Here is a 57,671-nt window from a genome sequence, read left to right on the forward strand (position 1 = left end):
ATCTGGTGCAAATCGAAAACAGACTAGGCGTATTTATCTCAGCGCGCGGTGATACTCTGCATTTGGAGGGGCCAGAAGATAGCGTCGCACGGGCGCGCGAAGTGTTGCAGTCCCTGTATGACCGGCTTGCAGAGGGTCAAGATTTGGATAGCGGCGCGATTGAATCGGTGATTGCAATGTCCAACGAACCTGTTCTTGAAGGGATCGTAAACGCGGATAAGAACGGACCGCCGATCATGATCCGCACTCGCCGCAAAACAATCGTTCCCCGATCCAAGATGCAAGCAACCTATATGCGGCAATTGGCACGGGAAGACGTTATCTTTGCGCTGGGTCCAGCCGGTACCGGCAAGACCTATGTCGCGGTGGCGCAAGCCGTCAGCCAGCTCATTACAGGCAGCGTGCAGCGACTGATCCTGTCGCGGCCAGCGGTGGAAGCTGGTGAAAAACTGGGCTTTCTACCCGGCGATATGAAGGACAAAGTCGATCCGTATCTGCGCCCGCTCTATGATGCTTTGTTTGACTGTATGCCGCCCGAACAGGTCGAACGCAGGATCGCTAGCGGCGAGATTGAGATAGCCCCGATTGCATTCATGCGCGGCCGCACCTTGGCAGATGCTTTTGTGATTTTGGACGAGGCGCAAAACACCACGAAGGAACAGATGAAAATGTTCCTCACGCGCTTCGGCCAGAACAGCCGCATGGTCGTGTGCGGCGATCCAAAGCAGGTCGATATTCCCGGCGGTGACCGAATGAGCGGCCTTGCCGATGCGGTTGGCCGTTTGGAAGGGGTTGAAGGTATTGGCACCACCCGTTTCAGCGTTGCTGATGTTGTCCGGCACCCGATTGTCGGGAGAATCGTCGAAGCGTATGAGGGGCCGAATGCATAACGGCCAACGGACATCCTGATGGATATCGAGATTGATGTTGAACATTGGCCAGAACAAGATTGGGGTGATTTGGGGTTAAAAGCCGCAGATGCAGCCGCTTTGGTTGCGCCGGAAATGGCCCTCAGCCGCTTGTCTGTTAGCTTGCTTTTCACCAATGACGCAGAAGTGCACACTCTAAACCGCGAATGGCGCGGCAAAGACAAGCCGACCAACGTCCTGTCTTTCCCCATGTTATCGCGTGAATATCTACTCGGACTCGCCCCGGAAGGCCCACCAGAAATGCTGGGTGACCTAGCGCTGGCTTACGAAACCTGCGCGCGCGAGGCGGAGGAAAAGTCGAGCCCGCTGGAACATCACGCGGCACATTTGATCATCCACGGGCTGCTGCATCTGGCCGGCTACGATCATGAAACATCCCCTAAAGATGCCGATGCAATGGAAGCTTTGGAGATTGCGGCTCTTGCGTCTATGGGGATTGCAGACCCATATGGGGATCGAGATTAACATTCCACGCTTAGGAGTACCCACGAAGGGCCATGCCCGACATCGATAATTCCGCCGGAGAACCGGACAGTAGGGGCGGGCTATGGCCCGCTATAAAGAAGTTTTTCGGCGCGGAAGGCGATCGCTCTCTGCGTGAGCAACTTGAAGACGTGATCGACGAGCATGAGGACGAGAACCCCTCTGACGATGCTCTGGCACCCAACAACGGTGATCTATCGGGCGTTGAGCGGCAAATGCTGCGCAACCTGCTCCATTTCAGCGAGCATGATGCCGATGATGTAGCGATTCCGCGCGGCGAGATTGTCGCTGTTTCTGCGGATGCCACATGGACTGATTTGATCGCCAGCTTCTCCGATAATGGGCATTCGCGGATGCCTGTATACCGCGACCAGCTCGACCATGTGATTGGCATGATCCACATCAAGGATGTGTTCCCTTTCCTCGCCACCAAAGCCAAACCGCCCAAGGATTGGACCACATTGATGCGCCAACCGATCTACGTGCCGCAATCGCGCGGCGCGCTGGACGTATTGGCCGATATGCGCGCGCGGCGGGTTCATCTGGCAATTGTGGTCGACGAGTTTTCCGGCACTGATGGCGTGATCACGATCGAGGATCTGGTCGAAGAAATCGTCGGCGAAATCGAGGATGAGCATGACGACGTTCCCGAAGAGCTGATTTCCCCGATTGGCGACGGAATGTGGGATTGCGATGCACGTGCAGAGCTTGAAGATATCGCGGAGACAGTCGATCCACGCCTGGCAGAGGTGGAAGAATCGGTGGATACACTTGGCGGGCTTGCCTTCGTACTGGCTGAACAGGTTCCGCAGGTGGGGGCCATCGTTACCCATCCCAGCGGATGGCAGATAGAAATCACCGCTGCTGATGAAACCCATGTGAAACGGATGCGGCTGCACCCGCCTGTGGAAGTGGAAAACGTAAGCATTCCATAAATCCGAAATAATCGGTTCGATTTTTTGCAACCAATCGCATAATTGCGCGTTGAGAGACGTGAGGAGAGTGTGATGCCTATCAGACGGTTACCGCCGCTACGCGCGTTAGAAGCATTTATGCGCACTGTGCGCCTCGGTTCTGCTCGTGCAGCAGCCGAAGAGCTTGCTCTAAGCCCATCCGCTTTGTCGCGCAGAATTGCCAATTTGGAAGAGTTCACCGGCAAAAAACTGTTCACGCGCGCCAAACAGGCAATGAGCTTAACCGATGAAGGCCAAGCCTTTCACGAAGCCATTGCCCCGCATTTGGATGCGTTGGCAATGGCGATCGAAAACCAGTCTGAAAACCTGTCACTGCTGCGCTTGCGCTTAGGCGTCTTGCCGCTTTTCGGCAGCCAGCGGCTGTTTCCGCATTTGGGTGAACTGCGCAAGCGCCACCCTTTGCTGCATATCGATATTGATACCGGGCCCCATCTGGAAGACCGCGTCGGAGATACTCTGGATGCGGCCATTATCCTGTCCCGCGGCCCGGACACCGCCTTTCATGCGATCCGTCTTGATTATAACCGGGTTCACGCAATTTGTAGCCGCGAGACAGCCAAAGCGCTGGGCAGCGAACCGGATATGGACGCGCTCTCGAAACAGACTTTTCTCATCCATAACGAGCTTCCCGCCAGTTTCGAGGCATGGAAGCAAGCGTTGGGCTTGGAGAAAATGGAGCCCGCAGCTATCGACCATTACGATTCCGGACAATTGATGCTGGAAGCAGCAGCTCAAGGGCTTGGCATCGCGATCATGCACGATGATCACATGCGGCGTGCGGCAGACAGCCGTTTGGCCCATCTGTTCGAGAAAGAGGTTGAAAGCCCGTATAGCTATTGGTTCGTATGCAAGCCGCAGGCACTGGAAAGCCGGCCGGTTCGTTTGTTCCACGATTGGCTGGTTGGCGCGGGTCTGTAAGCGACCAGTTGGCTAGCTATTCGCGACCTACTCTGCCGGGCTATTTGGCGCATGAACACATAGAATCGGTACAGCTACAATACCGGGGTGTTTCTTATCGGCATCACCGCATTCGACTTCCGGTTTTCGGATCGCGTTTGGTTCTATGATCGCTAGAGCTTGCGCATCTCCATAGGCGGCGATCCATGTCAGGCAATCTGCCAGTCGCCGGATGCTATGTTTCTGCCCTGCACTGGCAGAAGGATTGCAATTGATCACCAGCACATCTGCTGCCGGGGGCGCTTTATACCGCCGCAGCACCCGCAAAAACTCACCCCGCTCAGCCACAGACAGCCGATCCATATCGTTGGTCATCGGGTCGCCGCTAAAGAAGGGTGAGGTGTTGAACACGAATGCCTTTACACCCGGATTGTCGATGGAAATTTGTGTGGCGAGCGCACCACCCAGCGAGTGGCCGGTTACTTCGATGGCAACGTGCTGATAGTCTTCAGCATCGAGCCGGGCGCGTTCAGCCGCATAGACCATCCGTGCACCTTCGCGCTGCCCATCCCCTAAAGATCCTGAGAAAATATCACTGGTGGAGCCGAACTCGGTCCCGCGAAATGCGATCACCCGGGCTACCAGATCGCCGCGCTTGCCGTCTTTGACTGTGTGCCGGTCAAAGACCGAATATGCCAGGCCGCTCTCGTCATTATCGGCGATGTCGCGGGGGAAGAATACCAGCGGTAAAGCTGGATAGGTATCATCATCTTGATACGCATTGCTGCTGAGCATGGCATAGCCATAGCTTTGCACAGCCGCATCGCGCACGAAATCACACCACCCGCCGGGTTCCGTCCGGCACGGGCTGCGTGATTGGGTAATATCGGGATAGGGCGTGATACAGCCGCTGAGCATCAAAGCGCCCATCAGCCCCACGAGATGGCGGATCATCACCCTATCCCGATATCAAATTCAGGAAACTGCGGCGCTGACGATTTTGCCTGGTGCTGCTGGTGGTTCGCCCACTGGCAAACCGTCAATCAGCTCCATACCGCTCTCTACCTGGCCCCAAACAGTGTATTGACCGTCAAGGAAATGGGCATCGTCAAAACAGATGAAGAACTGGCTGTTGGCACTGTCTGGAACCTGTGTACGCGCCATTGAGCATGTGCCGCGTGTGTGCGGCTCTGCATTGAATTCTGCTTTCAGATCAGGCTTATCACTACCGCCCATGCCAGTGCCGTTGGGGCAGCCGCCTTGCGCCATGAAACCGGGAATTACGCGGTGGAATACAACACCGTTGTAAAAGCCTTCGCCGACCAGTTCTGTAATCCGGGCAACGTGGCCAGGCGCCAGATCAGGACGCAATTTGATAACAACGTCGCCAGTTTCGAGGGTAAGAGTTAGTTTCTGATCAGCCATTTTCGGGAATCTCCTGTTGATTTGACAATCGATATAGTGGCTCATGCGCCAATGTCACCTGTTGCGGGCGCTTGCAGTCTTGCTTTTCAAGCTCACCCGCTTAGACGATCCCCATGGGCGATAACACGCATCCCGATGATGATCTGATGGTGGCGGAACCGCCCATTGAAGAGAATGTGCGCCCGGACGACCGGATCGATGATGAACGGCTGGATGAAGAAAACACCCTGAAAGCGGATTACGTTCGCAACGTTCGCGGGCTTCTGGATGCCGGTGACAAGGGCGGTGTCTACGATCTGGTGGAGCCACTTCACCCCGCCGATATCGCCGATTTATTCGAACTATGTGATGAGAATGAGCGCCGCGATCTGGCGGTAGCCATCACCGATTTGATGTCCAGCGATGTGATCGCTGAACTCAACGACTATGTCCGCGAAACCATGATGGAGGCCCTGCCCGCAGAAGCGGTGGCGTTGATCGCGGAGCAGCTTGAAAATGACGATGCCGTCCAGCTGATCGAAGATTTGGACGTCGCCGATCAGCAAGCCATTCTGGCGGAACTGGCCGATGAAGACCGGGTCGCGATTGAAAGCGCCCTCGCCTATCCGGAGGAAACCGCTGGCCGGCTGATGAGCCGAGAAGTCGTGGCCGTTCCAGAACATATGACGGTTGGCGGCTTGATCGATTTTCTGCGCGAGAACGTCGATCTGGCGAATGATTTTTACGAGGTGTTTGTGGTGGATCACATTCACCATCCCGTGGGCACGTGTCAGCTCAGCTGGATATTGCGAACCCCGCGTCACATTGCGTTATCGGATGTGATGAAACGCGATCAGACTTTGGTCCCGGTTGGCCTCGATCAGGAAGAAGTCGCGCTGATGTTCCAGAAATACGCGCTGATTTCAGCTGCCGTGGTGGATGAAAGCGGCCGTCTGGTCGGGCAGATGACAGTGGATGATGTGGTCCATATCATATCCGAAGAAGCGAGCGAAGACGCACTGCTGATGTCCGGTGCCGGCGAAGGCGATATTAACGAGCCAATCCGTGAGGCCTATGGCTCACGCGTGCGGTGGCTCATTGCCAATCTTGGTACCGCCTTGATCGGCAGCCTCATTATTGCAGCCTTTGGCGCCGCGATTGAGAAACTGGTTGCGCTGGCCATCCTGATGCCGATTGTCGCCAGTATCGGCGGTAATGCGGGCACTCAAACTATGGCAGTATCTGTTCGCGCGATCGCCATGAACCAACTGACGGAAGCCAATACGCTGCGTATTTTGTGGCGGGAATTTCGCGTCGCAGTCCTCAACGGGGTAACTATTGCCGTGCTCATCGGTGCAGCTACAGCGGCGATTTTCACACCAATGCTGGGCGCCGTTATCGCTGTTGCAATGGTGATTAATATCATCACCGCAGGGCTCGCCGGTGTGTTGGTACCAGTCATATTTGAGCGGTTGAAACAGGACCCTGCGGTCGCAAGTTCTGTGTTTGTAACCATGATCACCGATTCAATGGGCTTCTTTGCCTTCCTTGGCCTCGCGGTAGTCTCAGGGGTTGCAAGCTAATGCCGCTGAACATCACCAAAATCGCCTATCGCAGCGAGAGCATTCATACGCTTAGGGCGTGGCTGGAAAGCCAGCCGCAGGGCGCGTTAATGACCACCCGCTATCTGCCCAAGCGTCATGAAGAAATGAAAGGCGGATCTTTATATTGGATCCACGATCATTCCATCTGCGCCCGCAGTCCGATTATGGAATTTAGGCAGACCCAAGACGGCCGCTGGAATATCATTCTCGAACCGCGCCTGATTTTGGTGGAGGCTCGGTATAAACGGGCCCATCAGGGCTGGCGCTATCTTGAAGAAGACAAAGCGCCCGCCGATTTGGCAGCCGATGCGCAAACCGGCGATGTCTTGCCGGGTAAATTACAGAACAAGCTTAGGAAGCTGGGACTGGTGTAGCGCCCGCCACGCTCGCCGTGCGTGCTACTTCCGCTATCCGCGCAAAAACCAGCTCCGGTTTTTGATACAGCAATAAGTGCCCGGTTTGCGGCACCGCTTCAAAAGAGAAATAGTCATTATCGCGCGCAAAGCCTTCCAACACGCGCGGAGTGTAATGCAGATTGTGCGCGCCGACCAAATTGACCGTTTCCGGACCCGCATTGGCAAACAAATGCCCCCAATCGCTGGCAACTTGCATCAGCTCCCGCGTGAACGGTTCATACCCTTGACGCGTGGTCGTTTTGAAAGCGGCGCGAAAAAGATGTTTCACATCATCACGGTCGGTAAAGCGCAAATCATACTCGTTGCTGTCCAAGAACTTGTGAATATATTCCTGATCATAACCCGTATCGACCTTGGCCAGAGCGCCATGCACCAAATACCTGCCAATTGACGGAAATGCGCGCATCATCTGCATCCGCATCCTTTCGGTCATATCGAGCAACCGCACCTGTCTGCCGGAAATAGTAGGCAGAACCGGATTAAGGTTGACCACCCCGGTGATGCGATCAGGCATTTCTACTTTGCAAGCCAGCGCTATGATAGCCGAGGTAATATGTCCGACCGTGACGCAGCGTTCGATACCAAGATGATCAAGTAACGCCCGTGCATCTGTGCAAGCGGTCTTGATATTATCAACCGGGCTGCCAGGTGCCGCTGTGGTGCTCGCCATTCCTGGCCGCCAGGGCACAATCAGACGCAGATTGTTATCTTCCACCGCATCCCACATTTCATCAATCATCGCGCTGCCACCAAGCAGTGCCGGATGCATCAGGACAGGCAATCCATCCGGATCGCCGATGATGTCATATTCAAGCACTCGATCATCACCAAGCTTGAGTATGTGCGTTTGCTGCCGCGGATCTTCAGCCAATACCGCCGCTTCGGCTTGCGGAATGTTCCGGAAATTGGCGAACCCAGAATATAGACATGCCAGCTCGGTTTGCGACCGGAGGCCAAGCTTCCCCAGCAGCATCTTGGTCTGATGCCGGACTGTTTCAACAGACCGTCCTCGCTGCTTGGCCAGCTCGGTTAGCTTGATACCTGTCACAACTGCTTTTGTGATTTCCAGCTCTACCGGCGTTAATTTGAACAAGGTGCGAAACCGTTCGGCGATTTCGGGAAACCAGCTGATATGGATTGTCGAGACGTGCCCCACCACATCGCCATTGCCGTCATGTACTTTAGTAAGGGCAAGCTTTGCCTGCTCGTCCCCGCCCAGCACATCCATTGCGAAAACCATGGCGACTTCCTGCAATTGGTGAGTTTCCAACCCCTCCAGACGTTCCAGCAAGGCAGACCGATGTCCGGGCTCAAATTGATCCTTATCAGGCCGTTCACCGGGTTTGAGGCCAAGCATAGATTGCGCCATCCGGTTGGCATGGATCACACGGCCATCAACCCCGATCAGGGCTGCGGGACTGCTATCGGCATCGATCATTTTTAGGGAATAGCGCGCCGTATCAGACGGGCGTCCCTGCGATTCGAGCAGAGCCTGGGCATTCTCAAAATGCGGCGCCAAAGAGGCGAAGGCTGTTTCCACTGCCTGCCCGTCGACCACTTCCCCGGTTTCCTCCACAAACTCGGAATAGCGATCCTGCAATGCGCCGAGCATTTCCTCATACCGAAACGGCCCTACAGAAAGGGAATATGCGATCTTGATGATCTCTTCGTCGCTGGTTCCGCGCATTAAACACCCCTATTTTGCAAACTATTTTCGCACCCAATTCGGCACTTATCGCTCGCAGCGATAAAGCTGTAGCGGGTTCGAACCCATACCCCAACTGGGGTATTCGATTAAAAAACACCGCTGACTATTGGGCCTCCAGCACTAACTGGGGAGTACCAAAATGAAATACATTCTACCAATCGCCGCAGGCCTGATGGTCGCCACAACTATGGCTTCCGTTGATGCCAATGCAGGGCCATTCGACAAACTGCGCAAGGCCGCCAAGAAAGTCGAAAAAACCGCAGAAGACGTCAATGACGCTGCCGAAGCGGTTGACGATGTCAGCAAAGGACGGGTGCCCGGGACAAGCCGCAGCAGCCGCAGCGCCTCTCCGCGTACGGCCCGCGCTGAAGGCCATGCCGGCGTCGCTGGTCCAACACCTGCCAAATTCGCATCTGCCACCACCTGCGCCAATATCGGTCTCAGCAATGCCTTTGTTGCACGGGCTGGCGACTATACCTTCAGCCAGGGTATCAGCACTCAAAAACGGACCGGTCTTTTGGACCGCAAAAAAGTAACGCCAAGCGGCTGCACTTTCCCTGCAATGGGCGTGTTTGATGTGCTTTATGTCGAGGTTGATAAGACGGCATACAATCGCGGTCGCTACGCCCTGCAATGCGTTTCCTATGACGGCAGCGAACAGCTCAACAACACGAATGCGCCGCCGGAAAATAACTACAAAGGCAAAGACGTGATGCTGCACACAGGTAATTCCACCGGTTACACGCCGACGGCAACCGGCAGCAATTCCTCCCGCTCCGGCCAATACCAAAAGGTTCTGGCTGCACGCGGAAAGGAAATGGTCACATTCAACATGCCCGGCCTGCACACTGACTCTGGCACAGACTTCTACTGCCAGCACTTTGACAAGAACACCGGCAAGAGCGCGCTGGCCTTCACCTTCCGCCGCGGACCAACCGGCTAAGTACCACAAAGGGCTGGCGGTTACCGGATCAAGGCAGCGGTCAGCCCGCTTTTCCAAACTCTCATTTCTAAAAGGATCACATCATGAAAACTGTAATTTCTGCTCTCGGCGCAATCGCACTGTGTGTTGGTACAGCACCCGTCGCAATGGCTCAGGCCAGCTCTTCAACTGTCAGCAAAGACGGCGCATGCCCCAAAGGCTTCAAAGCATCAGGCAGCACCTGCAAATCAAGCAGCAAAGTTGCCATCGTAAAGCTGGGCTCATGCCCAACCGGCTTTAGCGCATCCGCCAATTACTGCGTTGGCGACAAAGGTGACTATGCTGAAGTCCGCAGCGGATCATGTTCCAGCGGTACCAAAACTTCGGGCAAATATTGCGTGAAAAAATAAGTCTTCCAGCCCTATGAGGCTTCGGGTTTGTGTCGCACCACAAAGGTGGCACTCCCCAACCTGAAGAACCGGGTCGCAGCCGTGAACTGCGACCCGGTTTTTTATGAAAGACTTAGACCGGAAAGCTCAGACGGTGCGGTAGATGGATCAGGCCCGCTTACCCTTGGGCGATGCCATCATGAGGATGTAAGAGCTGATTGTGGCAGGCGTTTTTGGAGCAATCAATTTATCATCGGTGGGCATCTGGACGGCGCTTGAAATTCAAATGCGCCGTTTTGTCATCAATCCGGTCCGGCTCAGACTGTTCAATATTTCGGTCGCATTGCTGCTGCCCGCTCCGCTCTGCCCCGTACTGGCGGATTGAGTTTAAGCCACGCTTGTCGCAATCGTTCAAGACCGCGAGCTAAGACACTGATAGGTGCGGGCAATTGGTTTACGCGGGAGACAGTCGTGGTTTTCAAATACACAATTTTATACGTCGATCAGGTAGTGGACACCATCACCTTCTATGAAACCGCATTCGGGTTCGCGCGCGGGTTTGTGCACGAAGCGGAGGATTATGGTGAGTTAGTAACGGGCGACACGAAGCTCGCCTTTTCGTCCACGAAATTGATGTCCGACCTCGGCAAAAATCCCAGCAGACCTGACCCTGACGCTCCGGCTTTCGAGCTTGCTTTCGAAACCGAAAATGTCGGCAGCGCACTTGAAAAAGCAGTCGCAGCCGGTGCGGTACTGGTACAAGATGCACGGCAGGAACCGTGGGGACAAACGACCGCCTATGTGACCGATCCGAACGGCTATCTGATCGAAATCTGTTCGCCGGTCCAATTGCCCAGCGCAGGCTGACCCAGCGCATCCATAGCATCTTGGTCCTGCCTCAACTGCGCTAGTGCCTTACCAAACCAGCGTTTGAATTCCCGTGTCATATGCGCCTGATCGCTATAGCCGCAATCGGCTGCGATCTGGCTGAGACAGGGCGTCTGCGCCAAGAACTGCGCGGATCTTCTGGCGCGGCCCAGCAACCGCCAATATTCCGGCGCTGGCAGCCCCAGCTTGCGGAACTGCCTTTGTAATGTACGCGCAGAAACACCGCTATTCTTCACCACCGAACAGATGGTTTCAGCAGTGTCTGACAGCGCCGCGATCACGGCATCAATCGAACCGCCATCGCTTTGCTCCACCTCAAGGATCTGAGCCGCGTCAGCGCTACATTCTTTGATCGCACGAAGCGCCGTTTCGGGAACGGTCGTACCGGGACGCAAGCGATACCCCGTCATCGAAACATCGGATCCATGCCAAACCTGGCGGGGCGTAAAGTCCAATTCCGTCAAAATCACCCGGCATTGATCGGGCCCGCCATGAAAGACAATTACATCGCGGCACCCATCAGGCAGAACCAGAGATTGCCCTGCCGATGATCGTTGATGCACCCATGTCTGATATTGTGAAACGCGGGTCACACGGCTTAACCCGATCGCATCTTAGCAATCAGCAGGCGAACGTCGTGCGCCTCATCACCGTCTTGCCGCGGTGCGTTGCGGGCATAGCTATCGGCAATTGCTTGGTCGCGCTGCTCTTTGCGAACCACATTGTAAGGGTGGCTGACGACGAACCGTTCCCTGGCCAGCATCTGTGGTACCACAATGTCAGCGAATTCTGCGGCGGGCATGGCGAGATGGGCCACTTCCTTTGCGCTTAAACCGGATGTGACCCAGCCGGGCATGATTGTACCGACATGGACATGATCAGGCATATCTTCGCGGAAGCTTTCGGTCAGGCCCAGTACCGCATGTTTGGACGCAATATAGGCAGCGGATCGCGGCACCGCGCAAAACAGCGAATTTTCTGAACCGACATTGTAAATCGCGGATGGATGCGATTGATCGGCCATCAAGGGGCCAAAGGCTGCGCAGCCATGCCACACACCCCAAAAATTGACGTCCATAACGCGCTTGGCATCGGCGATATCTGCCTGATGGAGTTTTGCAGATTGCTGGCTGATACCCGCATTATTGATCAGCAGATCAGCCCGGCCTTTCCAATCGAAAGCCCGCTTCGCAAGCCGCTCAACCGATTCTGCAACGGTCACATCACAGGTCACACCAAGGGCTTCTATATTGAGCGCCTGCAAACGCTGTACAGCCTCTTGGACCGCGCTATCTTGCAAATCCGCAGTGACGATAGAAGCACCGCGATTGCCAAGATGCTGCGCCAAGGCCATGCCAATTCCGCCTGCCCCGCCGGTTATTACCACCACTTGACCGACGAGATCGCTCACGCGGCTGGTTGGGCCGGAAACTTGGCCGCCACACGCCGCAGCGCATTGACATACACTTCCGGTGCCTGCGCGCCGGGGATCAACATCTTGCCCTCTACAATCATAGCCGGAACACCGGTGATGTTGAGATCATGGGCCTGTGCCTGTTCCATCCGAACGCGGTTGGCTACCTCAGGATCATCCAACACCGCCTTGGCCCCGGCGCGATCAAAGCCGCACTCCTCTGCGACATCAAGCAGGACATCCCGCTGGCCGATAGTGCGGCGATGGTTGAAATGCGCGGTAAACAAAGCAAGCTTCAGTTCGGTTTGACGCGCGGGTCCGGCACTATCAAGCGCCCAACACAGCACCTTATGGGCATCGAATGTATTCCACATCATCGCCGGCGGGGCATCACCCTGCCCGGTAAACTCCAGCGATACACCGGCATCCTCGGCGACCGATTTCATTTGCCCGCGCACAGCCTGCGTTTGTTCAGCCGTGCGATTATATTTCCGCGCAATATGAGCGGCCTGCTCCTCGCCCTCAATCGGCATATCGGGATTGAGCTCAAACGGACGCCAGCGGATTTCCGCCTCAATTTCTCCGTCCAGCAAGGCCAATCCCTTTTGCAATTGGCCATACCCGATTATGCACCATGGGCACATGACGTCCGAGTAAATATCGATGGTCATCTTGCGCGGCCCAGCGCTTGCCTGAGGATTAGTCATGATGTTTCCCTATTTGCCCTTATCAAGCCACCATTGCAGCAAATGATGGGCAATAGCCTGTTTTGGGGGCGTGTTCATCGGGGCATCCGCATCGCCCGACATGGCCGCTTGTACTTCATCGCGGGTAAACCAGCGGGCATCGGCCAGTTCGGTTTCATCCAGAGTGATCTCTGTATCCTCAGCAATCGCGGTGCAGCCCATCATCAGTTGAGAGGGGAACGGCCACGGCTGGCTCGCAATGTAATGAACCTCGCGCGCGGTGATACCGGATTCCTCCAACACTTCACGCGCAACCGCCTCCTCGATACTTTCGCCCGGTTCAACAAAGCCAGCCAGCGCCGAATATGCTTTCTCGGGCCAGCCCAAACCTCGACCAAGCAGCAACTTGTCATCATGCTCTACCAGCATAATTGTGACCGGATCGGTGCGGGGGAAATGCTGCGCCCCGCAATTTGTGCAGTTCCGCTGCCAACCGCCTTTAGCAAGCTCGGTCGAACCGCCACAAGCTGCGCAGAAGCGGTGCCGTGCATGCCAATCGACTACGCTTCGCGCACCGCCATAAATGGCTAAATCGTCCGGGCTAAGTGTGGCCATAACCGCCCATAGCCGCGGGTTCGCCATCCGGGGGCTGGCATCGCCAACTGCCGGAACCGCGGCAAAGCAGGGTTTGGTTCCGCCGCTTTCATCTGTATCGAGGCCCAGAAAGACCAATTCAGCATCTTCGGCGCAGTCTGCCAGTGTACCCCATTCCAGCGCGTTCGTATCGCTGACATGGGGCATCAAACCATCCAACTTGAGCAGCTTGGCACGCCAATTCATCAATCCTGCAAGCGCATCAGGATCGTTTCGTATATTATCTGCACGGTCCAGCCGAGATCCGGTAAATGCCAACATCATCACACGCTCAACCCAGCAATTTGTTTTTGAGATCGGCCTGAATAGCGGCCAAGAACTCTTTGCGTATCGGATAGGCTTCCGTCGGCATATATTGTGTGAACAAACACACCCGCTTGTTAAGACTGAAATCGACACTGGCCAGCGTTCCTGCTGCCCCGCCCCAGCCGTATTGTTTGCCAACAACGCGGCCACCCGCGCCGTGGCCTTCGCCCGCTATCCAGGTGGTGGATGTATCAACCGCATCGGGTAACAAGTTGGAAGTTCCAACCCGAACGGCGCTCTCACTCATAACCCGTTCGCCATCAAGCAACCCGTAGCCGAGTACCATCCGCAGGAACCGGTCATAATCCTTGGCCGAACTGACCAAGCCGCCGCCGCCCGATGGTACAAACGGAGCGTCAAGGAAGATCGAATTGGCCCCGGTATCGATAGGAAGAGTAAGGCCCCCTGCGATACCGTAATTTGTGGTGAGCCGCCCTGCTTCACTTTTCGGGACGGTGAAATATGTGCTGCTCATGCCGCACGGATCGAACAGGCGGGTCTGCAAGAAGCTTTCGAAACTCTGCCCGGATACCACTTCGATCACTCGGCCAAGCAAGTCGATGCTGGCCGAATATATCCATTCCGTCCCCGGCTGCGCCATCAGTGGCAATGTGGCCAAACGGTCGGCCCATTCCTCCAGATTTGGCGCGGGTGTAACATTTGGTAGGCCTGGAATCGGAAAGCGGCTGACACGCCCGCCAACCAAGCCTTGGTCTACAAATGCCTGACCCAGCGGCCCTTTGCTGGTGATCAGATATCCGATGCCGGCTGTATGGGTCAAGAGATGGCGAATGGTAATTGGCCGATCAGCTGGAACCGTATCTTCCAATGAGCCTTCAGGATCGACGAGCACTTGCATATCGGCGAATGCCGGCAGAATTTCACCCACTGGCTGATCAAGGCCCAGTAAGCCTTCATCGATCAGCATCATAGTCGCCATACCGGTAATCGGCTTAGTCATTGAATAAATGCGGAACAGCGAATCCTCATCAATCGGAGTGCTATCACCCAAGGCCAGCGTGCCGCCGCCGATTGTATGGGCATGATCTTCTTGCCCATCGCCCAGTGTCACCAGCATGCTGGCGACTTTCTTGCTGTCGAGGTAGCTATTCACCATTGTCGAAATGTTCGGCCAGCTTTCGCTGACATCATGGGCAAAAGCCAGACGGCCCATTGGCATGGCCGACATGGCCGCGCCTGCGGTCAGCCATGCCGAGCTGCGCAATAGTGACCGGCGGGAAAATGCAATGTCGCCACCAGCGCGGCCGAAATCACCAAATGCCATTAAGAAATCCTCTTTTGAAACTTTGTTTTACGGCCTTCTGGGCGATCAAAGGTGAACGGTCAATTGCCGGTACTTAGACGGCCTCTAGAGGTCTTGTAATCGGCAGGTGTTGCACCTATATAACACACATGCTCAATATACTCTCATTTCTGACCGGAATTATCTCTCTCATTATCGTCATACCGGCGACAATACCGTTTCTTGGCTGGGCCAATTGGCTTGCCCTTCCCCTGATAGTGATCGGCGTCATCCTCGGTGCCCTTTCATCCAGTGATGGCGGGCGGAATTTCTGCCTGATTGTTGGCCTGATCGCCGTAGTACGGCTGAGCTTGGGCGGCGGGATACTCTAATCCTGCGCCAACACCAGCCGTGCAGCCTTGGCAAATAATGTCGGCAATCCAGCGGATTCGATCTGATCTATCGGCCACCATTCACCGGACCGATTGATCTCGGTAGACTCTGCCAGACCACGCTTAACTGATAACTCCAAAGAGAAATGCGTGAACGTGTGGCGCACCACTCCGGCATCTTGCCATTTTGCGGCGTGCGGCGCTTTCCTGTCCCCATCCCCGCCTGAATGCCAGCCATCATCGGGTAATGACCGCATCCCGCCGAGCATTCCGGTGCCTTCACGCGTTTCCAGCCATACTTTCCCGTCATGCTCGATCCAGAAAGTCGTCCCTTGCCGGACCGGTTTGGCCTTTTTCACTGGCTTGACCGGCAGCCGTGCGGGATCGCCTGTTTTCTGGGCCTTACAGCCTGCTATCAGCGGACATAGCAGGCATTTGGGGTCGCGCGTTGTGCAAATGCCAGATCCCAAATCCATCATCGCTTGGGCAAAATCGCCCGCCCGCTGTTCCGGCGTTATGCTGGCTGCATCAATCCGGATTTGCTTACGTGAACCGGGCAGCGGTTGTTCAATCGCGAATAGACGCGACACCACACGCTCCACATTGGCATCGACCACTACCGCGCGCTGGCCAAATGCAATCGAAGCAATCGCTGCTGCCGTGTAAGCACCCAAACCTGGTAACTTGAGCAACTCTGCTTCGGTTTCCGGAAATGAACCCAATTCCGCAACGGCCCGCGCGCATTTTACCAAATTGCGAGCGCGGGAATAATAACCCAGCCCTGCCCACGCCGCCATAATGTCTTCATCCGGCGCAGCGGCCAATGCAAACACATCGGGCCAACGCTCCGTAAATTTCTCAAAATAGGGCTTCACGGCTGCGACTGTCGTTTGCTGCAACATGACTTCTGACAACCATACGCGGTACGGGTCTGGCAGGGCGGCGCCCGGCTGCGCACGCCACGGCAATTCCCGCGCATGAGCATCATACCAAGCCAGCAACGCAGACGCGGTACCGGACTGTATTGTCATCGCACTATTTTCGGGGGTGGTAGGCACGCAGCAGCTATGCCATGACAATTCGCAAGATGGAACGGGATACGCCAAAACAACCTGCAAAAGGTGCAGCAAAAGGTGGGAAGCCGAAGGTGAGCAACCCTAAAGCCCGACGGCCCAAAGCCGGTCGGCAATGGGAACGCGCGCGCGGCGGTCCGGCGAAGGCAATTTCTGACTTGATGCCGCAAATTGGCCGTACTGCGTTTCGCCGCTTTGGTTTCGTCCAATCAAATGTGGTTACGCGGTGGCCAGAAATTGTCGGCCCAACCCATGCCAAAGTTTGCGCCCCGGAAGCGATCCGTTTTCCTCCGGGTGAGAAAGAAGACGGCATTTTGCAATTGGTGGTACTGCCAGCGCATGCGCCGCTGATCCAGCATGTCATTCCTGAAATTATGGAACGTGTGAACCGCTTCTTCGGCTATCAAGCGGTCGCCCGGGTAAAAATCCGGCAAGGCGAGGTTAAGCCGCCCAGCGATACAGGCCAGCCCAAATCGCCCCCGTCGCTTAAGCCGATACCGATGGAGCTGGGTGAAAGCCTGCGGGATATTGGCGATCCTGAACTGCGCACTGTGCTGGAATCTCTCGCACGCAGCTTGGGCGATGATAGCAACAAAGTGGATTAAGCATCTGATGAAATTGACACCATTCATGAAAACAACCGGAGCCAAAGCAACTGCCTTGGTGATCGCAGTCGTGCTGACAGTTGCGGCCAGTAGCAATTGGAACACCACAATCGTCAAAACCGACCGCGCATATCAGGTCGGCAACGAAGCGGCGGAGGTCACTCTGACCGAATTTGTCAGCTATACCTGCCCGCATTGCGCAACATTCACGAAACAAGGCGAGGCACCCTTGCAGCTCGCCTATATCGGTCCGGGCAAGCTGAAATTGGAAGTCCGTTCCATCATCCGCAACAATGTTGATCTTGCTGCGACTATGCTGGTCCAATGCGGTGATGAATCTAACTTTCTGAAAAACCACACAATGTTTATGGCCCGGCAGGATACTTGGCTCAACATCGCCCGCAACGCAACGCGCGCGCAACAGGATGCCTGGTCAAACAATACCCCGACTGCCCGCCGTAATATTGCCAGCGCACTTGGCTTTTACGAGATGATGGAAACACGGGGCTATGCCCGTACGGATGCCAATAAATGCCTGAACGATCAGGCCAAGGTAGCCACGCTGATTGACAATACCGAAGCCGATTATGCCGAGTTTGGGATTCGAGGCACACCGAGTTTTGCCATTGATGGGGAGACGCTCGACGGCATCCACGGATGGCAGGCCCTCGAACCGGAATTGAACAGCCGCTTCTAAGGGGATAAGTGTTGGGACAAGCTGTGGATAGGCAAACGCCCCGCTTCACGCTTGCCCACCCTTCCTATACCTTTTTCCTATCTGCGAAGGATACATACAGACTATGACGACATTCCGTAAATTCACGCTCGCTGCATTGGCCGCTCCATTGACCCTCGGCTTGGCTGCGTGCGGATCAACTGATGCTGACGGCGAAGGCGCAACATCTGGCGAACCGATTGCACCGATCGCTGCACCAGAAGGTACCAGCTGGACCGATGTTGTCACCGTATCGGAAAGCGATGGATACATCATCGGCAATCCTGACGCGCCGATCAAATTGATGGAATATGCCTCTCTCACCTGCCCGGCTTGCGCAGCTTTTGCTATGTCGGCCGTGCCGGAACTGAAGACAGAATATGTCTCTACCGGCCGCGTCAGCTACGAAATGCGCAACCAGATCCACGGCCCGCATGATTTGGCACTGGCGACATTGGTCCGCTGCGGGACAGATGCCAGCTTCCACCCGCTATCCGATCAAGTCTTTGCCAACCAGCAAGCCGTACTGAACCCGATTTTCCAGAATGCGGAGGCGGTTGAACAATCTTTGACCCTGCCAGAAAACCAACGCCTGATCCGTTTGGCGGAAATCGGCGGCTTCATCGATTTCTTCGCTGCGCGCGGATTGAGCGGTGATCAGGCCCGCACCTGTTTGGCCGATGTTGAGGCTTACAAGACCATCGCCGAAAATTCTAATACCCAATCACAGGAATTGGGAGTGTCCGGCACACCAACATTCTTCATCAATGGGCGTAAGATCGACGGCAATAGCTGGGCTCAGATCGAACCGTTGCTGCAACAAGCTGGCGCCCGCTAAGGGAACCAGCAGCAGGAGGGGAAACAGGTCCGGCGATGCAGATAAAACGGCTCAAACTCAGCGGTTTTAAAAGCTTCGTCGAGCCTGCCGAACTGCGAATTGAGCCGGGCCTGACCGGCGTTGTTGGCCCCAATGGCTGCGGCAAATCCAACCTGCTGGAAGCAATCCGCTGGGTGATGGGCGAAAACTCGCCAAAATCCATGCGGTCGGGCGGGATGGAAGATGTCATATTCGCCGGCACCGAAAGCCGCCCCCCACGTGACTTTGCCGAGGTCATTCTTCATGCGGAGGATGATCACGGCGAAGAGCTGGACGTTACCCGCCGGATAGAGCGCGGCGCTGGCAGCGCATACCGGGTGAATGGCAGCGACGTTCGGGCGAAAGATGTCTCGCTGACATTCGCAGATGCTGCCACCGGGGCGCATAGTCCGGCACTGGTTAGCCAAGGCAAAATCGCCCAAGTTATCGCCGCTAAACCTGCCGAACGCCGTCAAATGCTGGAAGAAGCGGCTGGTATTGCCGGTTTACACGTCCGCCGCCGCGATGCGGAAAGCAAACTTCGCCAAACAGAGACCAACCTCGCCCGGCTCGAAGATTTGATGGCGGGCCTCGATACGCAAATGGCATCGCTGCGCAGGCAGGCGAAGCAAGCCGAGCGCTACACTCTGCTCACCGATCAAATCAATGTGGCAGATGCCCGCGTCTTGTTTGCCCGGTGGCGCGATGCAGCCGCTGCTGCCGAAAAAGCGCGCGGGGAAGCCAAAAATGCAGACGCCAAGGTCGCTGCCGTCCAAACCGCCAGCGATGCCGCACAGGCGGCGCAACATACCGCCGCCGCCGCCTTGGCCGAAGCGAGGGAAGAGCAATCTGACCGCCGCGATGATGCCAGCGCGCATGGCCACCGGATGGCGTCGCTAACCTCTCAGTTGGAAGCGGCAGAGCAGCGGCTGGCCGATCTGGACCGGCAGAAACTGCGACTGGAAGAAGACCGCGGGGAAGCCGACCGGCTGACGAAAGATGCCGCCGAAGCATTGGCGCGGCTTGAGCGGGAACTGGCCGACAATGAGAAAACCTTGGCTGGTGACGAGTTGCGCCGCCCGGTTCTGGCCGCAGAATTGGAAGAAGCGGAACGTGCCGGTCGGGCAGCCGAGCTGGCATTGGCCAAATCCACCGCTGATCATGCAGGCGTTGAAGCGGAATGGCGCGTTGCTGAGGCAGAAATATCGCAATCTCAATCCCGACTCATGCGGTTCGACACCGAAATCCAGCGGCAAAACGCTGCGCGGGCGGCACTGACCGAAGCTGGCGATCCGGCAGAGGCTGTGCAGGCCGCGCAGAGCGCTGTGGCAGCTGCGACTGAAACCCTTAGTCAAAAGCGTGCCGATCTGGAAACCAAGCGTGCCAGCAAACACCAGTTGCAAATTGACCGCGACAATGCCGCCAGCGCGCTTGCCACCGCGAAAGCGGAACTGGCCGGGATAGAGCGCGAATATTCCGCATTGGTTCGCGATCGCGATGCGCGGGAACGCCAGCGGGCACAGCGCAAGGGCTTACCCGCCGCACTGGATGAAGTGCGCGCTGAACCGGGCTATGAACGCGCTTTGGCCGCCGTGCTGGGCCGCGACGCCAAATCACCCTTAGGGCAGCCTGATGGCGATAGAGATGGCCGGTTCTGGACCGGTGGGGCTGCGCCGCAAGCGGTAGAAAACAGCCTTGCAAGCCATGTAACCCAATGCCCAGCGCAATTGGCCGCACGCTTGGCCTTGGTCCATGTGGTCGAACATGACGATAGCCGGGAGCTGAGACCCGGCGAGTGGTTGGTCACGGTGGCGGGGCATTTACGCCGGTGGGACGGTTTCGTCGCGCGCGGGGAAGGCGCTGCTGAGGCCGCAAGACTGGAGGCGGAAAACCGCCTTGCAAAGCTGGAAAGCACCCTTCCCGCGTTACAGTATGCCGCCAGCGAGGCGGAGGGTCTGCAAACCAGCACGCAAACCGCCTTGTCCGGTCTTCAACGTGACTTGGTCGGTGCAGAACGCGGCGTCTCCGAAGCTGCCGAGGAAGAACGCCGCAGCCTGCGGGCGCTGGACCAAGCGGAAGCCGCGCGTGAACGGGTCGCGGCCCGTTTGGAAGAACTCGCCGCAGCGCAAAGCGATCTGGCAGAGCAACGCGCACAGGCTGAGACAGAGCTGGCAGCCGCTGAGCAGCGCCGCACCAACCTGCCCGATCCGGAGACTGGCCGGGCGACGTTGGAGGCGGTTCAGGCGAAACATGATGCCGCACGCGCAACCTTACAGGCGGCGACCGCGTCGCTCGCAGCGCATGATCAGGCTCTCGCCGTTGCGCGCGAACGTACGGCGGCGCAGCGCAGCGATATGGCCAACTGGCAAGCCCGTTCCGGCGAGGCGGCCCGGCGCCTGTCAGACATGGCCCGCCGGTTTGAAGAAATTGCCGAAGAACGCGCCGTATTTGCGGCAAAGCCGGAAGGTCTGCACCGCGAAATTGAACAAGGCGACATCGTCCGCGCCAGACTGACAGAAGAGCTTGCCGCGGCGGAAAAGGCTGTTGCAAGCGCGCAAGAAACAGCGCGTGAGGCTGACACCACATTTGCCGCGACGAATGAGGCCTTGTCCGCTTCACGAGAAGCGCGTGCTGGATTGGCCGCACGGGCTGAGAATGAAGAAGCTCGCCGCGCCGAAATGGCGAGAATTTCTGGTGAACGCTTCCAATGCCCGCCGCCAATGCTGGCTGGCCGATTTGAATTCGACGCAGAAAATGTCAAAAATGCAGGTTTGGAACGCGAAGAGCTAGAGCGCCTTACCGCCAGCCGCGAACGGATCGGGCCGGTCAATTTGGTCGCCACTGAAGAACTCGCCAAGCTAGAGGAAACTGCCGGATCCAGCGCAGAAGAACAGGCCGAACTGACAGAAGCCGTCAACCGTTTGCGTGGCTCTATCGGCAGTTTGAACCGCGAAGGGCGCGAACGATTATCAGCCGCGTTCGAGCAAGTAGATGGCCATTTCCAGCGTCTTTTCACCCGGCTGTTTAATGGCGGCCAAGCGCATCTGGCGTTGATTGACAGTGACGATCCGTTGGAAGCCGGCCTTGAAATCTATGCTCAGCCGCCGGGCAAGCGTTTGCAATCGCTCACCCTGCTATCAGGCGGGGAACAGGCGCTGACCGCCATCGCTCTCATCTTCGCGCTGTTCCTTACCAATCCTGCGCCAATTTGCGTACTCGACGAAGTCGATGCGCCGCTCGATGATGCTAATATTGACCGGTTCTGTGATTTGCTGGAAGCCATGACGAAGGAAACGACAACACGGTATCTGATCGTCACGCATAACGCAGTCACTATGAGCCGGATGCACCGGCTATTCGGCGTCACTATGGTCGAACAGGGTGTGTCCCGTCTGGTCAGTGTAGATTTGGGCGCAGCCGAAGAATTGGTCGCCGCGGAGTAGCCAGTTAAGCAGCCAAAGCGCCTGCCAACCGCCCTCTGATATCTTTCAATCGCGCCAATATCTCGGCCCGTGACATCGCGTCTTCCTGAACTTCGGACAGCTCCAAAACGGGTTCGGATGGTTGGCTGGTTGCCGCTGGAGAGGTACCGAAGAACTCTCCAACGCCGCCACTATCGGCAATCGGCGTGGTCAATTCCAATGGAACCGCTTCAGCCTGCGGATGACGTACATACCCCTGCTCTTCCGATTGTTCATCTGGAACGGCGCCGCCGGCTTTGCCTGACTCAATCGCCTGCTGAGCGCCTTTCAACGTATATCCTTCGCTGTTTACCAACTGGTCAATGGTTTCGATCAACGCGACATCTTCGGGGCGGTAATACCGCCGTCCACCGCTGCGTTTCAGCGGTTCCAGCATGGGAAATTGCTGTTCCCAATACCGTAGAACGTGGGTCTTGATATCCAGCGCCTTGCTGACTTCGCCAATAGTCCGGAGTGCTCCGTCCTCTTTGCCATCGTCAAAATTGGCACTCATATCGGTTTCCTTAATTTAGCTGCCGCGCGCAACGCGCTCCTTCAGTGTTTGGCTCGCCCGGAAAGTCATAACCCGGCGCGGCGTGATGGGTACTTCTACGCCCGTTTTGGGGTTGCGGCCAATCCGTTCTTTCTTGTCACGCAACACGAAGCTGCCAAATCCTGAGATTTTGACATTCTCACCATTGCCCATCGCATCGCACATATGATCGAGAATGGATTCCACCAGGTCGAGCGATTCCGCACGCGAGAATCCCATCTTGCGATTGATAGTCTCTGCCAGATCAGCTCTGGTCAACGTACTCACCGAACGCGACATTCACTATCTCCCAATATCAGCGCGACCCGATTTCTAGAGCTCTGTGAGTTTTGTATCTAAATTCAAGCGATTGGGCAATGTTTGCCAGAAATTAGCTTAAATCCGTCAAATTCGGACAAGCGAAGCGCCCCAGGTGAACCCGCCACCCATCGCTTCAAACATCACCAGATCACCCTTTTTAATCCGCCCGTCGCGTATGCCTGTGTCAAAGGCCAAGGGAACAGACGCTGCCGATGTGTTGGCATGTTGGTCTACTGTGACAATGATTTTGTCCGCCGGTAAACCGAGCTTTCTGGCGGTAGCATCAAGAATCCGGGCATTCGCCTGATGCGGTACGACCCAATCGATATCATCCGGCGCAACGCCCGCCGCTTCCAAGGTCTCTCGCAGCACACCTGCCAAGTTGACCACGGCATGACGGAACACCTCGGGGCCCTTCATCCGCAATTTACCGACGGTTCCCGTGGTTGATGGACCGCCATCGACATAGAGCAACTGATTATGCGCCCCGTCCGCATGAAGTTTGGTGTCGATCACCCCCGCACCATCCTGCGCGACGTCTTGCGCTTCAAGAACGATTGCACCGGCACCGTCACCAAACAGAACACAGGTGGTGCGGTCTTCCCAGTCGAGAATGCGGCTGAATGTTTCAGCGCCGATTACCAGCGCGCGCTTCGCCATTCCGGTGCGAACCATGGAATCGGCTGTCGCGAGGGCGTAAAGGAAACCGGAACAGACCGCCGCAACATCGAAGGCGATGCCCCCATTGCAGCCCAAATTATTCTGCACCACAGTGGCTGTGGCGGGAAATGTTTGATCGGGCGTGGCCGTTGCCAAGACAATAAGATCAATATCCGCGGCATCGACCCCCGCAGCTTCCAAAGCACGCCCGGCAGCCAATGTCGCCAGCGAAGATGTGGTATCGCCATCGCCGGCGATATAGCGTTGCCGGATTCCGGTACGCTCGACAATCCACTCGTCGCTGGTATCAACCCGCTGTGCCAATTCTGCGTTGTTTACGGGAACGCCAGGAAGCGCCGACCCGCTGCCGAGAATGACAGAACGGATCACTCGGTTGGAGCGCCTTGAGCGCGGCTTTGCAACGCGTTCAGATCCGCCGTAATACGGTCTGTCAAATTCGCTTCGAGTAGCTTCGCTGCAACCGTTACGGCATGGGCGACACCGCCGGCTGTGGCACTGCCGTGGCTTTTCACCACCACACCGTTCAAGCCCAAGAAGACCGCGCCGTTGTGGTTATTGGGGTCCAAGTGATGCTTCAGCAATTCCGTAGCAGGGCGGGAAACCAAAAAGCCCACTTTGGACCGGATGGAGCTGGTGAATGCCGCCCGTAACAAATCGGTGACGAACCGCGCCGTGCCTTCAATCGCCTTCAAGGCAATATTGCCGGAGAACCCATCGGTTACAACGACATCGACTTCACCGCGATTGATTTTGTCCGATTCGACGTAGCCGTCAAAATCCATGTCGAGGCCAGTGGCCTCTTGCAGTTCCGCCGCTGCATCGCGCAAGCGGTCGAAACCCTTAATCTCTTCCGTACCGATATTAAGCAGCCGCACGCGCGGCTTACGGCCCAGAATGATCCGGGAATAGGCGGCACCCATAATGGCAAATTGGACCAAATTGCGGGCGTCAGCCTCTGTATTGGCGCCCAGATCAAGCATGATGACATCATCATCTTCGAGTGTGGGCATAACTGCTGCCAGCGCGGGCCGGTCAATTCCCGGCATCGTCCGCAGCGCAAGCTTGCTCATCGCCATAAGTGCGCCGGTATTTCCAGCGCTGACGGCGGCACCGGCATTGCCTTGCTTCACCGCATTGACCGCAAGGCCCATCGACGTTGTCTTGGCACGCCGCAACGCCTGTGTCGGGATTTCATCCCCGCCAACCACATCATCGCAATGCAGAATTTCCGAGGTACCTCTTAAATTGGGGTGCTCGGCCAGGGCGGCTTGGATGCGTGTTTCGTCCCCGACCAGCAGGAACTGGAACTGATCATGACGGCGACGCGCTTCGGCGGCGCCTTCAATCATTACGCGCACGCCTTCATCGCCGCCCATCGCATCAATTGCGATACGCGGTGTGGTCATGAGCGTATTCTCCGGGGGACGGTCTTAAAGACCGACAGCGATGATTTCGCGACCGTTATAGTGACCGCATGCATTACACATGTTGTGCGGGCGCTTCAGTTCACCACAGTTGGAGCATTCGTGGAATGCCTCAGGCTTCAGTGAGTCGTGTGAACGACGGATTCCGCGACGGTGCGGCGATACTTTTCTCTTAGGGACAGCCATAGCGGCACCTGTTCCTTAAATAATACGGTCTGTTGTAATGGTCGCTCTAGGCGAAGGCTTCGAACCGCACAAGAGCGCAGAATCGGGCCTCAACCATCACGGCAAGCCGCGCTACATAACCAAAAATTCGATCGTTGCAAGCTTTGCGATGACAGCTTAGGCGATGCAACGCGACAAAATAGCAACCTTTGGGGGGACAATATGATTTTACCAGTAACACTCTGCACAGCAGCCGCCGCAGCGATCTTGGCAATTTGGCTGATGATCCGGGTCGGTCAGGTGCGTTCTTCAGAAAACGTCAGCGTTGGTGACGGCGGTAATGAAAAAGTCATTCGCCGGATGCGTGCCCATGCCAATTTTGTGGAAACCATGCCCTTTGCGCTGGCGCTCATTGCAGCAATTGAACTGGCCGGGAAAGGCAGCACATGGTTGCCATATGTAGCCGGGCTGTTTGTGCTGGGCCGCATCGCCCATGCTTTCGGGATGGATGATGGCGCCTTTCCTAAGGGGCGCTTGATCGGCACCCTTATTACTATGCTCGTGTTCCTCGGCCTTGCTGTGGTTGCCGTTCTGGCCGCCACTGGCGTTATGTAAGGATGATCAGCTGAGGGCGTAATCGCTGACGAATTGGTTCGTCTTACGCTCCTGGCCAAATGTGCTGGTGGGGCCGTGACCGGGAATAAAGGTCACGTCCCCACCCAATGGCCATAATTTCTGGGTGATAGCGTCGATCAAATCCTGATGGTTACCCATCGGAAAGTCAGTTCGGCCAATCGATCCTTGGAACAATACATCACCCACAATCGCAAACCGGCTGGGTTCATGAAAGAAGATTACATGGCCCGGCGTGTGCCCCGGGCAATGGATAACATCGAGAGTGAGCTCTCCGACCGTAACGGTATCCCCATCATCCAGCCAACGATCCGGCTCGAACACTTCACCACGAATGCCGTATTTTTTGCCGTCTTCGTCTAACCGCGAAATCCAGAACCGGTCACCTTCATGCGGGCCTTCGATCTTTAAGCCCAGTTCTTTGGCTAATATCCCGCTTTCCCCGCAATGGTCGATGTGACCATGCGTGATCAGGATTTTCTCAAGCTCAACACCGGCCTTTTTTACTCCGGCCTTGAGCTTATCCAGATCGCCGCCGGGATCAATCAGCGCGCCCTTCATTGTCTTGGTACACCAGATCAGGCTGCAATTCTGTTGCAGCGGGGTTACCGGCATAATCGCGGCACGCATCGGAGGGCTTTTTGTCGCTTCGGTCATGCCTACCTTTTGGTGCCTAAGCCGGGTGATTGCAACTGCTCACAACCGCCCGCTTTTCCATACAACACGGCCGATGATCTCAACCTCATTCATATCGACGTCGATTGGCGGGTAAGCGAGGTTCTGGCTCAGCAAAGACAAACGCCCCCCACCTTGCGATGCGACGCGTTTGACCAACAAAGTATCCTCAAGCCGAACGACATGGATGCCATCGCGAAATGGCTGGGTGCGCCGATCCACCAGCACTTCATCCCCCGCCCGCAGAAGCGGCTCCATCGAATCGCCTTCGACGGTGATCGCAGAAAGCTCGCCGCCCTCTAAACCCTGTTCGCGCAGCCATCTCTTAGAGAACCGGAAATTATCAAACGGCAGCTCATCACCAATCGCAGACCCCGGGCCTGCAGACGCGCTTACGGGCAAACGCGGCACATCAACCCAACCACCCTCCAAAGGTAAGCGTGACGACGAATTGTAGGATTTTTCCTCTGGTCCGCCCAGTTCCGATTCGGGCACTTGAAAAAAGTCCGCCAGCATTCTGCGATCCCGTTCTTCCAACCTCTTGGGGCTACCCTTACGGATAAACTGCTGCAAATATGTAGTATTTCTCCCAATCATTTCCGATAATCGAGCCAAAGAGCTACCCTTCTGTCGGGTAAGTTCCAGTAAGCGTTCGCGTGCATTCGACATCATTGACCCTCATCATCAACATTTTTCCTATCTACACGATGTATTTTTCCTAGACAAGTAGGATTTCACGCGCGACGACTCGGGATGTCGGGCGAATCAGAGCACCCGGCAGTCGCACTGCCCTTCACATGTAGAGGATCATTATGTTGATACGTTCTATTGAGAAATTTCTCCGTCAAACTGGTATGCCAGCCACCAAATTCGGCCGACTGGCGACACATGATCCGCGCTTCGTTCTCGATTTGCGCAATGGCCGCATCCCCAGACAGGGGACCGAAGAAAAGGTGACAAGTTTCATGCTAGGGTATGAGGGGTCGGCCAATGTCGGCTGACCCCATCACACGCTTTCCGCCAGCCCGCAAAGCCCGCAGGGGTCCTCGCGATCATTTACGCACTGCCTTGCTGGATATGGCAGTGGGACACGGGATAATCACTGATCATAAAGAACAATCCTGGGCCAGCATCACTTTCACCGGGACCCGCCATCACTTGAGCATTGTCTTTGACGGCGCAAACGCTGTGGAAGCAGGCGAAAGCATGGTCGCAGCCTTGCCTGAGCACGAGTTTACGATACCGGGCCAACTAGTGGCAGATGCAACAGTAAGTGCGGCGGAAAGCACCTTGCTGCCCCATCCCAAACTGACGGTTGAATGTGAGCTATTGCTGCTTGTCGACAGCTAGGCGCAGATACGCCTAACCGGCATTTTCCCTGCGGATGATCAGATTGCGGATTTCGGACATGTCCTCCATCGCGAAGCGGATGCCTTCGCGGCCCAATCCAGAATCTTTCACCCCGCCATAGGGCATATTGTCGACCCGGTAAGATGCCACATCATTGACCACCACACCGCCGACATCCAGCGTATCCCATGCATCTAGCACCTTATGGATGTCGCGGGTGAAGATGCCGGCTTGTAAGCCGAATTTGGAATCGTTGACCTGCGCCATCGCCTCTTCAAACGTGCTGAAACGGCTGAGGAGCGCCATCGGTCCGAAGGCCTCTTCACGATTGGCATCGGCTGACGGATCGACATTTTCGAGCAATGTCGCTTGCAGCATATTGCCCTCGCATCCGCCACCGCACAGGAGCGTTGCTCCACCGGCAACCGCATCATCAATCCAACCTTTGAGGCGTGTGGCCTCCCCTGTTGAGATCATGGGGCCGATGAAAGTATTGCGGTCTTTCGGGTCGCCCGACACCAGCGATTTGGTCTTTTCAACCAGCATCGCTTTGAATGTGTCATAAATATCATCGTGAATGATAATGCGCTGCACCCCGATGCAGCTTTGCCCGGATTGATAGAACGCACCGAAGATAATCCGCTCCAACGCGTGATCCAGATCAGCGTCTTTATCGACGACCACAGCCGCATTACCGCCCAGTTCCAGAATAACCGGCTTCTTGCCCGCTTTGGCTTTCAAATCCCAGCCAACGCCGGGTGAGCCGGTAAAACTCAGCAGTTTCAAACGTTCGTCCGTGGTGAACAGATCGGCCCCGTCGCGGCTTGCAGGCAGGATCGAAAACGCGCCTTCGGGTAGATCGGTTTCCGCCAGCACTTCACCCATGATGATCGCGCCAAGCGGTGTCTTGCTGGCAGGCTTCATCACAAATGGGCACCCCATCGCAATTGCCGGTGCGATTTTATGGGCAGCCAGATTCAGTGGGAAGTTGAACGGGCTGATGAAGCTGCATGGGCCGATCGGCACGCGCTTCCACATCCCCATATAACCTTTTGCCCGCGCGGAGATATCAAGCGGCTGAACTTCGCCGTAATTGCGCACAGCCTCTTCCGCAGCGATTTTGAACGTGTCGATCAGGCGGTCAACCTCACCCTCCGCGTCGTTGATTGGCTTGCCCGCCTCGACGCACAGTGAATAGGCCAGCTCGTCATAGCGTTCGCGGAACCGTGTGACGCAGTGCTGAAGCACCGCCTGTCTTTCAAAGCTCGCCATTTTGGCCATCGGTTCAGCCGCACGAACGGCACCGGCAATTGCCTCGTCAATTACATCCGGAGTGGCCAGCGCCGTGCGAAATGCCACTTCGCCCGTAAACTTGTCTGTGACTTCCAAATCAGTGTTTGGCAGTACTGCCTTGTTATTGAGATAGAGCGGGTAAGTATCTTTGAGTTTGACCATCGGGTCCTCCTTAAATGGGCAACCTCACAACTTCGCTGAAAGTTCCTTGATATCGTGGTTTAGGATCTGATCGTTCTCTGTGTAATCCACTGGACAATCGATCAAATGGACCCCTGGCGTATCGCGGCAATGCGTCAGCACTTCTGTCAAATGCGCACTGCTTTCCACGCGGTGCCCTTTGGCGCCATAGCTTTCCGCATATTGAACGAAGTCCGGATTGCCGTAAGTCAGGCCGTAATCTTTAAAGCCCATATTGGCCTGCTTCCACCGGATCATACCGTAAGCATCATCGCGCAGGATCAGCACTGTCAGGTTAAGACCGAGCCGAACGGCGGTTTCCATCTCCTGACTGTTCATCATGAACCCGCCATCGCCGCAAATCGCCATCACTTTACGTTCCGGATAGAGCATCGCGCTCATCATTGCGGATGGCAGCCCAGCCCCCATTGTCGCCAGTGCATTGTCGAGCAGGACGGTATTGGGAAGATAAGCAGTATAATTGCGGGCGAACCAGATCTTATAGACGCCATTATCGAGGCAAATGATGCTGTCTTCCGGCAAAGCATCACGCACTTGCTGGACCAGATGAGGAGGAAAGATCGGGAAGCGTGCATCGGCAGCCAGCGGCGCAGTGTGCGCCAGTTCTGCGGCACGGTATTCCAGCATCTTGCCAAAATCCCACTTGTCCTGCTTGGTAATGCCTTCCTTGATTTGCCAGACAGCATTGGCGATGTCGCCGATGACTTCGATCTGCGGGAAATAGACAGGATCAACTTCTGCGGTTTTGGTCGATAGATGCAGCACCGTGACACCATCATCATGCATGAAGAATGGCGGTTTCTCGATCACATCATGGCCAATATTGACGATGCAATCGGCATCCTCAATCGCACGGTGACAGAAATCGCCTGCCGACAAGGCCGCACAGCCGAGGAACAGCGGATGCCGTTCATCAATCACGCCTTTGCCCATTTGTGTGGTGACAAAGGGAATTCCGGTTTTTTCAACCAGTTCCAGCAGCATCTTGCTGGTCATTTTCCGGTTCGCGCCTGCACCAATAACCAGCACAGGTTTCTCGGCTTTCTCAATCGCATCAATCGCCTGCTTAACCGCTTTGACTTCGGCTGACGGACGGCGCGCGATGGAGGGTTTAATCGGCCGGGAATCGCTCATTTCCTCGGCAATGTCTTCCGGGAATTCGATATGCGTCGCGCCCGGTTTTTCCTCTTCAGCCAAGCGGAAGCATTCGCGCACACGGCTCGGGATATTGTCACCCGCAGCCAATTGCTGCGTGAATTTGGTAATCGGCTCCATCATCGACACCACATCAAGTATCTGGAAGCGGCCCTGTTTTGATTTCTTGATCGGCTTCTGGCCAGTGATCGCCAATGTCGGCATCCCGCCAAGCTGCGAATAGGCAACCGCGGTTACCATATTCGTTGCCCCCGGCCCGAGTGTGGCCAGAAAGACGCCGGTTTTGCCAGTATGCCGGCCATAGGTCGCCGCCATAAAGCCCGCGCCTTGCTCATGCCGCGTCAGAATGAGTTTGATGTTCGAGCCCGATAGCGATTCCAGAAAATCGAGGTTTTCTTCGCCCGGAACACCGAAGATGTACTCGACACCCTCTTCTTCCAGACATTCGATAAACAGATCAGACGCTTTTTGAGTCTTGGTATCAGCCACGCATATTCCCCCTCATGATGCCGATCAGGCATTCTTGAAACCGTTTGCGCGACCTACGTCGAGGCTTCGCGCCTCGTATCAATTATTATCACCTATCAAGCCTTCGCCGGAGAGTCACATAGCGATTGAACAGTCAGGCGGTTGCGTATCAGTATCCGCGCACCGGATCGAACACAGGGTGTAGCGGCTCTCCGGCGACATAAGCTTGGAGATTTTTGACAAAACGTTCCGCCGACCGGCGAAACATGGAGGCTTGCGCGCGGCCCGACAGGTGCATCGTGACATGCGCATTATCGAGGGTCCACAAAGGATTGTCAGCCGGGAGAGGTTCCGGCGTGGTCACATCGAGCAATGCGGAGCCAATAGATTTGGCTTCCAAAGCTGCAATCAAGGCCTCTTGATCCACCACCGTCCCGCGCGCCACATTTACCAATATGGCGCTGTCCTTCATCGCGGCCAATTCATCCGCCCCGATCATACCGTCGGTCTCATCGGTTGCTGGCACTGCCAGGATCACCCAGTCAAATTCGCCCAATTGATCGCGCCACTCATCCGGACCCAAGGCGCCATCCGCTGCGGAACGGCGCACAGGCACCACATCGACACCAAAAGCTTCGAGCCGCGGCTTCACTTGCTGGCCTATCGCACCATAGCCGAGCAAGAGCGCGCGGGTTCCGACAAGTTCCAGCTTGCCCGGCGAATCCATCAGCCACTCATGCTTTTCCTGCGCGCGCACGACAGTGCGGTAATCCTTTGCGATGTTGAGCATGCCCATCACCACATATTCCGCGATGGCAACCGCATTTATACCCGCGCCATTGGTGATCCGCGTGCCGCGCTGGTGCAGCAGATCAAGCGGCAGAAAATCAAGCCCCGCATAGATCGAATTGAACCATTTCATATTCTCTGCGAGCCGAACTGCTTCGGCCATTGGTTCTTTATCGTCGAGATCAAACCAGCCAATCTCCGCCTCTGGAGCAAGCGCATGCAGCTCCTCAACCGAAGTAAAGAAATGCGCATCGATAGAGGGCGGCAAATGCGGTTCCAGCATCGGGCGGATCAGGGCGCTGAGTACAGCTTTGGTCACAGTTTCCACTCCCATCCCAACGGATCACCGTCCATCAGTTCCACGCCCTTGGCAGACAATTCATCGCGGATGGCATCGGACGTTGCGAAATCTTTCTCCACACGTGCCGCTTTGCGGCGGGCGATGGCTTCTTCGATTTCCTCACTGGTAATCTGCGCATCCTTGGGCCGGATACGTAAATCGGTGCGCGCCAGATCAAACAGGTTGAGGCCGAGAACGCTGTCCATCTGTTCGATCACAGCACGTTTGATGCCAGCATCCACTTTCTTAACCGCCAGCGCCTCTTCCAGTGCCGTCAAAGCGATGGCTGTGTTCAAATCGTCCGACATCGCGGCATCGAATTTCTCTAAGGCAGGCACGAATTTTTGATGCGAAGGATCACCCGCCACAGCATCTGCCAAGCGTTCGGCTTGCATCACCATGCGTTTAAGACGCGTCAGCGCCGCACCGAGGCCATCCCAGCTGAATTCCAGCTCGCTCCGATAATGCGCCTGCAAGCACATCATACGGTAGGCGAGCGGGTGGTATCCCTTATCCAGCAGCAATTGCAGCCGCAGAAACTCACCGCTCGACTTGGACATCTTGCCGGAACGTTCGACCAAGAAGTTATTGTGCATCCACATACGCGCGCCGGAATTGGCCGCTTCGGACAAACCGCCGCAACCGCAAAAGGCTTGGTTCTGCGCGATTTCATTCGGGTGATGAATCTCACGGTGATCGATCCCGCCGGTGTGAATATCAAACGGGAAACCGAGCAATTTCTCGCCCATCACCGAGCATTCCAGATGCCAACCAGGAGCGCCCTTGCCCCACGGGCTGTCCCATTCCATCTGCCGCGTTTCGCCAGCCGGTGTCCTGCGCCAAATGGCGAAGTCGGCATTGTTGCGTTTGCCAGCTACGGAATCGATCCGGCTTTCCCCATCTTCGGTCACTGCCCGGGCAAGACGGCCATAATCCTCGACAGTCGTGATATCGAAATAGAGCCCGCTTTCGCATTCATAGCAGTGCTTGTCGGCAACCTTTTTGCCCCAGGCAATCATCTCATCAACATATTCGGTTGCGCGGGGATGCGCCTTGGGTTGGACGTTGAGCCGGGCAAGGTCTTGCTCAAAATCTTCTTGGTAGAATTTCGCAATGTCCCACGCAGATTTCCCCTGACGCGCGGCCATTTTCTCCATTTTGTCCTCCCCCTCATCCGCATCGGACGTGAGGTGGCCAACATCAGTAATGTTGATGACATGGGTGAGTTTCAAACCCTTCCATTGCAGCGTACGCCCCAGCGTATCGGCAAAGACATAGGCGCGCATATTGCCGATATGCTGATAATTATAGACCGTCGGGCCGCAGCTATAGACGCGCGCTTCTCCGGGATGGACCGGGGCAAAAGTTTCAATGCTGCGGGTGAGGCTGTTGAATAGCTGAAGCGGAGTGTTACTCATGCCCGCTGCCATGCACATGCACGTGGCAGCGGGTCAAGAGATCAACTGCTATTCAGCGGGTTCCAATGCCTCTCCGGCAAAGCACGCTTCGTCTCCCGGTGCGCATTCATCCTCACCGATCCACAGATCGTCATTACCGGCACCAGTGACGGGTTCATCAATCAGCAGGTCCCGTTCGCGCTCCGGATTTTGCCGGAATTCAACGACGATCGACGCCAGACTATCGGGCAGCGGTGTCGCTGGATCGATCTGCGTATCAATCAATTCCTGGATCGTTCCATCATCTGGATCGGCAGGAGCATTGGGGTTGGTTGGTGTGGTTGGATTTGTCGGTGTCGTCGGGGTCGGGGCACAGCTCGCTGGATTGGCGATCACGCACCCGTTGATGGTCGACGCTGTATCAAACGAAGATGGAACGCCCGTGACCGCGATAGCGTCAATGCCGGTATTGCCGCCAACCACGCCATTGATCACAATGGCAGCCGCAGGATCCGTCGCACTGATCGACAAATCATTGGCTGTAATTCCGGCTCTATCAGCAAAGTCGGTGCCGGTGCCGCTATTTTGAATAAGCACGCTGCCATCGACATTCAGTGTCACGCTGTCTGCCTGAATAAATCCATCCGGACGGGCATTATCGACTTGCCCCAAACGAATATCGATATCCGCAACACTGCTGCCGGCGATATCCGCTTCCGCGGTGCTGCTGATAGCTGTGATTGTGCTGGCTGTGATACCCAAAGCACCGGCGATATTGCCTGCCGTGTCTTGCAGACGAATATTCCCTGCGTCTGTGCCTATAGCTACGGTATTAGCGGCATCGATCCCGACGAAGTTATCCGGCCCAGCCCCGGTGACGGTCATATTTCCGTTCACAAAAACTGAATCATCCGCTTCCAAGAATAGCCCACCAAAGTTGGCGATGTTTCCATCTGTCGGCGTGCCGGCTCCAGCCGCGACGGCGACGTCCAGAACATCAACAGTGATATTCCCGCCACCATTAGGTCCGGCATTGGCAGAAATTGTCAGATCGCCGCCGCTATGGATGCGGGAGAACTCGTCATTATCCAAAGTGAACCCGATTGACGTGGCCCCGGGCAGTCCGCCCAAGGCGATATCCCCATCGGTACTGATCACGATCTCGTCAGTCGTATCGCTACGCCCAAGCGCGCCTGATGTGGCAATATTCATATCCGCAGAATTGGTCGCAATCGTCCGTCCTGCTGCGGTCGCCTGCAAGTCAATAAGATTACCGGCATCCATAGTAAGATCGCCCGCCGCATTCACATCTGAACTGATAACAATATCGGTTGCGGCAGTGATCGATATGTTTCCGCCATTGGTTGTCGTAATCTGCTGCGTTCCTTGGAACCCAGGCGGCGGCGCAGTGGTAAGCGGGCCAACCGCAGCGTTGACTGCAGTGGACCCACCGCTGACCAGAGTAATATTTCCAGCAGCATTCGCCCCTTGAACATCCAGATTACCGCCAACGGTGATATCGATATCTCCGCCTGTTGCGATGGCTGCGACACTCAAATCATCTGAGGCGTTGAGCAATATTTCCTCAGCCTCCGCTTCAACCAAGCCACTCGCAGATATATTGCCTGCAATGGCGATTGCGCCATCCGCAGCTTCAAGCAGAACAGTGTCCCCGGTCAGAGTGTCAATCGTAACACCGGTAACGCCTTCAATCTCGATCCGCCCTTGTGCCTCCACATCTGTCACCGCAACCATTCCGGTTGTATTCACATCAATGCCGACACCAGCAACGAGGCTTTCTGCGGTAATCGCGCCGCCATTATCGCCCGACAGGACAATGTTTTGTCCGGCATCAATAGAATTGCCTGTAATCGCTCCGGCAGAGACAAATCCGGCATCGCCTGTGACCGTCACATCGCGGTAAACAACATCGCCGCCGCTGCTAATCGAGGCATCGCTGGCGGATATCACATCACGGATCGTGACATCATCGCCCGCATCAATCTGCAATGCACTGGTGCCAGCAGTGACATCATTGAACGTCGCAGTCGTGCCAGCATCGATATTGATGCCCAGCCCGGAAATAAGATCATTGGCAGAAACGCTGCCGTTCTGGCCGCTGATGGCAAGGGTTGTGCCCGCTTGAACATCGCCAGTACCAATAACATTCAGTCCAGCAGATATTGTCGCGGCCTGATCCGCCACGACACTCGTAAATGCAATGCTTCCCCCAGCATCGGCCTCAAAATCGCCGCCTTGCACATCGGCGGTGGTGAAGGTCAGATCGTTGCCTGCATTCATTTGCAAGCTACCGGCAGCCTCAATCGCGCCCGTAACAATATTGCGGAAAGCAGTGACAGAACTTGCCCCCAGCCCGGCTGTCAATGCGCCTCCATTGATATCGCCAAGGCCCGCAAATGGACTGCTGGCAAGTGTCGGATCGGTCGCATTCAGAGTGATCGTTGTGCCCGCAGTCAGCGCGTCAAAGGTGATTTCTGTCGCGGTGACATCGATCAAACCATCCGCTGCTGAGGTACCCAAATTGGCAACCACGGCATCAATCACAATGTCGGTTCCGGCACTGAGGCCAGCATTGCCGACAGTTAAGACACCCGCCGTTGCAATATCAAAGTCAGTACCCGCTGTGGCGCTATCCAGAGTGATCCCATCGTCCCCGCGCAGCCGTACAGATGTGCCCGCGTCAATTACACCGCCGCGCACAGTATTGATTGCATTGAGATCGGCCGCACCGGTTGCCGTGACAGTTCCAAAGGCTATGTCCGCCGCACCGATTGTGACATCGGTCCCGCTGAGCGTAACAACATCAACTGCGCTGGCATCAATATCCAGCGTACCCGTGGCGGTAATAGCAGTTCCGCCAATCGCCCCGCCGGAAGTAAAGTCGATATTACCGCTGGCAGAGGCTCGTCCAAGATTGATTGCACCGCCTGCATTGACTGTGAAATCGCCGCCCTGAGCGTCCAGATCACCGAAACCGACAGAGCCGGCAGCCGTCAAGTCAATGGCACCTGCCACTGTGACCGCGCCATTGCCATCAATGTTGCCGGCTGTCGCTGTCAGCGACAAATCACCGCCAATGGCCCCGTTATTGAAAGTAACCGCCGCGCCAGTGATGCTGGTGTCGCCGCCGCTGATCGCATTGACGAGCGATGGATTGCCACTGGCAGTTATGGTGATGTCGTTCGCCGCATCGACTATGCCGAAGCTGGCATCGCCCGCTGTGGCATTGGCAGAGACTGAACCGTCCGATGTGATATTGCCAACAGCAATCGCTTGCGCTGTCAGCGTGACATCATCATCGCTGTCAATGTCGCCATTGCCATTATTGGCACCGATGGTCCCGTTCAGCGCGCTCAGCGTGATCGCATTGGGTGATGTGATGCTGTCGAACAGGATATTTGCTGCGCTGGTGAAAGCGATATTGGTGCCGCTGGCTTCACCAACGGCGATATCACCGCCATCGAGATCAAGCGTACCGCCTGCATCCAGATCACCGCCATTGATTGCACCATTTGCGTTAAACAGGATGTTTCCGCTGGCAACCGCGCCGGTAAAGTCGATGGCGCCCCCTGCATCAGCGGTAAAGTTGCCATTTTGCGCTTCCAGACTGCCAAAGCCGATATCACCGGAGGCATCCAGATCAATCGCGCCGCCCACAGTGACTGTCCCTGTTCCGGCCAAATCTCCGTCTGTAGCATCCAAGGTCAAATTACCGCCGACATCGCCGCTATCCAACGTCACATTGTCGCCGCGTAGCGTAACGAATGTCCCGCTTGTGGCAGAGCCAACATCGACATCGCCGGTTGCTGTCACTGTCGTTCCGAACAAGGAACCTGTCGCGCCGATCACAGCGTCACCGCCCGTCGCATTCACAATAACCGATTGAGCGGTCGATCCAGCGCCATCAATATCGATGCTGGCCGCGGTCAAACGGTTGAGGCTGGCAGAAGTGAAATCACCCCCGGTCAATGCGCCGTCTATATTTACGGTCAGCAAGCCATTGCTGCTGGCCCCGGCAATATCCGCATCACCGCCAACCGTCACGGTCATACCCGGACTGGTCGCTTGCGCGTCCAGATCACCGGAAGTCAGATTACCATCTACGGTGAAGGTCAAACTACCACTGGAATTGGCATCGCCAACTTGAGCATTTCCGGCGGTGATCAGCGTGATACCGCGCCCTGTTAGAGTATCAACATTGGCATTGGCGGCAGATGTCACATTGACCCCGAACGCGTCTGCGGTGACATTTCCGGCCACCACATCGCCCAGGGTGGATTCAAGCAGTGCAAAGCCCCCTACGGAACGAACATCACCGACATTCAGACTGTCGCCTTCAATATCGACCTGCCCCGCACCTGTAACGTTGCCCCCGCTCACCGCGCCGCCATTAATGGTCACCAAACGGCTGCCATTGATGCTGGTGTAAGCGATATTGCCGCCAGCGATCAGGAACACATCTGCGACGGTGCCGGTGGTGGTGACTGCGCCAGTGACCAGGTCGCCGCCCGCATCAAAACGTGCGCCGAAACCCGTCGCGGTGACATCACCGACAGTTACATCACCGGTTGCGTCAAATGTGGCGACTGCACCTGCTGACACAGTGCCAACCGTCAGATTGCCCGCGGTTGCATCGACATCAAGGCTGCCACCGGCATTGATATCCCCGACACTGATGAAGCTGCCCTGCAAATCCATCAGGCTGGCCGATGTCAGCGTTCCGCCGGTGATCCCGCCTGCTTGTGCATCCAGCCTTAAGAAACGTGCGGCAGTGAGATCGGTAAAGCCGACATTATCACCGACCAGATCAATATCGTTTGCACCACTTGCGGTGCCAAGGAATACATCCCCAGCGGCAGTGTTGCTCGCGATCAATGTTATGCTGCGGGTACCGTTAATGTTGATGGCGCCGAAGCTGTTATCACCGCCAGCGACAATCCGCACATTCAAGTTGCCAAGATCATATTGATCTACATTGATGCTACCGGGTACTGCATATTCAAATTCTGCCGCACCGCCAACACCGGCAACAGTCGTCAATTGACCGTCCGTATCGATCAGAGCCAGATTGATATTCTGCCCCACATCAATGCCGATATCATTGCTGGAAATGAGCGAGCCTGTGCCGAGCAAGCTGCCAGCGGCGTCGATCAAGATTTGGTCACTGGTTACAACCGCATCACGCAGATCGATATCACCTGTCAGGCTGGTGATCAGGAACTGGTTGGTGGCTGCAAGTGCCGTCGGAATTCCGTCCGTGCCCATCACGATATTGTCGCGAATGGTGATCAGAATATCATCAGCGGCCACGCTGGCTTGTTCAACCGTCAGGCTGATCACGTCATTATTGCTGTTCTGCCCAATCGCGATTCTGTTGTCTGACGAAATTGAACCGAGGCATACTGTGCCTTCCAGACAATTCGCGCTGAGCAAACCGGCATCATTGCTTTGGGGATCACCTGCGTTGGGTGCATTGTCGATATCAATCGAAACAGAGCTTGCGTCGATTGATCCACCTAGCCCATCCACCGCATTCGCCGTCATCACAACCGCGAAGTCGTTCGCGATGATATCACCTGCAGCAACGATTGACGCAATCGGTGTCGCGCCATTGCCTAGCAATTGCCCGGTATCAATCAATTCGCCGGCAGCGAGTGTCAGATTATTTCCGCCACCAAACGGATTGGCCGTATTTGCCGGACCAGCTGCATTGGCTCCAGCCTCAATCCGTGCGCCATTTTGGACAATAATATCATCGCCAGTGAAGACAGTAATCCCGTTATCGGAAATAACGTTCGCGCCGTTCACGAATGTGGCATTGCCGCCCGCATTGATATTTACAAAACCGGTTGAGGTGACATCGCCCGTAATACTGGCGCTGAAGCTCGGGTCGAACTCGTCGATACTGCCACCAGTTTGCAAACCCGCCTGAACCGTCAGGCCGCTAAAGACCGTGACCCCCGCACCGCCAACGAAAGCGGTCGGCGCTCCTGAAACAGTCGCGTTGTTGAGAATGACATTCTGTCCGGCATTAATCCGCACATCGCCCACACCGCGTACATCATGCGCTGTGATGTTGCCCAGCACATCTAAAGACAGAGTATTGTCGCTACTGATGATCGCATTATCTGTGGATGTGAAATTGCCGTCTGCTTGCGCGTCAAAGCGGCCCGCACTGTCAATAGACAGCACATTGCCGCCATTGTTGGTATGGGTGATGATGATATTGGCGTCTGTGTCCAGCAACGTTGTACCGCCAACTATCAGTTGGCCGTTACCGTCAAAATTATAAACAATATCGCCCGCAACATTGATCGCAACATTGCCAGTCACCGTGGTCGCGCCGCTGCCGCCATTCATGACAAAACCGCCACCTGCGGCAGCAGCTGAGCCGGACGCATCAACATTCAGCGCCGCAAAACTCATCACGCCCAGCGGATCGGTCGACAGATCATTCATAGTGACCAGTCCGCCGAGATCGCTGCCGGAGACCAAACCACCACCCCCCGCGCCATTGGCGAGCAAGGTAAGAGTGCCAAAATTCATGATCCCGGGACTGCCCTCGAGCACTTCGACCAGCGGACTGCCGCCCACGCCGTCGCCGCCATTTCCGCGTGCGCCAATTACGACTGTGCCGTCATTACCGCCCACGCCGCCATCGCCGCCCGTACCGACTGCAGTCAGAGAGACGTCTGCCCCATTGATTGTTCCGCCAACCGCGCGCAGCGTTGGCGATCCGCCCGTGCCGGTGCCACCGATGCCGCCATTGCCAGCCAATCCGCCAGCAGCCATATCAATGCCGCCACCGGCACCGCCGTCACCGCCAGTACCATTGCTAGCCAACACAAACGGCACAGAGCCGCCCGCGAAATCGATTGTCGAACCGCTATTGGCTTGAGTTGTCAGCGTTCCGCCGGTTGCATCACCACCCGCGCCGCCTACTCCGGCGACACCGCCCGCGAAGTTGCCACCGCCAGCACCGCCGGTCCCGCCAGATGCACTGCTAGTGAGCGATATTATGGTCGGGTCAAAGTCGAATGTTGCGCCTGCACCGGACAGGGTGAACACCCCGGTTCCCGCGATCCCGCTGCCGCCAGTACCGCCGCCGCCAGCAGCTATGAGATCATCCCCTTCGCCGCCGGTACCACCTGTGCCGCCAAAACCGCCAGCATCAATGAACATGCTGGTCAAAGACGACAACACTGCGCCTGTCCCCGTGACATTGACAGTGGCCGTGCCCCCTTGGCCAAGCCCGCCAAGACCGCCTTGCGCAGTGATACCACCTCTGCCGCCAGTCCCGCCATTGGCCGAACTGCTCAGACTGATGCTGACAAGGTTGGAGATAGTACCAGCCAGATCGACCGTAACGTCACCGCCCTGCGCAGAACCGCCAGCTTCACCGGCTTCGCCGTCGGCACCCTGACCACCGCGCCCTGCTGTGCCAAATGTGCCAGCCGTAATACTGCTCACGGCAAAGCTCGAAGTAGCGTCAGAGGTAATAGTCACTGTGCCGCCAGTGGCGTTGCCGCCTACCGCGCCGGGTGATCCAAATGCGGGGTCGCCATTGCCGCCAGTCGCAGATGCTTCTGCCAGTAAGGTACCGAACACACCGTTGGCCCCAGTGAGCGTCAAGGCAACCGTGCCGCCTTGCGCATTACCGGCAGAGGCGGTTCCTGATCCTGCGCTGGCCGATGCATCAAGCCGCGTGAAGCCGGTTACCCCGATCGTTGCATCATTTGTCGCCGTTAGAGTGACGTTGCCCCCGGTGGCATCTCCACCCGTAGAGGCGGTTCGCGCATCTGATGCCGCTTGAGCGCCTGCGGTAACCGTGAGACCCGTTGCCACATTGATGGCCGTGTCGACACTGTCGGCAGAGAACAATACGCTGCCCCCAGTGGCCGAGCCATTGGCGCCAAGCGCGCCCAAATCGCCGAAGGAACTGGTACCACCATTGCCGCCCAGTGCGCCGATGGCGTCTGCGCTGAATTCCGCTTCGGTACTAACCGATGTTACCGTGACAACACCGGCAGTTTGCGCCAGCACTTCGATCCGTCCGCCCGTCGCGGAACCCGCATTTCCCCCATCACCGGTCAAGCCGCCGGAGAAATCGCTGCCGCCGTCGCCGCCGCGACCACCGGTGCCATCTGCGCTAATACCGCCATCAACCAACAGGCCCAGCCCACCGCCATCGCTTGCAATAATCTGGATCAGACCAGCCGTTCCGTCACCGCCGGCACCGCCATCCCCCGGGCCGGTTCCGGCAGAGAATGGTGAATTGCCATCGGCCCCTGCACCGCCCTGACCGTTCGCTCTGATGGTACTGGCAAGTACACTCTGTAATCGCCCATCAACGCCGTTGACATCAAGGATGGAGGAACCACCAGTGGCCACTCCGCCATTGCCGCCACTGCCACCTTCTCCGTCAGAGAAGCCGCCATCGCCGCCAATGCCCGAGGAATCGATCGTAATACTGGTCAGGCTGACATCCACGTCATTGACGTTAAGCCTGCCGGTTCCGCCGGTACCAGCACCGCCATTTCCGCCGTCAAGCCCGGTGCCGCCTTGGCCGCCTTCGCCGGTCGCTTCAATGACATAGGTTGGGTCGGTGGCATCATCTTGATTGAGGTTGATGGTCGCGATCCCGCCAATACCATCTCCACCGACACCCCCATTGGCGGCCGCATCGCCGGTGCTGAAGCCAAAATTATCACCACCATCGCCGCCATCGCCATTGGCCGAAACGGTCAAAGTACCAAACGTGATCGCGCCGCTTCTGCTGTTGAATTCAGCAGATCCAGCCGTCGCAGTACCGCCATCGCCCGCATATTGTCCGGGCGCACTAACAGAACCGAAAGTCGGCCCAGACCCCCCTCCGCTGCCAGCAAATGCGCTTGCATCAACAATAACATTACCCGCCGCAATGGTCGCAGTACCGGTCAGGTTAAATACCGCGCTGCCACCAGTGGCTTGCCCGCCTTGGCCGCCCTCGGTACCTTCACCAAATCCGCCATTTCCGCGACTGAAATCGCCGCCGCCATTGGCAGAAACGGTCAAGTCATTGGTCACGGTTAAAGAGCCGGAAAGCGCATTGAAGGTCGCGCTGCCACCCCTGGCATCGCCGCCATCACCGCCGCGATTATTTGTATCAATGCTGGCCGATCCGCCGACACCAGCGATGCCGTCTGCACTGACATCAAGACTGGTCATTGTTGCGACAGTACCATCAAGATTGAAGACAACTGTACCGCCGGTTCCGTCGCCGCCGCGCCCGGCCTTGGGCAAACCACTGCTGCCGGGGCCATTCATGGCGGCCACATTGCCGGAATTAACCGTAAGCCCGCCGGAAAGCGGTGCTACGGTCAGATTGGTGCTATCTCCGCCGGGTCCGCCTTGTCCCTCGGCGCTAATAGATACTGCGCCAGCAGCGAATGTGCCGCCGGTCAGATCAAAGGTGACAGCGCCTGCAATACCGGTGCCGCCATCTCCATCAAAACCGTTGAATCCGCCGAATCCGCCTTCGCTAAAGGAAAACACAACCCCATCGCTGGTCGCAGACAAACGATCAAAATTCAGAGCGGCCGTGTCCCCTGAAAGAGCGAAACGGACACTGCCGCCCCGGCCAATACCTGGGTTGCCATCTGCGTCGACGCCTGTCCCGCCCAATCCGGTTGAATTGGTGTTGAGCCGGTCCGTGAACGTGATGGTACCATCAGTTGCCTGCAGCAAAATATTGCCGCCCGTACCGTTGCCGCCGTTCAAATCCTGCCCTGTGGAACGCGCGTTCAGATCGCCGCGGCCGCCAGAAATCGTAGCGCCATTTTGCGATGTTAGTGTGATATCGCCAGCAACGAAATCGTTACCGCCCCCGGCACCGAACGATGCCGCACCACTTGGTGATGCAATGGTTTCCAGATTGATACTGCCGAAGGAAATCGATGAATCGTCTGCCAAAATAGAGATCGATCCAGCGTAATTATCAGCTGTTTGAGACCCATCTTGAGCAACCGCTTGAACCCGCAATTCGTTATCTACGGTCAAGCCACCAGCCGCGCCTGTTCCAGTTGCCGTGACATTGACAACCGTGGCCCCGGTATCCGCGACAATTCCCGCGGTTGACGTGATAATAGTCAGATCATCCGTGATCCTGAGGAGTGTGTCAGTGCCACTGACTGCAACATCTACCGTTCCGCGTACAGCATCACCGGCGATGGAGACGCCCACCGCATCAAAACTGCCACCAGAAATCGTCTCTGCATCAACGAATGTCGTACCAAATGTGTGTGTTCCGGCAGTCACATCAATATTTGCAGAACCACCGGTAGCAGTGGTCACTTGAGCAACCGTATTGTCAGTTCCGGACGACCCTTCTGCCCGTACACTCAGGAACAGCGACCCAGCAGTGGCTTGTCCGCCTGCAAGGTCAAGAACAACCGATCCGCCTGTGCTTGTATTGCCAAGCAAACCGGAACCGCCAGCTGTGTCCTTTCCTTCTTGGGCAGAAACCCCGCTGGCATCCAAGGTCAAAGAACCGGTCACATCGAGAGTACCCGACGTGACAGACAGATTGACCTGCCCGCCAGTGGATGATCCGTTTTGGTTTTCGCCTTTGCCGCCTTGCCCTGATGCATCCAGCAGCAGACTGCCGCCAACATTGAGCGCACCGTCATTTTCAACGGTCAGGGTGATTGTACCGCCAGCAGCATCTTCGCCTATGCCTGTGCCGCCATTATTGCGGAAAGTCGCAAAATCATCTCGTCCATTGCCGCTGGCATCAATGATCAAATTGCCACCAATATTGATCTGACCGGCATCGGAAGGGGCCGGAGGTGGAGGCGGACCGCCAGCTGAATTACCCTGTTCATTGCTGGCAGTAACGGTAATCGTTCCGCCGCTGGCACCAGCTGCTTCGGTGCTCAAAACAAGATCACCAGCGATATCGATGGTGCTGTTATCTTGCACCCCGATGACAATCGCGTTGTCTCCGGTGATGCTCAGATCATAATCGCCGCGCGCATCGCCGCCGGCTGTGAGCCTCGAATATTCCTGCGTCTGCGGGTTCAACCCGCGCTGGGTGAGATCGACGGTGTCACTGGCATAGACTTCTACATCCGAGGCGAGTGTCGCATTTTCGATCGCCACGGACGCATTGGCTACTGCGGTATCGCGTTCAATAGTGATACCGGGATTATCCAGCACACCATCCGTGGTGACATCGGCACCGGCACTCAGAATAATGGTGCCATTATCGGTCCGCGATGCCATCGTGGCAGCGTCGAAACCAACCGACCCGCCAACCAGCATGGTCATGGCTTGGTTCTTGGGAACAGCAACCATGTAAATCGCGTGCCGATCGGCATTGACGATGCTGCCGTTGCCATTGACCGAAGCCTGACTGGCCGCTCCGCCAGTGGTTCCAGTGTGTACTATTCCGTTAGCGTCTTCACTGCCCAACCCGACGGCGATGTCGAACAAACCGTTGTTAATAGTCAATTGCGCTTGTTCGGCTGCTACATAAGCAGCGGCGCCATTTACCCGAACCGTACCGCCCTGTTCAATCCGCGGCGCGACCACAGCGACATAGCTGTTTGTATTGTTGGCATTAATGCTGGCACCATTTTCGATAACCACCGCGCTATCAGCGCTGCTGGCGCCCAAAAAGTTCATTTGGAAGCCGCCGCTATCGATGCTGTCCAACTGGCTGGTCGAAAGGACCAAACTGCCAACATCAATGCTGGCGCCAGGGCCAAGGATTATCCCGCCAGCAGAATAGAACCAGACATTGCCGCCTGTAATGCCGCCGCTCAGAATAGTGCTGGTGATATCCCCGTCGATACGGATCGCACTATCAAACCCCGGAGTGAAAACCCGGTTTAGGACGGTAAAATCGCCCTGCGCACTGGTAAATTCGAGATTGCCTCCAGCACCCAGGAAGGTGACATCCGTACCGGCTGTGCCAGCCGTAAAAGTTGTCCAATTGATGATCGCTTCGTTCGCGAACAGCTCGACAACGTCAGCGGCGATACCCGGCCGAAAATCCACCTCAGCGCCATCATAGGCAGCCTGCGCGAGCACATTGATGCCATTGGTGGTTGTGTTAAAATCAGTCGTCGCGACCGAGTTAAACGGGGTGTTCTGGACCGAGTGCAAGCTCAGCCCATTGGGCTGCGTCGTGGCCGCTTTGGTCGATACAACCACCGGTTTTGGCAACGACTTTGGGGGTGGTCCACTATCCGCTGGCATTGACACGCGCGCTGGCGGAACATTTTCCGGGCTACCGCGCCCAGAAATACGCACTGGGGCAATTGTATCCAACGTCACTGAACCAGAAATCCTCACCGGTGCGGTTCGTTGCAGACGCGGAGGAACAGTTGGCGCATCCAGAGTGACACCGCGCTGCGTAGTGTAATACTCCGACGCAATCGGCATTGGCGCTGATCGCACGGGTGCGGCGCTGGGAGGAGGTACAACCGGACGCTCAACAGGCAGCGTGACTTGCGCAGCACCCGGACCGGATAAAGCAGGCGCCATTTGCGCCGACACCGGGACGGCCGCGCCAAAAGTACCCATACCAGCCAGCACGATTGCCGCAGCTATAGCGGAACCTGTGCCAAGCAAACCTCTTCGCCGGACTCGGCCAGATAGAAGCTTTTTCGCTTTGCTTTGCTGGTTCACACTCATCGTCTTTTTCCTTTGGCGCCCAGATTGGCGCATTCAGTCACCATCAGTTACTTTCAGCAGGCTTTGCCTACTGTTCTCCTCACCGTCCCCAAGGGGCCAGTTGCACTGTCAAAGTCATGAGGATCCGCGCGTCACCGCGCCCCGTTTGCAAGGGTGCCCGCTCCAACGGAACTGCCCCGTAAATATCGAGATATCCGTACCGGCCCAGCGTGGCCCGCACTCCGCCACCGGCAGAGGTAATGGTTTGCGGATCACCCGGAACATTCTTGTTGCTGACCGCCATTACGTCAAAAAAGCCGTAGGGCTGGACCGCATAACCACCGGGTGTTTCAGGGACCAATGAGCCGTAGGCGATTTCCAACTGACCGCCATACCCGCTATCCCCGATCACTGCACCGGGATCAAACCCGCGTCCGGAGGTATAGTTACCGCCGGAAATCTGCTCGAAACTCAACAAGGCATCGGGCGAATATTGGAACCGCGGCTTGAGAGAAAAAGCCAGTAACGGCGTGGGCCTGTAATCCAATTGCGCCTGTCCGCGCACGACAAAGGCGGTTGGGTCACCGTCCAATCGGGACAGCGGGATGGCCCCCACCGCAGTGCAATTCACAAACCCCGCGCCGCAGGATTCGCTGGCGCCCAACAGATCAAAGCCTTGGCGAACTTCTGCCGAACCGGCGATTGCCCAGCGCGGCTCAAACCCGGAATACCCGGCTACACCCCGCAAACTCGGTTCGTCGACCATATTGAAGTCCAGCCGCCCATATGCGACCCGCAAACGGTCCTGGCTCAGTGGTAATCCAGAAAATTCGACATCTTGATTGACGAAATCAGCCCCGAATGTGCCGATAAGGTTGCTCGTTTGACCCCGGTTGAAAGGGTATGAAGCATATAATGAACCGATCAGCGTTTCGGATTCAAACAGATCCGGCCCGGCAATGCCGGGGTTTGACCAGGCGAAGGTAAAATCACCGCCCAGCGTGAGGCCCTCGCTTCCGACACGAAACTCGTGGCCAGCCTGCACAACGCGTTGTTCTTCAAAATCAGAGGTTGTATAAAAGCTCAGCGTGGTCTGATCGCCCAATCCCGTCAGGCCGTTAAATTGTGCGCGGAGCAAACCCCCAAATCGGCCGACCGAACGCGATCCCAAATTCTGGATATTGGCATCCGCTGTAAACGGCGTGTTGGTAACATTGAAAATCCCCACCACTTCACCCGGCTGGCGCTGCACGCTGCCGTCACCGCCGGTTGCGGGTTGCAATACCAAACGCACATCAAGCCCGGGAATATCCCGCGCGAGCAGCAAGTACCGCTCCGCTTCGTGGACATTAAACACCGGCTGATCCACCAGCCGGTCAATATACTTTTGCACTTGCTGGCCAGACTTCCCGGCATCGCCGCGTACCTGCACCGCAGTCATGCGCGCCAGTACAACGTCAAATCGAACTGCGCCGCCTTCAATTTCTTGCGCGGGAACCTGGACAGCGGCGAGATACCCCGCTCCGCGCAATATGGTCGCGGCCCTGTCACGAATATCGCAGATCGCTGAAACGGGCAGTTCTTGGCCAATCAAGCCGCTATAGGATGGCGCCACAACAGTCCCATCAATCGCTTCAAGACCCGTGAATTGCGCGGCGGACAAGGTGAATGTCAGATCAGCAAATTGCGGAGCAGCAAGCGGACAAGGGGCCCGTTCAATATCGCCTTCGACGGCGACCGATTGCCCTTCGGTGCGCAACTGCGTTTCCAACCGGTCCCGCTGGATTTCCTCGCGCGTGGTCGGGGTCACTGCCTGCGCGAAGGCCGGTAGTGACCAGCCTAACAGAGCCAACGCCGACATCCCGGAAAAGGCAATTTGCTTTGCGGTCTGCCGACCCGAACGCATCATCATTTGTTGAATGTCTTTCTGCACAATCATTGACCCACGACTGTTTCTGGAGAGGCACCATCACCGGCTGATACACCGCTTTCATGTGCCAAGGTGTTCCCTGACAACAGCGCGCGCTTGGCATCGCCAATCAAAGAGAATCCGGCCCAATAATACGGGTGGGATGTTTCAGGATCATCCATCAGTTTCTGCTGCGATCCCCGCAAAGCATCACCGATGGTTGCGGTCGCCCCCAGCCGGAACATTTCACTCATCAACCGTTCGGTCGCATCAAAATCGTCAGGCGCTGGCCAGTGACTTGCCAATACAGACCTGCCGCCAGCACCGATAAAGGATCGAACCAGCCCATCCAGCGCGGTGCCGCCGCCAGTAGACACACCCGCCGCGCGGGTTGCTTCAATACTGGCTTCACCGGCGGTATCGCAGGCAGACAGGATGATGATGTCGGCGTCTAAATTCAGCTCAAAAATCTCTTCAAACGACAAAAGCCCATCTGAAGTCCCACCGCCGAAGGATGTAACCAGCGCGGGATTCGCTGCACAGGACGGATTGGGCGGAGTAACCAGACCATGCGTTGCGAAATGGACGATCCGGTACTCATCCAGGTCGGCCTTGCCCTTCACCGCCGCGTCGCTGAACGCTTCGCCCACGATCAAGTCGGAGCGGCTTTCACCAATCAATCCTTGTGCGGTAAATAGCTCTGCATCATCAATCGGACGATTCCACAATCCCGCATTCCAACCGCATTCATTACTGCCGCTTGCCAGTACAGCCTGAACGGTTGGGGGCGGACTATCGCCGATTGGCTTGTTGCGGCCCATTCCAAGATATTGTTTCGCCCCGTTGGACGGATCAACCTTACGCGCATCAACGAATGCCTGCGCCGATACTGCCGTGCTGATTTTGCGGCCTTTTCCGAACCAATTGACGCCAGTGAAATCAAAAGCATCAGCGGCGGGATTATTCATCCGCGCCTGATACCTATCCACGGACGTTTGATCGGAAACCAGCACTTCCAGCGGCAGACGCAGCAAAGCCCCGTCTGGTTCGAATATTAGATGGTCAACATCCGCCAACCTGCCTGCAATAGGCGCGAATAAGTCCTGATAAAGCTTGTGCGCCTCACCCACTTCAAATGGGTACGTCACATATTGGCCCGCTTCCAAAAGCGAGATGGAGGCGCGGATAATGTCGACCTGAAAATCAAGATCTTCTTTTGAAATATCCAACGGATAGGCCTGCGATCCGGCACCGTCTGTGTAGAACATGAACAGATCGTCACCCACGACCAATATACGCGCATAGGCCTCGCCAGCGTCCAAGGATTGTCTGAAGTCGGACAGCTCCAACGACCGCGCGGCGACGGCACGGTATTGGGGGTATTCACTCAGCTGCGCCTGTGTTTGCAATTGCGACTGCTGAAGCTGATCGATCTGTGCCGACAATTCTGCACGCTGCGCTTGCACCTGCTCCGTCTGGCGAACCTTGGCCAGTGCCTCAAACCGAATGCGGAGCCGTTCAATGTCGCGGCCCAAATCAATCGATTGCCGGAACAAGCGCGCTGCATCATCAGAATTGGCGCTAAGCTCGCGGGCCAAAGTGGCCTGTGTTTCCGCAACACCCGGGCGGATCAAAACCTGCGCTGCTTTGAAGAAGTCAGCAGCCGCCGACGCGTCGGTACCGACTTGCGGTGCCAATACCCGGTAATAGGGGTTCAATTGGTTCGCAAAGCCGGAAATTGCATCGCGTTTGCCCACTGCATTGTCGATCACGCCCCGGTACAGGGCCATCGCTTCGTCATCGCGCTCCCTCCGCAGCAGAAACGCTGCGAGGCGGGCTTGCAAACCGCTTACCGCGCGGCGATCCGGCAGTTGCTCCTCCAAAATCGACAACCCGTTGCGCAGATATGCCTCTGCGTCAGCCTGTTTGCCGCGCCGCTCAGCGATAATTGCAAGCTCTGTAAGCGTTTGCGCGCGCAACCGGGCAATAGATGTGACCCGGCCATCGCGAACCGCAATCGCTCGGCTGTAAGATGTGATGAGGTCATTGCGTGCTGCATCCAGCTGGCCATCAATTCGCCGCGCGGTGCCGCGCAATTGCAGCGCCTGGGCATCAATAATCTTAGCCCGTTCCTGCGGAGTAAGCTTCATCTCATCAACAAAGCCCAACAGGCTGGTGCCTTGCCCGGCCTGATTAATCCGCTCCGCCATGGGTAATGTGATAGCAAGTCCGCCGGGCTGGTCAGAAACCCCCAGAGTGTCATTCTCCAAAGGGCGCGACAGCCGTTCGATCGCCTCAGGATAGAACCCTTGATTGAGCAAATGAACGGCTTCAAAATTGCGCTGCAGACGGCCCGCAATCGGATCACCAACTGTCAAAGGCTCAGCCTCTGCAAACAACCTATTGGCCGATCCAAACTCGCCCAAATTGCTCTTCTGCAAGGCCCGGTTGATGATAAATTCTCCGGGATTAATCCCGGTATCAGGATCACTTTCAAGCCGTCTTTGCAGCGTCTCAAAATAGGCAGCAGCCTCTGCATATTCACCGCCAAGATTGCGGCGATACCCTTCCGCCAATGCCTGTTCTGGCTTCAATGTTTCAGCCTGAACGCGGGCGAATGACACCGGGTCCGCCACCGATGTGGACGCTGCATCAATACTGCCGCGCGCAATGGCGTTATTTACGACAGACTTCAGCGCCAATAAGGTCGCATCGTCATAGGCGGTAAACCCGTCCGCCAAGAACGTCATATCACCGCGCTCTACGCTGAAGATCGACCACCCCAATTCAGTGCCATCGATAGAACATTCGCGAATTGTCAAACCATCCAGTGCGCTGCTGCGTTTAACATTCGCAGTGCAATTGATGAGCGATCTGCGCTGCCGTGCAATCACCTCGTAGGGATCATCGGCAATCGGCCTCTTAAACGCAAAGACTTCGCTAACAGGCTGCGCACTGTCGCGGCATACCACCGCCCAAGCCCGATCAAACATCGATTGTTTCGCCGGGCTTTCGACGCTGCGATCCTGAACTTGACAGAGAATGCCATTGCCGTCCCCGATCGGGAAACTATCGCGCAGCAGCACCGGCGCAGATTGCGCAGCAGCCGGTACACTAACCCCACACATGGCGGCAGCAAGCACGCTACCAGCAAGTTTCGCGCGAACGAATGTCGATGTCTGTCGAACCAATATAAGCTCCATCCCCAAGGAACTATGCCGGTGGCAGAATCACCACGGGCAGAGGCGAGCCCTCACCCGCCATATTGTCTATGCCTACGCCGTGGTTCGAAAAGGACGTAGGACGTATCGGACAAAATCAGTTGATTTTTTAGATGTCGCAACCTGACACAGCTGGAACTGTAAAATGCGTCACGACAGCGACCTAAGATTATTCAAAACCATGCCAGCTAACTGCCTCGTCCAGCTTCGCGCGGGCAACATCAAACTGGTTTACCGGCGCATCAGGATCGCGATATCCGATAGCCATTGCGCAGAAAACGATATGATCGTCTGGAATGGGCATCGCATCGCGAATTTGCTTGGAATACATCGCCCACGCCTCTTGCGCGCAGCTATCCAGCCCTTCCTCGCGCAGCAGCAACATAATGGTTTGTAGCCACATACCAATATCGGACCATTGCGGCGGCCCCATATATTTGGGCGTGTGGATCACCATCATCACCGGCGCACCAAAACAACGGAAATTATTGGCGAACCACATCAAGCGGCCCATCTTGTCATCGCGCGCAATATCCAGCGCAGCGTACATATCTTCGCCCACCCCGCGGCGGCGCTGTTCATAGGCACCGTCCAAATCTTTGGGATAAATGTCATATTCGGGCGACCAGCTGTCTTTGCCCTTCGGCAGTTCCTCAGCCACAGCATCGAGCAGCCCCTGCATTGGCGCACCTGTCAGGACCTCCGCATTCCACGGCTGGGTGTTACCGCCCGATGGAGAGCGCTGGGCCTTTTGGAGAACCCGCTCCAGGATTTCGCGATCAACCGGAGTGTCGAGAAACGCTCGCACGGAACGACGGGATTGGACGGCTTCGGTTGTGTTCATTGGGCCCTCTGTCTTTCGATAGCTACTGGCACACAAGCTTACGCCATCACTTCTTCGCTTCAAACAGTCCGGCAAGCTGCTCGATAATTGTGCCACCGAGCTGTTCAACATCCATGATCGTCACTGCGCGGTCGTAATAGCGGGTTACATCATGGCCGATACCAATTGCGGCGAGTTCAACGGGTGAGCTTTTCTCTATCCATTCGATCACTTTGCGCAAATGCTGCTCCAGATAGCCCGCGCTGTTCACGCTCAGCGTGCTGTCATCCACTGGCGCGCCGTCGGAAATCACCATCAGGATACGGCGGTCTTCGGAGCGAGCGAGGAGCCTTTGATGCGCCCACATCAGCGCCTCGCCATCAATGTTTTCTTTCAGCAGACCTTCGCGCATCATCAGGCCAAGATTGCGACGCGCGCGGCGCCATGGCTCGTCGGCTTTCTTATAAATGATATGCCGTAGATCATTCAGACGGCCCGGCTGGGGCGGCTTGCCATCGGCCAGCCAAGCTTCACGGCTTTGCCCGCCTTTCCAGGCGCGTGTCGTGAAGCCCAGAATTTCAACCTTCACGCCGCAACGCTCCAGCGTGCGGGCCATAATGTCAGCGCTGATCGCGGCGATGGAAATCGGGCGACCACGCATGGAACCGGAATTATCGATCAGCAGCGTTACGACTGTGTCCTTAAACTCTTGATCCCGCTCCATCTTATAGCTGAGCGAGTGCCCTGGCATGGTAACCACCCGGGCCAGCCGTGCTGCATCAAGCAGGCCTTCTTCCTGATCGAAGTCCCAAGCGCGGTTTTGCTGCGCCATCAACCGGCGCTGCAACCGGTTGGCGAGTTTGGTGACAATGCTTTGAAGGCCAGTCAGTTGGCTGTCCAGATAGGCGCGCAACCGGTCCAATTCTTCGGTATCGCACAATTCTGGCGCTTCGATTTCTTCGTCAAACTTGTCAGTGAAATAATTGTAATCAAAATCACCGGGAATATCGGTCCATGAACGGTTCGGGCTGACAGGCATCATGCCCTCTTCACCCTCATCGCCCATCTCGCCGTCATTCATTTCTTCTTCAGAGGACTGTTCTGTATTGCTTTCGCCAGTGTCTTCGCCTTCGGAAGCTTCACCGGCCATTTCGGTTGTCTGCTGGTCAGAGCCTTCAGAATCGCCGTCATCTTCCTCTTGCTCGTTTTCGTCCTGGCCTTCCTCGTCCTCGCCATCTTCATCGTCAGAACCGCTGTCATTCTCTTCACGGATCAGATCAAGATTGCGGAGCATATCGAGGGTAAGCGACTGGAAGCTTTTCTGATCATCGAGCGACAGTGCCAGCGATTCAAAATCCCCACCTGCGCGTTCTTCGATCCAGTCACGTACCATATCAACGGCTGGTACAGCAGCATCGGGTATCGGCTGTCCGGTCAGTTTTTCGCGCAGCATCAAAGCCAGTGCGCCTTGGACCGGCACCTCGTCTTTGTTCTGAGCCCGCGTAATCGGGTCGGCGCCCATACGAATGGCGAGCGCGGCATCCAGATTGTCGCGCATACCGGCAAAATTGTTTGACCCCAGCGCTTCGTACCGGACCAATTCTACCGCATCGTAACAGGCACGCGCCATCGGCTCAGATGGTGCATTTCGCCCGTGCAAGCCCTCATTATGGTGCCGCAATTTGAGCGAGAAGCTATCGGCAAAGCCGCGCGCTTCTTGCGCCTGTTCAGGCGGCAAAGTCCGCCCCGGCAACGGTACCCGGAAGTTAGCCCCGGCAGAGGACGGCGCATCTGCGCTCCACGCAATCTCAACCTCCGCCTCACGCGATAAAGCACGGCTAGCGCCCGTGAGCGCTTGCTTGAACAGATCGAGAGGAGTGTCTTCAGCCATAGAGCGGTATTAAACGATGCTTTGTCCGGTTGTTTCCCAGTCTTTCAGAAAACCTTCAATGCCCTTGTCGGTCAGGATATGCTTGAACAGACCTTTGATCACGGCCGGCGGCGCAGTCATCACATCCGCACCGATCAAGGCGCTTTCCAAAACGTGCGTCGCATGGCGCACAGACGCGACGAGAATTTCGGTGTCGAACAGGTAATTGTCATAGATCGTACGGATGTCGCGGATCAAATCCATTCCGTTGGAGCCATTATCATCGTGACGCCCCACAAACGGGGACACGAATGTCGCACCAGCCTTCGCCGCAAGCAGAGCTTGGTTGGCAGAGAAGCACAAAGTGACGTTCACCATTGTGCCGTCATCCGTCAGCGCCTTACAGGTCTTCAAACCGTCAATTGTCAGCGGAACTTTGATGCAGACATTATCCGCGATCTTGCGCAGAATTTCTGCTTCTTTCATCATCGTGGGATGGTCGAGCGCCACAACTTCCGCGCTCACCGGGCCATCGGTCAGACCGCAAATTTCCCGCGTAACTTCCATGAAATCACGCCCCGACTTAGCGATCAGGCTGGGATTGGTGGTGACCCCGTCCAGCAGACCGGTTGCGGCCATTTCCTTGATGTCATCAATTTCGGCAGTGTCAGCGAAGAATTTCATGTGCAGCTCCGGTTAGCGATTCGGCCAAGCTATATGCCGCCCGCTTGGATGAAACCAGCCCGTCCGCTGCTGCGACGCCGCGAATACCCAGCAATTAGAGGTTACCCAGTCCAAATACACCAATCAGCAATGGGTCATTGGTGCTTTGTGGATCGCGCCGTATTCCGGCCTCCTCGATACCCATTTCCGTCCAGATTGCGTCATTGATTTGCGACGAGAAGCGGTTGGAAACACCGGCAACATCGACGCCCGATAGCCGCGCAATCGCCTGCCCGATTACCGGATCATTGGCAAAACGGATGGCATCGCCCAATTCCGGCACCATGGCTTCGGCCAAGCTGTTGCCCATTTCCCCGCGCAAAAAAGACGTCGCTGCAGTGGGGCCGCCGCGAACCAGCTGTTCCGCGGCCTGAATTCCCACAATCCGCACCGCATCCGCAACTAACGGCGCAGCCCGTTCTGCGCCCTTCACCGCGACATCGGCAAAGGCACCTTCAAGCTGGTCCTTAAACACTGCGGAGGTCAAAATTCCGCTAAGTAAATTGCCGCGCGTGCCCAGAATATTGGACAATCCGATCTGCCCAACCTGCTGGTCCCAGAAGCCGCCATCCGCAGTCAGACGGGCAAAAGCACGCTCGCTCGATAGTGTAAGCAACCGCTTGATCGCATCGGTAAAACCAAACCCCGGCAAACTGGCGCAACCCGATACCCCCAGCGCCCCTGTCGCGGACAGTGCGATCATAAATGTCCGGCGACTATGCGGCACGGTCAACAAATCGGTCATACTGCAATTCCTTGGTCTTGCGGGGATGCATCCGCTGCCCCCATATTGGCGCTATATCATGAAACGCGTTCGGCTCATCATATTTAACGCAGCACTCGGTCCGCTCGATTATTCGGTGCCGGACGATATGGCCGTGGAATATGGTTCGGTTGTAGTCGCACCGCTGGGGCCGCGCCAGATCATTGGCATTGTATGGGAAGAAGACCGGTTGCCGGGCGAGAGCGTGGCTGCGTCAAAGTTGCGCCCAATTTTTGAACTTTTGCCGATCCCGCCGCTCCGCGCAGAACTGCGGCGCTTGATTGAATGGACCGCCGATTATTACTGCGCCCCGCTGGCGGCTGTGGCGCGGATGGTGCTATCCTCTGGCGGCGCGATGCGCGGGCCAACGACCATGACCGAATACCGTCTGTCTGGCAGCGAGCCGGAGCGAATGACACCGCAGCGGGCGGTCGCAATGGATGCGTTGCAAGGTGAACAAGCCACCATCCGCGAGCTGACAGAACTGGCCAGCGTCAGCGACGGAGTGTTGCGCGGCCTTGTCAATCAAGGTGTGTTGGAACCGGTGGAAGTGAATATTGACCGGCCATATCCCCAAGCACAGGCCGATTATGATGAGCCGCAGCTTTCCGGCGATCAAAACACAGTTGCAAGCAGAATTGTCGCTGTCTTGGAGGCCCGCGAATTTGTGCCCTTTCTGCTCGATGGCGTAACCGGATCAGGCAAAACCGAAACCTATTTTGAGCCGGTTGCAGCCGCCCTGCGCGGTAACCGGCAAGTCTTGGTCCTGCTGCCGGAAATTGCGCTTACCGAAGCATTCCTCAAACGCTTTGAAAGCCGGTTCGGCGCTGCGCCGATTGTATGGCACTCTAGCCTTAAATCGACAGAACGCCGCCGGGCATGGCGGGCGATTGCCAGCGGAGAAGCCCAAGTGGTGGTCGGTGCGCGCTCGGCCTTGTTCCTGCCCTATGCCAGCCTTGGCCTGATTATTGTCGACGAAGCGCATGAAATAAGCTTCAAGCAGGATGAAGGCGTGCGGTACAATGCGCGCGACGTCGCTGTAATGCGCGCCCGCTTTGAAAAAATTCCAGTGGTATTGGCCAGTGCCACCCCAGCGCTGGAGAGCCTGCAAATGGCCGAAAGCGGGGTCTATGAACGGCTAGAGCTGCCCAGCCGTTTTGGCGGTGCAACGCTGCCAGCCATTACCACGCTTAACCTGACCGAGAACCCGCCGGAACGGGGGCGCTGGCTCGCCCCCGAGCTGGTTGAGGCATTGCAAGACCGGTTAACCAAAAACGAACAATCTCTGCTATTTCTTAACCGTAGAGGTTACGCGCCACTGACCCTGTGCCGCCATTGCGGGCACCGTTTTCAATGCCCCAATTGTACGGCATGGCTGGTCGAGCACCGCTTCACCAGCCGTCTTGCCTGCCACCATTGCGGATATGACGCAGTATTGCCGGATGCGTGCCCCGATTGCGGGGAGGCTGACAGCCTGGTCGCCTGCGGGCCGGGGGTTGAGCGCATTGCCGATGAGGTGAAAGAAATTCTGCCTGAAGCACGGATTGCCGTGGCCACGTCCGACACTCTCAACACGCCGGAGAAAGCAGCAGAGTTCGTCGCGCAGGCAGAAGGCAAGGCGATCGACGTTATTGTCGGCACCCAGCTCGTCACAAAGGGTTTTCACTTCCCTGATCTCACACTGGTGGGCGTGGTCGATGCGGATCTTGGGTTGGAGGGCGGCGATTTGCGCGCTGCCGAGCGGACATATCAGCAAATCGCCCAAGTTGCCGGACGCGCGGGTCGTGGTAGCAAGCCCGGCGAAGTGCTGATCCAGACGCGGCATCCAAAAGCGCCAGTGATCGCGGCGTTGGAAGCCGGTGATCGCGATGCATTTTACGCGGCTGAAACAGAGGCTCGCCGCAGCGCAGGAGCCCCACCTTTTGGTAGGTGGGCAGCGATCATCGTGTCGAGTGAGGATGAAAATGAAGCAAAGGAAGCCGCCCGTGCAATCGGCGGCACCCGGCCCAACATCCGCGACGTGATGATCCTTGGCCCCGCTCCGGCCCCGATGGCGCTGTTAAGGGGCCGCTACCGATACAGGCTGCTGATCAACGCCCGGCGCAGTGCGCAGGTACAAGATATCATCCGCAAATGGCTCGATACGCTCGACTTCCCCCGCGGAGTGAGAGTAAGCGTGGATATTGATCCCTATAGTTTCGTCTGAGGAAAAACCTATGCTGACCGTACACCATCTGCGCA

The 57,671-nt window shown here is 56.5% G+C and carries 47 protein-coding genes (2 of these 47 only partly in view); 20 read left to right on the top strand and 27 right to left on the bottom strand.

Annotation, left to right across the window (positions count from 1 at the left end; genetic code table 11):
• The 4 genes from HKD42_RS07145 to HKD42_RS07160 form a co-directional block, all read left to right on the top strand.
• On the top strand, window positions 1–890 hold the 3' portion of the coding sequence (locus HKD42_RS07145; RefSeq protein WP_170011696.1) for a PhoH family protein. The gene continues 142 nt to the left of window position 1, outside the view; the window shows 890 of its 1,032 coding nt (coding positions 143–1,032); its start codon lies off the left edge, out of view; its stop codon occupies window positions 888–890.
• Window positions 891–908: 18 nt separating this feature from the next.
• The gene (gene ybeY, locus HKD42_RS07150) at window positions 909–1,394 is read left to right on the top strand and encodes an rRNA maturation RNase YbeY (protein ID WP_170011704.1); all 486 of its coding nucleotides are present in this window, start codon (window positions 909–911) and stop codon (window positions 1,392–1,394) included.
• Window positions 1,395–1,426: 32 nt separating this feature from the next.
• Window positions 1,427–2,347 carry a hemolysin family protein gene (locus tag HKD42_RS07155; RefSeq protein WP_170011706.1) on the top strand — a complete coding sequence of 307 codons (921 nt, stop codon included), beginning with the start codon at window positions 1,427–1,429 and terminating at the stop codon, window positions 2,345–2,347.
• A 72-nt stretch (window positions 2,348–2,419) separates the two neighbouring features.
• Window positions 2,420–3,304: a LysR substrate-binding domain-containing protein gene (locus tag HKD42_RS07160; protein ID WP_170011708.1), complete on the top strand. Its 885-nt coding sequence runs from the start codon at window positions 2,420–2,422 to the stop codon at window positions 3,302–3,304.
• Window positions 3,305–3,331: 27 nt separating this feature from the next.
• On the opposite strand, the gene HKD42_RS07165 is transcribed toward HKD42_RS07160, so the two are convergent.
• A complete protein-coding gene (locus tag HKD42_RS07165; RefSeq protein ID WP_170011710.1) occupies window positions 3,332–4,237 on the bottom strand; it encodes an alpha/beta hydrolase family protein in 906 nt (301 codons plus the stop codon).
• A 21-nt stretch (window positions 4,238–4,258) separates the two neighbouring features.
• Window positions 4,259–4,708, bottom strand: a complete 450-nt coding sequence (locus HKD42_RS07170) for a peptidylprolyl isomerase (protein WP_170011712.1) — start codon at window positions 4,706–4,708, stop codon at window positions 4,259–4,261.
• Window positions 4,709–4,821: 113 nt separating this feature from the next.
• Here HKD42_RS07170 and mgtE point away from each other — a divergent pair, with 113 nt between their 5' ends.
• Window positions 4,822–6,270, top strand: coding sequence for a magnesium transporter (gene mgtE / locus HKD42_RS07175; RefSeq protein ID WP_170011714.1), 1,449 nt, complete (start codon window positions 4,822–4,824; stop codon window positions 6,268–6,270).
• Entirely contained in the window at window positions 6,270–6,665 is a 396-nt protein-coding gene (locus HKD42_RS07180) for a DUF1489 family protein (RefSeq protein WP_170011716.1), read from the top strand. Before mgtE ends, HKD42_RS07180 begins: the two co-directional genes overlap by 1 nt.
• On the opposite strand, the gene HKD42_RS07185 is transcribed toward HKD42_RS07180, so the two are convergent.
• Window positions 6,643–8,394: a bifunctional helix-turn-helix transcriptional regulator/alpha/beta hydrolase gene (locus tag HKD42_RS07185; RefSeq protein WP_170011718.1), complete on the bottom strand. Its 1,752-nt coding sequence runs from the start codon at window positions 8,392–8,394 to the stop codon at window positions 6,643–6,645. The two genes, HKD42_RS07180 and HKD42_RS07185, sit on opposite strands and share 23 nt — an antisense overlap.
• A gap of 160 nt (window positions 8,395–8,554) precedes the next feature.
• On the opposite strand from HKD42_RS07185, the gene HKD42_RS07190 reads away from it, so the two are divergent.
• The 4 genes from HKD42_RS07190 to HKD42_RS07205 all read left to right on the top strand — a co-directional run bounded on the left by HKD42_RS07190 (window position 8,555) and on the right by HKD42_RS07205 (window position 10,593).
• Entirely contained in the window at window positions 8,555–9,358 is an 804-nt protein-coding gene (locus tag HKD42_RS07190; protein ID WP_170011720.1) for a hypothetical protein, read from the top strand.
• Window positions 9,359–9,441: 83 nt separating this feature from the next.
• Complete coding sequence (locus tag HKD42_RS07195; protein WP_170011722.1) at window positions 9,442–9,747, top strand: hypothetical protein; 306 nt, start codon at window positions 9,442–9,444, stop codon at window positions 9,745–9,747.
• Window positions 9,748–9,946: 199 nt separating this feature from the next.
• On the top strand, window positions 9,947–10,111 hold the full coding sequence (locus HKD42_RS07200) for a hypothetical protein (protein ID WP_170011724.1): 165 nt from the start codon (window positions 9,947–9,949) through the stop codon (window positions 10,109–10,111).
• An 86-nt stretch (window positions 10,112–10,197) separates the two neighbouring features.
• Complete coding sequence (locus HKD42_RS07205) at window positions 10,198–10,593, top strand: VOC family protein (protein ID WP_170011726.1); 396 nt, start codon at window positions 10,198–10,200, stop codon at window positions 10,591–10,593.
• Here HKD42_RS07205 and HKD42_RS07210 read toward each other — a convergent pair.
• From HKD42_RS07210 to HKD42_RS07230, 5 genes are read right to left on the bottom strand one after another with little or no spacing between them, the layout of a single operon-like run.
• A complete protein-coding gene (locus tag HKD42_RS07210) occupies window positions 10,545–11,207 on the bottom strand; it encodes a helix-turn-helix domain-containing protein (RefSeq protein WP_170011728.1) in 663 nt (220 codons plus the stop codon). The two genes, HKD42_RS07205 and HKD42_RS07210, sit on opposite strands and share 49 nt — an antisense overlap.
• Before the next feature lie 5 nt (window positions 11,208–11,212).
• Complete coding sequence (locus HKD42_RS07215; protein WP_170011730.1) at window positions 11,213–12,025, bottom strand: SDR family NAD(P)-dependent oxidoreductase; 813 nt, start codon at window positions 12,023–12,025, stop codon at window positions 11,213–11,215.
• A complete protein-coding gene (locus tag HKD42_RS07220; RefSeq protein WP_170011732.1) occupies window positions 12,022–12,735 on the bottom strand; it encodes a DsbA family oxidoreductase in 714 nt (237 codons plus the stop codon). The genes HKD42_RS07215 and HKD42_RS07220 overlap by 4 nt, the downstream gene beginning before the upstream one ends.
• A 9-nt stretch (window positions 12,736–12,744) precedes the next feature.
• Complete coding sequence (gene nudC, locus HKD42_RS07225; RefSeq protein WP_246236784.1) at window positions 12,745–13,632, bottom strand: NAD(+) diphosphatase; 888 nt, start codon at window positions 13,630–13,632, stop codon at window positions 12,745–12,747.
• Window positions 13,633–13,639: 7 nt separating this feature from the next.
• Entirely contained in the window at window positions 13,640–14,959 is a 1,320-nt protein-coding gene (locus HKD42_RS07230; RefSeq protein ID WP_170011734.1) for a serine hydrolase domain-containing protein, read from the bottom strand.
• A gap of 128 nt (window positions 14,960–15,087) precedes the next feature.
• Here HKD42_RS07230 and HKD42_RS07235 point away from each other — a divergent pair, with 128 nt between their 5' ends.
• The gene (locus HKD42_RS07235) at window positions 15,088–15,309 is read left to right on the top strand and encodes a hypothetical protein (RefSeq protein WP_170011736.1); all 222 of its coding nucleotides are present in this window, start codon (window positions 15,088–15,090) and stop codon (window positions 15,307–15,309) included.
• On the opposite strand, the gene HKD42_RS07240 is transcribed toward HKD42_RS07235, so the two are convergent.
• Complete coding sequence (locus HKD42_RS07240) at window positions 15,306–16,340, bottom strand: A/G-specific adenine glycosylase (protein WP_170011738.1); 1,035 nt, start codon at window positions 16,338–16,340, stop codon at window positions 15,306–15,308. The two genes, HKD42_RS07235 and HKD42_RS07240, sit on opposite strands and share 4 nt — an antisense overlap.
• Before the next feature lie 56 nt (window positions 16,341–16,396).
• Between HKD42_RS07240 and HKD42_RS07245 the strand changes: the two genes are divergently transcribed.
• The 4 genes from HKD42_RS07245 to HKD42_RS07260 all read left to right on the top strand — a co-directional run bounded on the left by HKD42_RS07245 (window position 16,397) and on the right by HKD42_RS07260 (window position 22,001).
• Window positions 16,397–16,987 (top strand): DUF721 domain-containing protein, encoded by a 591-nt coding sequence (locus HKD42_RS07245; protein ID WP_170012189.1) that lies wholly within the window; start codon window positions 16,397–16,399, stop codon window positions 16,985–16,987.
• A 7-nt stretch (window positions 16,988–16,994) separates the two neighbouring features.
• Complete coding sequence (locus HKD42_RS07250; protein ID WP_170011740.1) at window positions 16,995–17,684, top strand: DsbA family protein; 690 nt, start codon at window positions 16,995–16,997, stop codon at window positions 17,682–17,684.
• 103 nt (window positions 17,685–17,787) lie between these two features.
• On the top strand, window positions 17,788–18,540 hold the full coding sequence (locus HKD42_RS07255) for a DsbA family protein (RefSeq protein ID WP_170011742.1): 753 nt from the start codon (window positions 17,788–17,790) through the stop codon (window positions 18,538–18,540).
• Between the two features lie 35 nt (window positions 18,541–18,575).
• Window positions 18,576–22,001, top strand: a complete 3,426-nt coding sequence (locus tag HKD42_RS07260) for a chromosome segregation SMC family protein (protein ID WP_170011744.1) — start codon at window positions 18,576–18,578, stop codon at window positions 21,999–22,001.
• Between the two features lie 4 nt (window positions 22,002–22,005).
• Here HKD42_RS07260 and HKD42_RS07265 read toward each other — a convergent pair whose 3' ends face one another.
• From HKD42_RS07265 to rpmF, 5 genes are all read right to left on the bottom strand, one after another.
• On the bottom strand, window positions 22,006–22,533 hold the full coding sequence (locus HKD42_RS07265; protein ID WP_170011746.1) for a MerR family transcriptional regulator: 528 nt from the start codon (window positions 22,531–22,533) through the stop codon (window positions 22,006–22,008).
• Between the two features lie 15 nt (window positions 22,534–22,548).
• Window positions 22,549–22,851 carry an integration host factor subunit alpha gene (locus HKD42_RS07270; protein WP_170011747.1) on the bottom strand — a complete coding sequence of 101 codons (303 nt, stop codon included), beginning with the start codon at window positions 22,849–22,851 and terminating at the stop codon, window positions 22,549–22,551.
• 105 nt (window positions 22,852–22,956) lie between these two features.
• Window positions 22,957–23,922, bottom strand: coding sequence for a beta-ketoacyl-ACP synthase III (locus HKD42_RS07275; protein WP_343042238.1), 966 nt, complete (start codon window positions 23,920–23,922; stop codon window positions 22,957–22,959).
• A complete protein-coding gene (gene plsX, locus HKD42_RS07280) occupies window positions 23,919–24,959 on the bottom strand; it encodes a phosphate acyltransferase PlsX (RefSeq protein ID WP_170011749.1) in 1,041 nt (346 codons plus the stop codon). The genes HKD42_RS07275 and plsX overlap by 4 nt, the downstream gene beginning before the upstream one ends.
• A 24-nt stretch (window positions 24,960–24,983) precedes the next feature.
• The gene (rpmF, locus tag HKD42_RS07285; RefSeq protein WP_170011751.1) at window positions 24,984–25,163 is read right to left on the bottom strand and encodes a 50S ribosomal protein L32; all 180 of its coding nucleotides are present in this window, start codon (window positions 25,161–25,163) and stop codon (window positions 24,984–24,986) included.
• Between the two features lie 201 nt (window positions 25,164–25,364).
• On the opposite strand from rpmF, the gene HKD42_RS07290 reads away from it, so the two are divergent.
• Window positions 25,365–25,757 carry an MAPEG family protein gene (locus HKD42_RS07290; protein ID WP_170011753.1) on the top strand — a complete coding sequence of 131 codons (393 nt, stop codon included), beginning with the start codon at window positions 25,365–25,367 and terminating at the stop codon, window positions 25,755–25,757.
• A gap of 6 nt (window positions 25,758–25,763) precedes the next feature.
• Here HKD42_RS07290 and HKD42_RS07295 read toward each other — a convergent pair whose 3' ends face one another.
• Both HKD42_RS07295 and HKD42_RS07300 read right to left on the bottom strand, forming a co-directional pair.
• Window positions 25,764–26,405: an MBL fold metallo-hydrolase gene (locus HKD42_RS07295; protein ID WP_170012193.1), complete on the bottom strand. Its 642-nt coding sequence runs from the start codon at window positions 26,403–26,405 to the stop codon at window positions 25,764–25,766.
• Between the two features lie 66 nt (window positions 26,406–26,471).
• The gene (locus tag HKD42_RS07300) at window positions 26,472–27,122 is read right to left on the bottom strand and encodes a S24 family peptidase (protein WP_170011755.1); all 651 of its coding nucleotides are present in this window, start codon (window positions 27,120–27,122) and stop codon (window positions 26,472–26,474) included.
• A gap of 182 nt (window positions 27,123–27,304) precedes the next feature.
• Here HKD42_RS07300 and HKD42_RS07305 point away from each other — a divergent pair, with 182 nt between their 5' ends.
• On the top strand, window positions 27,305–27,451 hold the full coding sequence (locus tag HKD42_RS07305; protein WP_425500369.1) for a hypothetical protein: 147 nt from the start codon (window positions 27,305–27,307) through the stop codon (window positions 27,449–27,451).
• Entirely contained in the window at window positions 27,441–27,800 is a 360-nt protein-coding gene (locus HKD42_RS07310; RefSeq protein WP_170011759.1) for a hypothetical protein, read from the top strand. The genes HKD42_RS07305 and HKD42_RS07310 overlap by 11 nt, the downstream gene beginning before the upstream one ends.
• Window positions 27,801–27,812: 12 nt before the next feature.
• Here the strand turns inward: HKD42_RS07310 and HKD42_RS07315 are convergent, their stop codons facing one another.
• The 11 genes from HKD42_RS07315 to HKD42_RS07365 form a co-directional block, all read right to left on the bottom strand.
• Window positions 27,813–29,255, bottom strand: a complete 1,443-nt coding sequence (locus HKD42_RS07315) for an aldehyde dehydrogenase family protein (RefSeq protein WP_170011761.1) — start codon at window positions 29,253–29,255, stop codon at window positions 27,813–27,815.
• Between the two features lie 24 nt (window positions 29,256–29,279).
• Window positions 29,280–30,938, bottom strand: coding sequence for an acetolactate synthase large subunit (locus HKD42_RS07320; RefSeq protein WP_170011763.1), 1,659 nt, complete (start codon window positions 30,936–30,938; stop codon window positions 29,280–29,282).
• A 148-nt stretch (window positions 30,939–31,086) separates the two neighbouring features.
• On the bottom strand, window positions 31,087–32,025 hold the full coding sequence (locus HKD42_RS07325; protein ID WP_170011765.1) for an NAD(P)-dependent oxidoreductase: 939 nt from the start codon (window positions 32,023–32,025) through the stop codon (window positions 31,087–31,089).
• Window positions 32,022–33,464, bottom strand: coding sequence for a cysteine--tRNA ligase (gene cysS, locus HKD42_RS07330; protein WP_170011767.1), 1,443 nt, complete (start codon window positions 33,462–33,464; stop codon window positions 32,022–32,024). The genes HKD42_RS07325 and cysS overlap by 4 nt, the downstream gene beginning before the upstream one ends.
• A 48-nt stretch (window positions 33,465–33,512) precedes the next feature.
• The gene (locus HKD42_RS07335) at window positions 33,513–46,142 is read right to left on the bottom strand and encodes an autotransporter outer membrane beta-barrel domain-containing protein (protein WP_170011769.1); all 12,630 of its coding nucleotides are present in this window, start codon (window positions 46,140–46,142) and stop codon (window positions 33,513–33,515) included.
• Between the two features lie 79 nt (window positions 46,143–46,221).
• Complete coding sequence (locus HKD42_RS07340) at window positions 46,222–48,033, bottom strand: ShlB/FhaC/HecB family hemolysin secretion/activation protein (RefSeq protein ID WP_170011771.1); 1,812 nt, start codon at window positions 48,031–48,033, stop codon at window positions 46,222–46,224.
• Between the two features lie 23 nt (window positions 48,034–48,056).
• Window positions 48,057–51,221, bottom strand: a complete 3,165-nt coding sequence (locus HKD42_RS07345; RefSeq protein ID WP_170011773.1) for a CHAT domain-containing protein — start codon at window positions 51,219–51,221, stop codon at window positions 48,057–48,059.
• Window positions 51,222–51,420: 199 nt separating this feature from the next.
• Window positions 51,421–52,095 carry a nitroreductase gene (locus HKD42_RS07350; protein WP_170011775.1) on the bottom strand — a complete coding sequence of 225 codons (675 nt, stop codon included), beginning with the start codon at window positions 52,093–52,095 and terminating at the stop codon, window positions 51,421–51,423.
• A gap of 46 nt (window positions 52,096–52,141) precedes the next feature.
• Window positions 52,142–53,965 (bottom strand): cobaltochelatase subunit CobT, encoded by a 1,824-nt coding sequence (gene cobT, locus HKD42_RS07355; protein ID WP_170011777.1) that lies wholly within the window; start codon window positions 53,963–53,965, stop codon window positions 52,142–52,144.
• A gap of 9 nt (window positions 53,966–53,974) precedes the next feature.
• On the bottom strand, window positions 53,975–54,628 hold the full coding sequence (gene fsa, locus HKD42_RS07360) for a fructose-6-phosphate aldolase (RefSeq protein WP_170011779.1): 654 nt from the start codon (window positions 54,626–54,628) through the stop codon (window positions 53,975–53,977).
• 94 nt (window positions 54,629–54,722) lie between these two features.
• Window positions 54,723–55,412 carry a DUF4197 domain-containing protein gene (locus HKD42_RS07365; protein WP_170011781.1) on the bottom strand — a complete coding sequence of 230 codons (690 nt, stop codon included), beginning with the start codon at window positions 55,410–55,412 and terminating at the stop codon, window positions 54,723–54,725.
• A 58-nt stretch (window positions 55,413–55,470) separates the two neighbouring features.
• Here HKD42_RS07365 and HKD42_RS07370 point away from each other — a divergent pair, with 58 nt between their 5' ends.
• Together HKD42_RS07370 and HKD42_RS07375 are read left to right on the top strand one after the other, a co-directional pair.
• A complete protein-coding gene (locus tag HKD42_RS07370) occupies window positions 55,471–57,636 on the top strand; it encodes a primosomal protein N' (protein ID WP_170011783.1) in 2,166 nt (721 codons plus the stop codon).
• A gap of 10 nt (window positions 57,637–57,646) precedes the next feature.
• Window positions 57,647–57,671, top strand: partial view of a glutathione S-transferase family protein gene (locus HKD42_RS07375; protein WP_170011785.1) — the start only. 608 nt of this gene lie beyond the right edge of the window; 25 of the gene's 633 nt are visible here — the first part of the coding sequence; the start codon lies at window positions 57,647–57,649; the stop codon falls past the right edge of the window.

Origin of the sequence: Pontixanthobacter rizhaonensis, from assembly GCF_012972675.1 — a bacterium.
Classification (GTDB): Bacteria; Pseudomonadota; Alphaproteobacteria; order Sphingomonadales; family Sphingomonadaceae; genus Pontixanthobacter; species Pontixanthobacter rizhaonensis.

Bases quoted from the DNA above. Each gene is read 5' to 3' on its own strand.
- rpmF (WP_170011751.1), bottom strand. From the start codon at position 25,163: ATGGCTGTCCCTAAGAGAAAAGTATCGCCGCACCGTCGCGGAATCCGT.
- HKD42_RS07255 (WP_170011742.1), top strand. From the start codon at position 17,788: ATGACGACATTCCGTAAATTCACGCTCGCTGCATTGGCCGCTCCATTG.
- mgtE (WP_170011714.1), top strand. From the start codon at position 4,822: ATGGGCGATAACACGCATCCCGATGATGATCTGATGGTGGCGGAACCG.
- HKD42_RS07195 (WP_170011722.1), top strand. From the start codon at position 9,442: ATGAAAACTGTAATTTCTGCTCTCGGCGCAATCGCACTGTGTGTTGGT.
- HKD42_RS07365 (WP_170011781.1), bottom strand. From the start codon at position 55,412: ATGACCGATTTGTTGACCGTGCCGCATAGTCGCCGGACATTTATGATC.
- HKD42_RS07160 (WP_170011708.1), top strand. From the start codon at position 2,420: ATGCCTATCAGACGGTTACCGCCGCTACGCGCGTTAGAAGCATTTATG.
- HKD42_RS07295 (WP_170012193.1), bottom strand. From the start codon at position 26,405: ATGCGTGCCGCGATTATGCCGGTAACCCCGCTGCAACAGAATTGCAGC.
- HKD42_RS07300 (WP_170011755.1), bottom strand. From the start codon at position 27,122: ATGATGTCGAATGCACGCGAACGCTTACTGGAACTTACCCGACAGAAG.
- HKD42_RS07185 (WP_170011718.1), bottom strand. From the start codon at position 8,394: ATGCGCGGAACCAGCGACGAAGAGATCATCAAGATCGCATATTCCCTT.
- HKD42_RS07220 (WP_170011732.1), bottom strand. From the start codon at position 12,735: ATGACTAATCCTCAGGCAAGCGCTGGGCCGCGCAAGATGACCATCGAT.
- HKD42_RS07165 (WP_170011710.1), bottom strand. From the start codon at position 4,237: ATGATCCGCCATCTCGTGGGGCTGATGGGCGCTTTGATGCTCAGCGGC.
- fsa (WP_170011779.1), bottom strand. From the start codon at position 54,628: ATGAAATTCTTCGCTGACACTGCCGAAATTGATGACATCAAGGAAATG.
- HKD42_RS07235 (WP_170011736.1), top strand. From the start codon at position 15,088: ATGCTCAATATACTCTCATTTCTGACCGGAATTATCTCTCTCATTATC.
- HKD42_RS07240 (WP_170011738.1), bottom strand. From the start codon at position 16,340: ATGACAATACAGTCCGGTACCGCGTCTGCGTTGCTGGCTTGGTATGAT.
- HKD42_RS07260 (WP_170011744.1), top strand. From the start codon at position 18,576: ATGCAGATAAAACGGCTCAAACTCAGCGGTTTTAAAAGCTTCGTCGAG.
- HKD42_RS07310 (WP_170011759.1), top strand. From the start codon at position 27,441: ATGTCGGCTGACCCCATCACACGCTTTCCGCCAGCCCGCAAAGCCCGC.
- HKD42_RS07245 (WP_170012189.1), top strand. From the start codon at position 16,397: ATGGAACGGGATACGCCAAAACAACCTGCAAAAGGTGCAGCAAAAGGT.
- HKD42_RS07315 (WP_170011761.1), bottom strand. From the start codon at position 29,255: ATGGTCAAACTCAAAGATACTTACCCGCTCTATCTCAATAACAAGGCA.
- HKD42_RS07250 (WP_170011740.1), top strand. From the start codon at position 16,995: ATGAAATTGACACCATTCATGAAAACAACCGGAGCCAAAGCAACTGCC.
- HKD42_RS07270 (WP_170011747.1), bottom strand. From the start codon at position 22,851: ATGTCGCGTTCGGTGAGTACGTTGACCAGAGCTGATCTGGCAGAGACT.
- plsX (WP_170011749.1), bottom strand. From the start codon at position 24,959: ATGACCACACCGCGTATCGCAATTGATGCGATGGGCGGCGATGAAGGC.
- cysS (WP_170011767.1), bottom strand. From the start codon at position 33,464: ATGAGTAACACTCCGCTTCAGCTATTCAACAGCCTCACCCGCAGCATT.
- nudC (WP_246236784.1), bottom strand. From the start codon at position 13,632: ATGATGTTGGCATTTACCGGATCTCGGCTGGACCGTGCAGATAATATA.
- HKD42_RS07180 (WP_170011716.1), top strand. From the start codon at position 6,270: ATGCCGCTGAACATCACCAAAATCGCCTATCGCAGCGAGAGCATTCAT.
- HKD42_RS07265 (WP_170011746.1), bottom strand. From the start codon at position 22,533: ATGAGTGCCAATTTTGACGATGGCAAAGAGGACGGAGCACTCCGGACT.
- ybeY (WP_170011704.1), top strand. From the start codon at position 909: ATGGATATCGAGATTGATGTTGAACATTGGCCAGAACAAGATTGGGGT.
- HKD42_RS07230 (WP_170011734.1), bottom strand. From the start codon at position 14,959: ATGGCATTTGGTGATTTCGGCCGCGCTGGTGGCGACATTGCATTTTCC.
- cobT (WP_170011777.1), bottom strand. From the start codon at position 53,965: ATGGCTGAAGACACTCCTCTCGATCTGTTCAAGCAAGCGCTCACGGGC.
- HKD42_RS07290 (WP_170011753.1), top strand. From the start codon at position 25,365: ATGATTTTACCAGTAACACTCTGCACAGCAGCCGCCGCAGCGATCTTG.
- HKD42_RS07340 (WP_170011771.1), bottom strand. From the start codon at position 48,033: ATGATGATGCGTTCGGGTCGGCAGACCGCAAAGCAAATTGCCTTTTCC.
- HKD42_RS07335 (WP_170011769.1), bottom strand. From the start codon at position 46,142: ATGAGTGTGAACCAGCAAAGCAAAGCGAAAAAGCTTCTATCTGGCCGA.
- HKD42_RS07190 (WP_170011720.1), top strand. From the start codon at position 8,555: ATGAAATACATTCTACCAATCGCCGCAGGCCTGATGGTCGCCACAACT.
- HKD42_RS07170 (WP_170011712.1), bottom strand. From the start codon at position 4,708: ATGGCTGATCAGAAACTAACTCTTACCCTCGAAACTGGCGACGTTGTT.
- HKD42_RS07370 (WP_170011783.1), top strand. From the start codon at position 55,471: ATGAAACGCGTTCGGCTCATCATATTTAACGCAGCACTCGGTCCGCTC.
- HKD42_RS07155 (WP_170011706.1), top strand. From the start codon at position 1,427: ATGCCCGACATCGATAATTCCGCCGGAGAACCGGACAGTAGGGGCGGG.
- HKD42_RS07350 (WP_170011775.1), bottom strand. From the start codon at position 52,095: ATGAACACAACCGAAGCCGTCCAATCCCGTCGTTCCGTGCGAGCGTTT.
- HKD42_RS07305 (WP_425500369.1), top strand. From the start codon at position 27,305: ATGCCAGCCACCAAATTCGGCCGACTGGCGACACATGATCCGCGCTTC.